The organism is Marinoscillum sp., assembly GCF_965229915.1.
Lineage (GTDB): Bacteria > Bacteroidota > Bacteroidia > Cytophagales > Cyclobacteriaceae > Marinoscillum.
The window spans coordinates 344575-402245 of the sequence record NZ_CBDDJZ010000002.1; the positions used below are offsets into that span (position 1 = coordinate 344575).

General features: G+C 43.0%; 49 protein-coding genes and 1 pseudogene (1 of these 50 running past the window's edge). 19 read left to right on the forward strand and 31 right to left on the reverse strand.

All coding sequences use genetic code 11. The features are described 5' to 3' along the window. Nucleotides 1-26: 26 nt before the first annotated feature. Nucleotides 27-980 carry an alpha/beta hydrolase fold domain-containing protein gene (locus ACO067_RS23595; RefSeq protein WP_421879283.1) on the forward strand — a complete coding sequence of 318 codons (954 nt, stop codon included), beginning with the start codon at nt 27-29 and terminating at the stop codon, nt 978-980. Nucleotides 981-989: 9 nt separating this feature from the next. Next, nucleotides 990-1769, forward strand: coding sequence for a tRNA pseudouridine synthase A (locus ACO067_RS23600; RefSeq protein ID WP_421879286.1), 780 nt, complete (start codon nt 990-992; stop codon nt 1767-1769). Between the two features lie 191 nt (nt 1770-1960). Here the strand turns inward: ACO067_RS23600 and ACO067_RS23605 are convergent, their stop codons facing one another. Beyond that, nucleotides 1961-4024: a M13 family metallopeptidase gene (locus tag ACO067_RS23605; RefSeq protein ID WP_421879289.1), complete on the reverse strand. Its 2064-nt coding sequence runs from the start codon at nt 4022-4024 to the stop codon at nt 1961-1963. A gap of 183 nt (nt 4025-4207) precedes the next feature. Between ACO067_RS23605 and floA the strand changes: the two genes are divergently transcribed. Continuing rightward, nucleotides 4208-5116 carry a flotillin-like protein FloA gene (gene floA, locus ACO067_RS23610; protein ID WP_421879294.1) on the forward strand — a complete coding sequence of 303 codons (909 nt, stop codon included), beginning with the start codon at nt 4208-4210 and terminating at the stop codon, nt 5114-5116. On the opposite strand, the gene ACO067_RS23615 is transcribed toward floA, so the two are convergent. Beyond that, a complete protein-coding gene (locus ACO067_RS23615; protein ID WP_421879297.1) occupies nt 5117-5908 on the reverse strand; it encodes a J domain-containing protein in 792 nt (263 codons plus the stop codon). It lies immediately after the preceding gene. Between the two features lie 99 nt (nt 5909-6007). Between ACO067_RS23615 and ACO067_RS23620 the strand changes: the two genes are divergently transcribed. The 7 genes and pseudogenes from ACO067_RS23620 to ACO067_RS23650 all read left to right on the forward strand — a co-directional run bounded on the left by ACO067_RS23620 (nt 6008) and on the right by ACO067_RS23650 (nt 14908). Further along, on the forward strand, nt 6008-7360 hold the full coding sequence (locus ACO067_RS23620) for a M24 family metallopeptidase (RefSeq protein ID WP_421879300.1): 1353 nt from the start codon (nt 6008-6010) through the stop codon (nt 7358-7360). A 15-nt stretch (nt 7361-7375) separates the two neighbouring features. After that, nucleotides 7376-8497: a helix-turn-helix domain-containing protein gene (locus ACO067_RS23625; protein ID WP_421879303.1), complete on the forward strand. Its 1122-nt coding sequence runs from the start codon at nt 7376-7378 to the stop codon at nt 8495-8497. Nucleotides 8498-8560: 63 nt separating this feature from the next. Next, nucleotides 8561-9256: a hypothetical protein gene (locus tag ACO067_RS23630; RefSeq protein ID WP_421879306.1), complete on the forward strand. Its 696-nt coding sequence runs from the start codon at nt 8561-8563 to the stop codon at nt 9254-9256. Nucleotides 9257-9300: 44 nt separating this feature from the next. Then, nucleotides 9301-10899 (forward strand): ABC-F family ATP-binding cassette domain-containing protein, encoded by a 1599-nt coding sequence (locus ACO067_RS23635; protein WP_421879308.1) that lies wholly within the window; start codon nt 9301-9303, stop codon nt 10897-10899. 181 nt (nt 10900-11080) lie between these two features. Beyond that, nucleotides 11081-13294, forward strand: a complete 2214-nt coding sequence (locus tag ACO067_RS23640; protein ID WP_421879311.1) for a ligand-binding sensor domain-containing protein — start codon at nt 11081-11083, stop codon at nt 13292-13294. A gap of 15 nt (nt 13295-13309) precedes the next feature. Beyond that, nucleotides 13310-13465, forward strand: a pseudogene (locus ACO067_RS23645) (triple tyrosine motif-containing protein); the annotation flags it as partial. Further along, on the forward strand, nt 13463-14908 hold the full coding sequence (locus tag ACO067_RS23650) for a methyl-accepting chemotaxis protein (RefSeq protein WP_421879955.1): 1446 nt from the start codon (nt 13463-13465) through the stop codon (nt 14906-14908). The pseudogene ACO067_RS23645 and the gene ACO067_RS23650, both read left to right, overlap by 3 nt. Before the next feature lie 92 nt (nt 14909-15000). On the opposite strand, the gene ACO067_RS23655 is transcribed toward ACO067_RS23650, so the two are convergent. From ACO067_RS23655 to ACO067_RS23690, 8 genes are all read right to left on the reverse strand, one after another. After that, on the reverse strand, nt 15001-15480 hold the full coding sequence (locus tag ACO067_RS23655) for a DUF4168 domain-containing protein (protein ID WP_421879315.1): 480 nt from the start codon (nt 15478-15480) through the stop codon (nt 15001-15003). Between the two features lie 155 nt (nt 15481-15635). After that, a complete protein-coding gene (locus ACO067_RS23660) occupies nt 15636-16256 on the reverse strand; it encodes a hypothetical protein (RefSeq protein WP_421879318.1) in 621 nt (206 codons plus the stop codon). Between the two features lie 32 nt (nt 16257-16288). Then, nucleotides 16289-18685, reverse strand: a complete 2397-nt coding sequence (locus ACO067_RS23665; RefSeq protein ID WP_421879321.1) for a hypothetical protein — start codon at nt 18683-18685, stop codon at nt 16289-16291. Then, on the reverse strand, nt 18672-19499 hold the full coding sequence (locus ACO067_RS23670) for a hypothetical protein (RefSeq protein ID WP_421879324.1): 828 nt from the start codon (nt 19497-19499) through the stop codon (nt 18672-18674). The genes ACO067_RS23665 and ACO067_RS23670 overlap by 14 nt, the downstream gene beginning before the upstream one ends. Beyond that, the gene (locus tag ACO067_RS23675; protein ID WP_421879327.1) at nt 19496-20071 is read right to left on the reverse strand and encodes a hypothetical protein; all 576 of its coding nucleotides are present in this window, start codon (nt 20069-20071) and stop codon (nt 19496-19498) included. The genes ACO067_RS23670 and ACO067_RS23675 overlap by 4 nt, the downstream gene beginning before the upstream one ends. Nucleotides 20072-20089: 18 nt before the next feature. After that, nucleotides 20090-20575, reverse strand: coding sequence for a nucleoid-structuring protein H-NS (locus ACO067_RS23680; protein ID WP_421879330.1), 486 nt, complete (start codon nt 20573-20575; stop codon nt 20090-20092). A gap of 164 nt (nt 20576-20739) precedes the next feature. Further along, complete coding sequence (locus ACO067_RS23685) at nt 20740-22404, reverse strand: sugar phosphorylase (RefSeq protein WP_421879333.1); 1665 nt, start codon at nt 22402-22404, stop codon at nt 20740-20742. A 3-nt stretch (nt 22405-22407) separates the two neighbouring features. Continuing rightward, the gene (locus tag ACO067_RS23690) at nt 22408-23976 is read right to left on the reverse strand and encodes a sodium:solute symporter (RefSeq protein ID WP_421879336.1); all 1569 of its coding nucleotides are present in this window, start codon (nt 23974-23976) and stop codon (nt 22408-22410) included. A gap of 197 nt (nt 23977-24173) precedes the next feature. Between ACO067_RS23690 and ACO067_RS23695 the strand changes: the two genes are divergently transcribed. Then, complete coding sequence (locus ACO067_RS23695) at nt 24174-24551, forward strand: hypothetical protein (protein WP_421879338.1); 378 nt, start codon at nt 24174-24176, stop codon at nt 24549-24551. 105 nt (nt 24552-24656) lie between these two features. On the opposite strand, the gene ACO067_RS23700 is transcribed toward ACO067_RS23695, so the two are convergent. The 5 genes from ACO067_RS23700 to ACO067_RS23720 form a co-directional block, all read right to left on the reverse strand. Beyond that, nucleotides 24657-25055 carry a hypothetical protein gene (locus ACO067_RS23700; protein ID WP_421879340.1) on the reverse strand — a complete coding sequence of 133 codons (399 nt, stop codon included), beginning with the start codon at nt 25053-25055 and terminating at the stop codon, nt 24657-24659. A 111-nt stretch (nt 25056-25166) separates the two neighbouring features. After that, the gene (locus ACO067_RS23705; protein ID WP_421879342.1) at nt 25167-25517 is read right to left on the reverse strand and encodes a hypothetical protein; all 351 of its coding nucleotides are present in this window, start codon (nt 25515-25517) and stop codon (nt 25167-25169) included. 108 nt (nt 25518-25625) lie between these two features. Next, entirely contained in the window at nt 25626-26276 is a 651-nt protein-coding gene (locus ACO067_RS23710) for a response regulator (protein ID WP_421879344.1), read from the reverse strand. Beyond that, the gene (locus tag ACO067_RS23715) at nt 26263-29631 is read right to left on the reverse strand and encodes a PAS domain-containing protein (protein WP_421879347.1); all 3369 of its coding nucleotides are present in this window, start codon (nt 29629-29631) and stop codon (nt 26263-26265) included. Before ACO067_RS23715 ends, ACO067_RS23710 begins: the two co-directional genes overlap by 14 nt. 59 nt (nt 29632-29690) lie before the next feature. Next, the gene (locus ACO067_RS23720) at nt 29691-30530 is read right to left on the reverse strand and encodes a S1 RNA-binding domain-containing protein (protein WP_421879350.1); all 840 of its coding nucleotides are present in this window, start codon (nt 30528-30530) and stop codon (nt 29691-29693) included. Nucleotides 30531-30607: 77 nt separating this feature from the next. On the opposite strand from ACO067_RS23720, the gene ACO067_RS23725 reads away from it, so the two are divergent. Next, complete coding sequence (locus ACO067_RS23725; protein ID WP_421879353.1) at nt 30608-31045, forward strand: peptidylprolyl isomerase; 438 nt, start codon at nt 30608-30610, stop codon at nt 31043-31045. A gap of 57 nt (nt 31046-31102) precedes the next feature. On the opposite strand, the gene ACO067_RS23730 is transcribed toward ACO067_RS23725, so the two are convergent. Continuing rightward, entirely contained in the window at nt 31103-32095 is a 993-nt protein-coding gene (locus ACO067_RS23730; RefSeq protein ID WP_421879356.1) for an alpha/beta hydrolase, read from the reverse strand. A 190-nt stretch (nt 32096-32285) separates the two neighbouring features. Between ACO067_RS23730 and typA the strand changes: the two genes are divergently transcribed. Continuing rightward, nucleotides 32286-34058 (forward strand): translational GTPase TypA, encoded by a 1773-nt coding sequence (gene typA, locus ACO067_RS23735; RefSeq protein WP_421879358.1) that lies wholly within the window; start codon nt 32286-32288, stop codon nt 34056-34058. Nucleotides 34059-34203: 145 nt separating this feature from the next. Further along, nucleotides 34204-35187, forward strand: coding sequence for a bestrophin family protein (locus tag ACO067_RS23740; RefSeq protein WP_421879361.1), 984 nt, complete (start codon nt 34204-34206; stop codon nt 35185-35187). 1 nt (nt 35188) lies between these two features. Here ACO067_RS23740 and ACO067_RS23745 read toward each other — a convergent pair whose 3' ends face one another. The 4 genes from ACO067_RS23745 to ACO067_RS23760 form a co-directional block, all read right to left on the reverse strand. Next, nucleotides 35189-35875, reverse strand: a complete 687-nt coding sequence (locus ACO067_RS23745) for a TlpA disulfide reductase family protein (RefSeq protein WP_421879365.1) — start codon at nt 35873-35875, stop codon at nt 35189-35191. 62 nt (nt 35876-35937) lie between these two features. After that, a complete protein-coding gene (locus tag ACO067_RS23750; protein WP_421879369.1) occupies nt 35938-36423 on the reverse strand; it encodes a hypothetical protein in 486 nt (161 codons plus the stop codon). Next, a complete protein-coding gene (locus tag ACO067_RS23755; protein WP_421879372.1) occupies nt 36423-36893 on the reverse strand; it encodes a DUF6495 family protein in 471 nt (156 codons plus the stop codon). Before ACO067_RS23755 ends, ACO067_RS23750 begins: the two co-directional genes overlap by 1 nt. Nucleotides 36894-36898: 5 nt before the next feature. After that, nucleotides 36899-37324: a VOC family protein gene (locus ACO067_RS23760; protein WP_421879374.1), complete on the reverse strand. Its 426-nt coding sequence runs from the start codon at nt 37322-37324 to the stop codon at nt 36899-36901. 133 nt (nt 37325-37457) lie between these two features. On the opposite strand from ACO067_RS23760, the gene ACO067_RS23765 reads away from it, so the two are divergent. Then, nucleotides 37458-38690 carry a tetratricopeptide repeat protein gene (locus ACO067_RS23765; protein WP_421879377.1) on the forward strand — a complete coding sequence of 411 codons (1233 nt, stop codon included), beginning with the start codon at nt 37458-37460 and terminating at the stop codon, nt 38688-38690. Between the two features lie 51 nt (nt 38691-38741). Here ACO067_RS23765 and ACO067_RS23770 read toward each other — a convergent pair whose 3' ends face one another. The 3 genes from ACO067_RS23770 to ACO067_RS23780 are packed head-to-tail and all read right to left on the reverse strand — an operon-like array spanning nt 38742 to nt 42923. After that, nucleotides 38742-40211: a TolC family protein gene (locus ACO067_RS23770; protein ID WP_421879381.1), complete on the reverse strand. Its 1470-nt coding sequence runs from the start codon at nt 40209-40211 to the stop codon at nt 38742-38744. After that, nucleotides 40204-41547, reverse strand: a complete 1344-nt coding sequence (locus ACO067_RS23775) for an ABC transporter permease (RefSeq protein WP_421879385.1) — start codon at nt 41545-41547, stop codon at nt 40204-40206. The genes ACO067_RS23770 and ACO067_RS23775 overlap by 8 nt, the downstream gene beginning before the upstream one ends. A gap of 17 nt (nt 41548-41564) precedes the next feature. Further along, nucleotides 41565-42923, reverse strand: a complete 1359-nt coding sequence (locus ACO067_RS23780) for an efflux RND transporter periplasmic adaptor subunit (protein WP_421879388.1) — start codon at nt 42921-42923, stop codon at nt 41565-41567. Nucleotides 42924-43300: 377 nt separating this feature from the next. Here ACO067_RS23780 and ACO067_RS23785 point away from each other — a divergent pair, with 377 nt between their 5' ends. Together ACO067_RS23785 and ACO067_RS23790 are read left to right on the forward strand one after the other, a co-directional pair. Continuing rightward, nucleotides 43301-44113, forward strand: a complete 813-nt coding sequence (locus ACO067_RS23785) for a hypothetical protein (protein ID WP_421879391.1) — start codon at nt 43301-43303, stop codon at nt 44111-44113. Between the two features lie 121 nt (nt 44114-44234). Beyond that, nucleotides 44235-47330 carry an ATP-binding cassette domain-containing protein gene (locus ACO067_RS23790; protein ID WP_421879394.1) on the forward strand — a complete coding sequence of 1032 codons (3096 nt, stop codon included), beginning with the start codon at nt 44235-44237 and terminating at the stop codon, nt 47328-47330. A 2-nt stretch (nt 47331-47332) separates the two neighbouring features. On the opposite strand, the gene ACO067_RS23795 is transcribed toward ACO067_RS23790, so the two are convergent. Both ACO067_RS23795 and ACO067_RS23800 read right to left on the reverse strand, forming a co-directional pair. Continuing rightward, entirely contained in the window at nt 47333-48619 is a 1287-nt protein-coding gene (locus ACO067_RS23795) for an alpha-amylase family glycosyl hydrolase (protein WP_421879397.1), read from the reverse strand. 82 nt (nt 48620-48701) lie between these two features. Continuing rightward, a complete protein-coding gene (locus ACO067_RS23800) occupies nt 48702-49295 on the reverse strand; it encodes a pseudouridine synthase (protein WP_421879400.1) in 594 nt (197 codons plus the stop codon). A gap of 19 nt (nt 49296-49314) precedes the next feature. Between ACO067_RS23800 and ACO067_RS23805 the strand changes: the two genes are divergently transcribed. Continuing rightward, nucleotides 49315-49983: a uracil-DNA glycosylase family protein gene (locus ACO067_RS23805; RefSeq protein ID WP_421879403.1), complete on the forward strand. Its 669-nt coding sequence runs from the start codon at nt 49315-49317 to the stop codon at nt 49981-49983. Here the strand turns inward: ACO067_RS23805 and ACO067_RS23810 are convergent. Further along, on the reverse strand, nt 49980-50711 hold the full coding sequence (locus ACO067_RS23810; RefSeq protein WP_421879406.1) for an MBL fold metallo-hydrolase: 732 nt from the start codon (nt 50709-50711) through the stop codon (nt 49980-49982). The two genes, ACO067_RS23805 and ACO067_RS23810, sit on opposite strands and share 4 nt — an antisense overlap. Then, on the reverse strand, nt 50712-51410 hold the full coding sequence (locus ACO067_RS23815; protein ID WP_421879408.1) for a TIGR04283 family arsenosugar biosynthesis glycosyltransferase: 699 nt from the start codon (nt 51408-51410) through the stop codon (nt 50712-50714). It lies immediately after the preceding gene. A gap of 77 nt (nt 51411-51487) precedes the next feature. On the opposite strand from ACO067_RS23815, the gene ACO067_RS23820 reads away from it, so the two are divergent. Further along, nucleotides 51488-52234, forward strand: coding sequence for a toxin-antitoxin system YwqK family antitoxin (locus ACO067_RS23820; RefSeq protein WP_421879411.1), 747 nt, complete (start codon nt 51488-51490; stop codon nt 52232-52234). Here ACO067_RS23820 and ACO067_RS23825 read toward each other — a convergent pair. From ACO067_RS23825 to ACO067_RS23840, 4 genes are all read right to left on the reverse strand, one after another. After that, nucleotides 52231-52623, reverse strand: coding sequence for a hypothetical protein (locus ACO067_RS23825; protein ID WP_421879415.1), 393 nt, complete (start codon nt 52621-52623; stop codon nt 52231-52233). The genes ACO067_RS23820 and ACO067_RS23825 overlap by 4 nt on opposite strands. 206 nt (nt 52624-52829) lie before the next feature. After that, nucleotides 52830-53999 carry a tetratricopeptide repeat protein gene (locus ACO067_RS23830; protein WP_421879418.1) on the reverse strand — a complete coding sequence of 390 codons (1170 nt, stop codon included), beginning with the start codon at nt 53997-53999 and terminating at the stop codon, nt 52830-52832. 38 nt (nt 54000-54037) lie between these two features. Then, a complete protein-coding gene (gyrA, locus tag ACO067_RS23835; RefSeq protein WP_421879421.1) occupies nt 54038-56593 on the reverse strand; it encodes a DNA gyrase subunit A in 2556 nt (851 codons plus the stop codon). A 69-nt stretch (nt 56594-56662) separates the two neighbouring features. After that, nucleotides 56663-57671: the 3' portion of a hypothetical protein gene (locus tag ACO067_RS23840; RefSeq protein ID WP_421879424.1), read on the reverse strand. 77 nt of this gene lie beyond the right edge of the window; the window shows 1009 of its 1086 coding nt (coding positions 78-1086); the start codon falls outside the window, past its right edge; it ends in the stop codon at nt 56663-56665.

Consider the following 57671-nt stretch of genomic DNA (forward strand, 5'->3'; position numbering starts at 1 on the left):
CTTAAATGTCGATCTCTAAAAAGCAAATGCTAACGTTCTTCATTGCCATCGGTATAGTCGGATTGATCCTCTTTGGTGCAGTCGCTTACTACTTCATCGGCAATCAAGCTCCCATCATTCAAGGAGAAGTAAAGCATCACATCACCTACAAGGAAGGTCACTTACTGGATGTTTACCTTCCCACCACCAAAACACAAAGTAAATCTCCGGTGATCATCTACTTTCACGGAGGTGCCTGGGTAGCAGGACGCAAAGAGGCACTTAACTTCAATCGATTCAATGGAGCCATCAACGAACTGAGATCATCGGGTTATACCATTATTAGCCCAGATTACACGCTAGCCAGGGATGGGCAATCTCCCTTTCCAGATTGCATCATAGATGCCTATGATGCCATACACTGGGTGGAAATGTACGCTGATGAATATCATCTGGACCTAAACAACGTAGGCGTCTTCGGCGAGTCTGCGGGAGCACATATTGCCATGATGACTGCTTTCACCCCTGCATCCACTTTCGATGCTCAAGCCAATGACATCAGGTTTAGATACTTAATAGACATCTATGGACCAGCTGATCTGGATATGCTGTATCATGGTCCCACTTTAGACACGCTTGGCAAATACCTCAAAAAACTCCCAGCTAGCTTACAGGAACATCTCGACCTGTCCCGCAGGCTTTTTGGATTTAATCCTATGGCGGATTCTGTCAAAGCCAATGAGTTCATGCGGCGATACTCACCCATTAATTATCTGAGCAAGACAGCACCTCCTACGCTGATGATCCATGGCAATTCAGATCGTGTAGTCCCATTAGAACAGAGTGAGCACCTCAAGAAAAAGCTCGACTCATTAAGCATACCCAATGAACTACATCTATTAGATGGAGTGGATCATGGGTTTATCAAAGCCAACGATCAACAGCGCAAGCAAGTACAACAGTGGATGGTTGATTTTGTGAAACTGCACTACTCAGAGTAGTATTGCAAGATGTCTAAGTGGACCATTCACTATCTCATTCGTATCCAATTTCTTGGATTTCGTTATTCAGGATGGCAAAAGCAACCTGGTGTAAAAACGCTACACGGCATGGTAGACAACACCATACGCTACGTCCTGGGCGATCAGGAATTCAAAACCCTCGGCTGTAGCCGTACTGACGCAAAAGTTTCTGCAGATGATTATGCGTTTGAGTTGTTCCTGACAGAGGACATCCAACCAGACCTTTTTTTCCAAGAATTCAATAAAAACTTGCCGCCAGACATCCGGGCTATGAAGATTACTCGAGTGGACTCATCGTTTAACATCATCCAGGATGCTAAAATCAAAGAGTATCATTACCACTTCACTTATGGCCATAAACCTCATCCCTTTGTGGCTGCAAACATGGCAGTGTTCTCAGAGGATCTTGATATCAGCAGCATGCAACGGGCAGCCTCACTTTTCAGAGGCACACACAACTTCCGAAGGTATGCCAACAAACCTTCATCAGATACACAGTTTGAACGTGAAATTCTCATTTCAGAAGTTTTGCTTACCGAAGATGAAAGTGATTTACTAGCCGGAATGCCACATGCAGTCTTTAAAGTAAGTGGCGCTGGATTTATGCGCTATCAGGTCCGTTTGATGGTTGGCACGTTGATCGCCGTAGGTCGCGGAGAATGGACACTTGAAAATGTTCAGGATTCATTGATACCCGATGTAGAAGAGTCATTGCCCTGGGTGGCTCCGGCTTCTGGTCTAAGGTTACATCAGATCAGTTTTGAATAGAAAAAAGAGGCTGTCTCAATAGTGATGCTCTTGTCATCCTGATCTGGTTCCGCATGGAATGTCAGGATCTAAACTGCATTGATATTCAGATACATAGATTCTGAAATAAACCTGTCTGCCGACAGGCAGGTTCAGAATGACACCAATTTCAGGCTTTGAGACAGCCTCTTTCTACTCTTAATGATTACTGATTACCAGATTTTCACTCGCTCGTCTTCCGGTCTCCAAAGCTCATCCCCTTCCTGGATATCAAACGCTTCATAGAATGTCTCCATGTTGGTCAATGGACCAATAGCTCGGAACATTCCCGGAGAATGTGGATCAGTTAACACCTGTGTCCTCAAGTACTCATCTTTATATTTTGTTCTCCAGATGGTGGCCCAGCTAATGAACAACCGCTGTTCGGGTGTGAACCCATCGATCAGACCTGGATTTCCATTTTCTTTCAAATGAATCTGTAATGCATCATAAGCAGCATTCAAACCGCCCAGGTCTCCAATGTTTTCACCTAGGGTTAGTTTACCTTGGACGTTAACACTATCCAGAGCTTCATAAGCATCAAACTGCGCTACCAATTTATCAGTGCGTGCATTGAATCGTTCCCGGTCACCTTCTGTCCACCAGTTGACCATGTTTCCTTGCCAATCAAATCGACTTCCCTGATCATCAAAACCATGAGAAATTTCATGACCGATCACTGCTCCCATACCCCCGTAGTTGACGGCTGCATCAGCTGTGTAGTTGTAAAACGGTGGCTGAAGAATAGCCGCTGGGAACACAATCTCGTTATTCAACGGATTGAAATACGCGTTTACTGTTTGAGGATTCATACCCCATCGCTGCTTGTCCACCGGTTCTCCCACTTCTTTGATATTTTCAGCAAACTGCCACCTCCAGGCATTTTCCATATTGGAAAGGAAGCTGTAAGACTCCCCACTGCTTTCCACGTTCAGTGAGGAATAGTCCCTCCACTTATCCGGATAGCCTATTTTCACTGTCAGGTTGTTTAGCTTTTTCAAAGCTTGCTGCTTGGATGAATCAGACATCCACGGCAAGTTTTTGATTCGCTGATCGAATGCCTTCATGAGATTTTCCACCATTTCTTCAGCGCTTGCCTTTGCTTCAGGTGGGAATGTTTCTGCCACATATACTTTTCCGATAGCCTCACCGATTACGCCATTAGTTGTGGATAGAACACGCTCTTCTCTAGGACGCATCTGATCAGTTCCCTGAATGACTTTACCATAGAAATCAAAGTTGGTTTGAACCATGTCATTGTTCAGGAAATTTGCCGCTTGATTGACCACATTCCACTTGAGATAAGCCTTGGTTTTCTCCAGGTCAGTATCAGCCAGCATGGCATTCACCTCATTGACAAACTTTGGTTGCGTCACAATCAAGGTATCCACTTTGCTCATGTCCACTCCTACTGTTTTCAGGTATCTCTCCCAGTTGATGTTTGGAGCCATTTCTTGTAATCCACCAACGGTCATTGGGTTGTAAAGTGCCGGGATGTTCCTTGCCTCGATCGGAGTAAGAGAAGCTAGTGCCAGTCGGTTTTCAATCTCCATCACATCCTGAGCCATTTGCTCATAGTCGCCATTTACCTTTGCTTTTTCAAGCATTTTGGCAATATGTGCTACATACTTCTCCCGAATCTCCTTGGACTTAGCATCCGTCTTCGTGTAATAATCTCGATTTGGAAGTCCCAGACCGCCAGCCCCTACATACAGCGCATTCACTTTGCTATCCATTAGATCAGCAAATGCATTGACCCCATAGTATGGACCGTATCCATTCACATGCATTTTAGCGATCAATGCTTCCAACTCATCTTGATTGGACACTCCGTTGATGTCATTCATCCACTTATCCAAAGCCACCACACCTACTTTTTCGGCAAGTGTAGAATCCATACCTACAGAGAAAAATTCAATAGCCTTGCGCTCATCACTCCCATCCTTGAATTCAGGGTTTTTGGCTGCTTGTTCCATGATATTCAGCATAATGCCGTCATTCTTCTCACGAAGCTCTGGAAAGCCTCCCCATCTACCTTCATCAGCGGGGATTTCTGTTTTGTCCAACCATCCACCGTTTGCGAATCGATAAAAATCTTCTTTGGGGCTTACTTCCTGATTCATCATGGTCATGTCTAATCCAGGAGGCATTTCTCTTGCAGACGTTTCTTCTTTTTCTGGCTGACAGGCCGAGAACAAAATAGCTGCGCTAAGTGTGGTTAATAAGGTCTTCTTCATGTTTATTTGAAATTTACGCAGCAAATATAGTTAAATGAACCCCAGACACTTAGCGACCTTGATGAGTGGTAAAATGATGTGATGAAACTCGATAAATCTCATCATAAATTATAAATCTCAATTAAACTAAAAAGTCAATAAACTAAAGGTACATTCGTAGGCACAACTCTTTAATCTATCTGAATGCCTACTTCACTCATCATCACTATTGGTGCTATTATCATCGGGTTTTGGCTTTTGCTTTACATTTTCCCCATTAGCCTATGGATCACTGCGATCTTTTCTGGAGTGCGGGTCAATCTGCTGGATCTGGTATTTATGAGGTTTAGAAAAGTACCTCCCGGGCTCATTGTGAAATCACTCATTCTAGCAACCAAAGCTGGCCTTCGGGATATTGATACTGCCAAATTGGAAACGCATTTCCTTGCTCATGGCAACTTGTTACGGGTCATTCAAGCTTTGATTGTTGCAGACAAGGCCAACCTAAACCTTAATTTCAAGCAGGCTACGGCCATTGATTTGGCCGGAAGAAATGTATTGGAAGCCGTGCAGGTGTCGGTAAACCCGTACATCATCAACGTCCCTTCGATCACTGCGGTATCACCAGACGGAATCCAACTAATCTGTGAGGCCCGAGTCACTGTAAGAACCAATATTGCTCAGCTGGTAGGTGGTGCAGGAGAAGAAACGATACAGGCCCGAGTAGCGCAAGGGATCATCTCCAGAATTGGTGCTGCTCCTACTTATCTGGAAATTCTGGAACGACCCGAGGAAATATCCAAAGTAGTCTTAGCCAATGGACTGGATGCAGGTACTGCCTTTGAAATCTTGTCTATAGATATAGCTGATATCAATATTGGTCAAAACATTGGAGCCAAACTGCAAATTGACCAAGCGCAGGCCGATCTGGACATTGCCAATGCTAAGGCAGAGGAAAGAAGAGCGATGGCCGTAGCCCTGGAGCAGGAAATGTCTGCCAAAGTCCAGGAAGCCAGATCGAGGGTCATCGAAGCAGAGGCTTTGATTCCAGCTGCAATGTCTGATGCCTATCGCAAAGGAAGGTTAATCAAAGGAATGAATCTGAAGAGTTAATCAACTAACAATCAAGAAAACCAACAAAAACCAAACTAGAAAAACAGGTAGTAAACCGACCGTGAGCATGAAATCACTGTACTTTTTCTGTTGGATTAAACCAGCTGAAAGCAGGATGACGAGGAAGGCAAAAAAGTTACCAAACTGATACAAAGTACCCTGAATGGTATATGCGGGATAACCTTCCATTCCAATCTTGGCTTTCTTATGAAATACCCCAGAGTAGTACATGTAAGCTGGACCTGAGGACTGTTCATAATCACGAAATAGCTGCGAGGTTGTCCATAGATTATCTCCTCGAAAACTTATCTTGGTATTGCCGCGGGTGTCAATTCTAATCGCATCAAACTCCACCACTCGCTTCTCTCCATTGATGAAATGATCCACAGTAAACACCAGCCCAATCACTAAAAACAGGTAAGCAAAATAGCGCTGGTATTTATAAAACATTGTTTTGAGGTGAAACTGATGCTGCCACCGCTCCTGCTCCTTTTGGCGCTTCCATTTGACATACTCTCTTCTACGCAGCTCTCGTTCATCTACCTGAGGTTCTGGCTTATAGATAAAGTCAATATCAGGTGTATGAGCCAAATTGATCTGCCAATCATATGAGCCCCTGGCAACAGGGTCACTTAAGACCTCATAAGCCTCAGTGATCTGAACAATTTTTTCTGCTGCCAAAGCCGATGGATTAACATCCGGATGATAAATCTTCACCAATCGCCGATAGCTTCGCTTGATTTCTGCATAGCCTGCAGACTGATCAACTTCCAGTATTTCGTAGTAATTCAAATCAGATTAGGTTTCAACCAAAGATAAAACCATCTGTAAAATTTAAACTCAATACTTGCTGTCTTCTTTCCTATCTTTAAAAGGAATAAAAACGAACCTATGAAATACCTGTTGGCTATTGGCACATTGCTCACCCTTCTGTCCGCTTCGGCACAGAATCCCTACATTCCAAAAACGTTAGATATGCGTGAGCGTGCTGAGGTGATCGATAGATGGTTGGAAGAGCGCGTGGAGACCGTGCTACCAGACTTGATGAGGCGAACAGGCATAGACATGTGGATCATTATAGCTCGCGAGTACAATGAAGATCCAGTGATCAAAACCATGCTCCCAGCCACCTGGCAAAGCGCCCGAAGAACAACTATTCTGGTAATATACGATCCGGGAAACAATCAACCTCTGGAAACAATGGCCATGGCACGCTATGGAGTAGGCAAAACCTTCAAAAAAGTCTGGGATAAAGAAACACAACCTGATCAATGGAAAGCACTGGCGGAATTGATCCAGCAAAAGAACCCGAAGAAAATTGGCATCAACAAATCCACCACCTTTGCTCTTGCAGATGGTATTTCGGCTACCCACTATGACATGCTGGTGAATGCCTTGCCTACATCCTTTCAAAAACGAGTAACCAGCGCTGAGAACCTGGCCATTGGCTGGCTGGAAACCCGGACTCCAAGCGAAATGATGGTGTATCAAAACATTGTCCGGATGGCCCACCAAATCATTGCTGAGGGCTTTTCAGAAAAAGTAATCCAACCCGGAATCACCACCACTGATGATGTAGTCTGGTGGTTTCGGGATCGCATCAGAGAGCTTGGGTTTACAGCATGGTTCCACCCCAGCGTGTCCATCCAACGCAAAGACCCCGAATCTTTTGAACATCTGAGAGCCTTCTCCGATCGACCGGAAGATCAGGTCATTATTCCTGGGGATTTACTCCATGTAGACTTTGGGATCACTTACTTACGACTAAATACCGACACACAACAACATGCCTATGTGCTTAAACCTGGCGAGAAAGAAGCCCCTTCTTATCTCAATGAAGCATTTGCTAAGGGTAATGAACTTCAGGACGTTTTTACCAATAACTTCCAAACTGGATTGTCTGGTAATGACATATTACTCAAGTCTCTGAAAGAAGCCAAAGCGCAGGGTCTAAAACCAACCATTTATACCCATCCGATAGGCTATCATGGACATGCCGCCGGACCAACCATCGGACTATGGGATCAGCAAGGTGGTGTACCAGGAGCTGGTGATTATCCGCTTTATCCCAATACGGCCTATTCCATCGAACTAAACAATGCAGTGTACATTGACGAATGGGACAAAGAGATACGGATCATGCTAGAGGAAGATGCGTTCTTTGATGGAGAATCGGTCAGCTACATTGATGGCCGACAAACGAAATTGATGCTGATTCCCAGGCCGCTTAACCCCAACGAATAATCAGCTAAGGGCACCTTGAAATCGATACTAGTAGTAGGAATAGCACAGGCCACATTTATGGCTGCATTACTTGTTGGTAAGAAAGGACGCTCAATAGCCGTCATCTTGCTCTTCTTTTGGCTACTAGTCATGGCGGCTATCCAATTCTACTACCTGTGTATCTTTTATTCGCTCATACCAATTCCAGAAACAGTGTTCGTGTACTGGTCCGTATTGCCATTGCTAGCATCCCCTTTGTACTTTCTTTATGTAAAATCCATAACTGGATATGGCATCAATTGGAAAAAAGCTGGCTTACACCTACTACCTGTTGGTGTTTTGATCGCTGCATTAGTGTGGTTAGAATTAGCCCAACATGAAATCCATTTAGAGAGTGGATTTGTGATGTCCCACACAGCACCATGGTTTGGCTATTATTATGGTTATCTCTATGCGATTGTACCTATAGTGTATATAACCTGGTCGCTGATATTAGTTCATCGATTCAAAAAACACCTCCTACATAACCAATCAACCATCTCTCCCTTTGAAATGAAGTGGTTGGAGATTTGGGTGGCTGCTGCGCTGGTTTCATTTCTTCTCTCCTTTCCTGCGGTTTATTTAGCAGCCCATTACCAACTCTTTGAGCTCAGTCTTTCCTATAAACTAGTTGGTCTGCTGAATACCATTTACATTTTTGCCCTCAGCTATTTCGGTTTCAGGAAAACTTCTTTGTTCACTGATTTGGCCATCAGAGACACGGAAACTACAAATACAAAAACCTATGAAAAGTCGGGACTCGCAACCTATGAAATGGCAAGAATCGCGAATAAAATGACTGATCATCTAAAGCAACAAAAGCCCTATCTAAATCCCCACTTGACGCTGAGAGACCTGTCCGAAGCATTAGATTTGAGCACCCATCATTTGTCCCAAATGCTCAACCAGCATCTCCATATTTCATTTTACAAGTTAATCAACCAACATAGAGTGAATGAAGCAAAGGAACGGATCAAATCTGGTAATTACGCACACCAAACACTACTGTCTATTGGGTTAGATGCTGGTTTTAATTCCAAGGCTACATTTAACAAAGCATTCAAAGAGATCACCGGTCACACGCCGGTAGCGTTTCAAAAGAAAAACGAACGCAAATAGGTACGAGCCGATCGGGAAAGTCGATTTAACAGATGCAAAGTTTCATTTTAGCTTAAAAAAAGCATGGAAACAATACATCAGTGGAACATCCTTATTCACATCACTCTAGGCACCATCGCACTGGGATTAGGTTTGTATATCCTTGTTCGAACCAAAGGTACTGGGCATCACAAACGTCTGGGAAAGCTCTTTTTGATACTTATGAGTGGAATCGTATTCACAGCCCTGATAGGATCAGTTCTCTTCAATTTTCGGCCTTTTCTGTTCATCTTGACCCTTACGGCTTTTTACACTTCTTACATGGGCATGCGAGTACTTCACCTACATGGAAAAAGGCCGCTTGCATGGGATGTAAGCATCATGGGCGTTACGCTTGCACTACTACTCATTTATCCATTTTTTGAGCCATACGAACAGGTTGATTCCAAAAATACTCCAGTATTGATAGCAACTGTTACCAACCTTGTATTGAATATTCTATTTGATTTGGGTAAGCTTGTTTATCCACTGCAATGGTTGAAACGCACAGTTATACAGGATCACATTGTGCGCATGATCTCTTCCTTCTCCGCTCTGCTATCGGCATTTTCAGCCAACGTGCTTCCTAAGTACTTGATGCCTTACAGTCAGCTCATCCCATCAGCTCTCTGTATTCTACTCATGATCTATTTCATTCAATCAAGGCAAAGGAAAAGTCGAAAATCTTTGATTTTCAGTCAGTTGAAAAAACTTTCGTTTTTCAGGAATAGTTTAGACTAATCATATAAATGACCTACTTTTGCACCTCGAAACTCAAATAGGTCATGATAGCTACTCAAAACATCTCTCTTCAGTTCGGAAAACGGGTTCTCTTTGATGAAGTAAACGTCAAATTTACTGGTGGAAACTGCTACGGCATCATTGGTGCCAATGGAGCCGGTAAATCCACTTTTCTGAAAATTTTATCTGGTGAAATCTCCCCTAACTCAGGGTCGGTTAACATTGAGCCAGGTAAGCGAATGGCAGTGCTCAAACAGAACCACTTCGAGTACGACAATGAAGTGGTGATGGATGCCGTGCTCATGGGCCATCAGGAACTCTGGAAAATCATGAAAGAGAAAGATGCCATCTATGCAAAACCGGACTTCTCTGAAGCAGATGGTGTAAAAGCCTCCGAGCTGGAAGCCAAGTTTGCCGAAATGGACGGCTGGAATGCTGAGTCAGACGCTGCAGCCCTGTTGAGTGGATTGGGTATCAAAGAAGCAGATCACTACAAAGTGATGAAAGACCTGACCAACCAGCAAAAAGTGAGAATTTTGCTGGCACAGGCGCTTTTCGGCAATCCTGATATCTTGATTCTCGATGAGCCTACCAACGACCTGGACCTGCAAACTATTGACTGGTTGGAGAACTACTTGTTGGATTTTAAAAATACGGTGATCGTTGTTTCTCACGATAGACACTTTTTAGATACAGTTTGTACACACATCGCTGATATCGACTTTGGGCAAATTAAGCTCTTTACTGGTAACTACTCCTTCTGGTATGAATCCAGTCAGCTAGCGCTATCACAAAGAAGCTCCGCGAATAAGAAGGCCGAAGAAAAGAAAAAAGAACTTCAGGAATTCATCCAGCGATTCAGTGCCAACGCTTCCAAATCCAAACAAGCCACTTCTAGAAGAAAGCTCCTGGACAAGATCAATGTGGAAGAAATTCAGCCTTCCAACCGAAAATATCCAGCGATCATCTTTACTCAAAACCGGGAAGCTGGTGATCAAATATTAGAGATCAAAGGACTGTCTAAGTCCATTGATGATCAGCCACTATTCCAGAATTTGGATCTCTTTGTGAACAAAGGAGATAAAATCGCTTTAGTAGGTGAAAACAGCTTGGCCATTTCTACTTTGATCAAAATTCTAGCTGGTGAAATGAAACCAGATGCTGGCACATTTAAGTATGGTCAGACGATCACCTCAGCCTATCTACCCAATGAAAATGCGGAGTACTTTGATACCGATGAGAACCTGATCGATTGGTTAAGAGAGTTCTCACCGGGAGAAAAAGATGAAGTATACATCCGAGGATTCCTGGGTAAGATGTTATTCTCTGGACAAGAGACACTCAAAAAGGCGAATGTTCTTTCTGGAGGTGAAAAGGTGCGATGCATGCTCAGTAGAATGATGCTTCAGGAAGCTAACTTCATGCTATTGGATGACCCAACCAACCACTTGGATCTGGAGTCCATACAAGCACTTAACAATGCGCTGAAAGACTACAAGGGTTCGTTGATATTCACATCTCATGACCACACCTTCACGCAAACCATTGCCAATAGAATAATTGAGATCACTCCAAACAAAATCACGGATAAGCTCGGAACTTATGACGAGTTTGTAGAAGCCAAAAAAGCCGTAAAAGCCTAGGAAAAACAGGTTTTGATAGACATTAGGAAGGGTTGATTCTTTGGGGAAAGTGTGCTCCATGTAAATTCAGATACTTGTTCGTACTGAAAAACAATCATTTGATCGATAAATTAAAGTCTAATTCCATAGCTTTTCTTTACTTAATGATATGATTGATTAACACCTCAAGCCCCATCAACCCATGACAACTGTACCCAAAACCTCGAGGATACTCCTCTTTGGAATCTGTAGTCTAATAGCTCAGGTTTCATCAGCACAAGATGTGAAGTTTGATCGTTTAGGAACAGCTGAAGGATTATCCCAGGCCAATGTGACCGCCATCACTCAAGACGATCTGGGATATGTTTGGCTTGGCTCTGAAGATGGCTTAAACCGGTTTAATGGCTATGAAATTGAGGTCTTTCTCAAGGATCCTGCAGATTCAACTACCCTACCCAATAACCGAGTTAGTGACCTGGCCAGTGGACAAAACGGGGATTTATGGATCGGTACAGATGCAGGACTGATTCAGTACGATTACACTACCAACACATTCGCCTTTGTCAATCAGCCAGATACCTCCGACACTAATGTCCGTGTACTTGAAGGAGGCGTAACTAACCTATATACTGATGCAAAAAAGAATATATGGGTAGCCACTTACGCTGGACTGTCAAAAATTGAAAATGGCACTGGGTTGGTCACTAACTACTTACCTGATTGGGAAAACCAAGACTCTGGGTTACCTCTTGGTGTGGTCTCCATGACCGAGGATAAAAGAGGTAACATCTGGCTGATAAACGCTAGTCAAATGGCGTACCTCAACCCTACTACTGGAGCAGTAGTGCCATTTCAAGGTTCTGATTTATTATTTCGAGACATCAAATCACTAGGTGAGCTCAGCAGTATCCTCATAGACAACCAAAACAGACTTTGGATAGGTGGAAGAAATGGAATAGTCATGTACAACCTATCCGGTAGTTCACATGAAAAATTTGTATTTGATCAGAATGACTCGCGCAGTTTACCCAACAACCTGATAGCCGACATTGACATGAATAGTCAAGGGCAGGTTTGGGTTGCCACAGATGATGGTATAGCCAAATATTTGGGTAATGGGCGCTTTGAAACTCATCAACATAACCCAAATGTGAAATCCAGTATAGGTAGTAGCATTTCATTGACCTTATACTTTGATGATCAGGACCGTCTCTGGTTTGGGAGTAGAAATGGAGGCGCCTCGTATCATGATCCTGGAAAGTTCAGTTTTGACAAATATGAAGCTCAGGGCAATAACTCCAATGGCCTCAATAGTAATCAGGTAACGGGTTTTGACGAAGATGCTGAAGGCAATATCTATGTAGCCACAGATGGCGGTGGGTTGAATTACATGGACATGGATACCAGAAACTTCACCCATTTCATGTACAACCCAAACAACCGAAATTCAATCGGTGGAAACAAAGTCCTTACCGTCAAAGTGGATCAAAATGAACAAGTATGGACTGGCATGTGGAATGGTGGAGCGAGCCGGTACAACCCCAAAACTGGACGCTTCAAGCGGTACCGACATTCGGATAGTGATCCTAACAGCCTGGGGGGAGACAACATCTTCACGGTATATGAAGACAGAAGTGGAAGAATCATTTTGGGAGTTTGGCAATATGGCCTCAGTATTTACCAGCCCGCTACTGACAACTTTAGAAATATAGTGAACGACCCCAACAAGGAAATGTCTATCCCAGTAGGAACGATCGGTCTTTTTGCTGAAGATAATCAGAATCAGATTTGGGTGGCTTCAGATCAGGCAGGAATCGCAGTATTAAACCAGAGTCTGGAAGTGACCAAAAAATATGTTTTTGGGGATGGCTCAGGTCTAAGCTCCAGCGGAATCACCGCCCTGTTCATTGATAGCCAGAATCGAGTATGGGTTGGAACCAATGGATTTGGTCTCAACCTATTTGACAGAGAGTCAGAGACATTCCGAAATTTCACTACTCAGGATGGTCTGGTAAATAATTCGGTTTTAAATATAATCGAAGATAATGCTGGATACTTCTGGATTACAACCAATAGAGGCATGTCCCGATTTGATTTTGAAAAAGGGAGTTTCACCAATTTTTATAGGGAAGACGGTTTGCAGGATAACCAGTTCATGCCCAGGAGTAGCCTAAAAACCTCAAAAGGAAACCTACTTTTTGGAGGAGTTAGTGGCTTCAATATGTTTGACCCACAAAGCATGAAAACCAACACCGTGCCACCAAAGGTATACATAACGGATATGTCACTTTTCAATCAACCGGTAGTACCAGGTCCAAATTCCCCACTTGCACAAAGTATCACATTTACTGATGAACTGGTGCTCAATTATGATCAGAACGTATTCACCTTTGAATACATCGGAATAAGCTATTGACATTCCTCCAAAAACACCTATCGTTACATGTTGGAAGGTCTTCATGACGACTGGATAGCTAAAGGAACCGAACGAAAGGTTTCTTTTATGAATCTGGAGCCAGGTGATTACGTACTCAAAATCAATGCCGCTAACAATGACGGTGTATGGAGCGAAGAACCTGTAGAGATGAAAATCATCATTACACCTCCCTTCTGGGTTACCTGGTGGTTTAGAAGTCTTGTAGCGATTCTGTTCGCTGGTCTCGCGTTTCGATTGTATAAAAACAGATCTGACAAAATCAAAGAAAACAAGCGCAAGCTGGAACATCAGGTACGGCTGGCTACTGACGAGGTAAAGACAAGGAACGCAGAACTTCAACTGCAGAGTGGTAAACTCAAAGAGGCCATTGAAGAAACTAATTTTATCGTACAAGAAGCTGCGGATTCTGGAAATTTCAATGCCCGAATCCAAGTAGAAAATAAAGAAGGCGAATGGCGTGAGTTGGGGATCTCGGTCAATCGACTGTTTGAATCTGTCCTGAAGCCATTTCAGGAAATCAATGAAATAGTCAACCGCCTTTCTGTGGGTGATCTCACACGCACGTTTTCTACCGAAGCTAAAGGCGATGTAGAGCAAATGGCTAATAATTTGAACAGAGCCATTGCCAGCTTATCTGCCCTACTCACCGAGGTTACTGACCAGGTCTTACTCATACGTTCAGCATCTGAAGAAATGCTGCATACGAGTGAGGAAATGAATGTCAGTACCAGCGAGATAGCTTCAGCCATATCAGAAATGAACAGAGGTGCGCAAGATCAGCTGGCTAAGGTAGATAATGCCTCCGCACTGATAGAAGCAGTCATGCAGTTTTCCTCCAAAATGAAAGAACAGGCAGAATCCATTCATGAAGCAGCAAAGTCTGGGGTCAATGAAAGTGAAGCTGGACAAAACGCCATTGGTCAATTGGACCTCTCGATGCAAGAGATCCTGAACTACTCCAATGAGACCACCCAGTCTATTGAAATGCTCACCAAAAGCTCCAAAGACATTTCTTCTGTACTCAATATCATTAAGGAGATAGCCGCCCAAACCAACCTGTTGGCTTTGAATGCAGCAATAGAAGCCGCACAGGCCGGTGAAGCTGGAAGGGGTTTTTCTGTGGTTGCTGAGGAGATACGCAAGCTAGCCGAAGATTCTAAAAAGTCGGTAGGTCGAATTGAAGAGCTAATTGGAAATGTACAGAAAGAAACCACCTCCACAGCCAATCTGGTGGTATCCATGGGTACACGGATCAAAGAAGGAGAAGAAGCAACCAAATCTTCGTTATCTGCATTTCAATCCATCTCTGGCAAGTATCATAAAACACTCAGCCAATCGGATGACATCCTGAAAGCTACTAATCAGCAAACCGCTGACATTGGCAATATTGTAGATCTGATGGCAAGCATAGTAGTGATTGCAGAAGAAACGGCTGCAGGTACTGAACAAGTAGCCAGTTCGTCAACTGAACTGGCCGCTGGTATGGAAAACTATATTCAGAAAAACAGGGAGGTCACAGAGATCACCAATCATCTTACTGAAAAAGTCAGTCAGTTTAAACTAAAAAAACAGGAAGCAAATAAGTACAATTAAAGCTATCCAATCATCCTGCAGTAAGACCAAAAAAGGCCACCGGAATCGATTGATTCCGGTGGCCTTTTAGATGTATATCGAGTTACTTCGGATTAGTTACCCTTCATCTCCGCAGCTAATAGTTCATCCACTTTGGAGCGAACTTCCTGATCCTGGTTGTACGCCATGGAGAACTGCTGGAAGGTTTGCAAAGACATGCCACTTTCACTGATCGTCTGCTGAATGTCTTGTCTCATTTCCTGCTGTACTTCCATCACCTGCTGACCCACCTGATTGAATGTGGCTATTTCATCTGCTCCATTTGCCACGTCCTTTAGAGTGCCTGACTGCTGAGCCTGAGCTAGTTGCTGAAATCGCTGAGCTTCCATCCCACCATCGGAAATTAGCTGCATCATGTCTTTCTGTGCAGACTGCTGTAGAGGAATGATTTCTATATTAATATCGACGAATTGATCATATTGCTTATCACTAAACTCCATATTTTGTGCGGTTTGCTGACCAAAAGAAGCATTACCGATAAGACAAAACGCTAAGAATAAAGTTGCTACAGAAGTAGTCTTCGAATAATTCATAATTACAGTTTTTCTATTCTAACAGGCAAACTCTTTGCCCTGTCGACCAGAACAGGTCAGTAGCCTTATTGTTTGAATTAATTTGGATTCATCCCAATTGGCCTGGGATGCAGCTTATAGCGCAAAAAAAAAGCCAGCTTAGAGCCGGCTTCCTATTATCTGCGTGTTCCTCCGCGTTTCATCTCGTCAATGGTGTTGACTGCCGTCTGGAGCTCCCGCTTGAGCTTCACTTGAACCTCCCGGCTTTTATCTCGGTGTTCATCATATTCTTTGCGCAACTGCTCCAGGTCTTTTTTGAAACGTGAAGTGAGTCCATTGCTACGGATATACATGAAATAGATCATCACTGTCAATACAGCCAGTAAAATGATAATCGCCCAAACCATCAGGTGATAGACGGTCTTGTCAAATGGAATTCCCAAAAACGCAATTTCTTCATTAGTAGCTTCACTGTATTCCAGCTCATTTTTCACAGAATTGAGATCACTCTTCAGCGAATCAATCATTGAATTCAAAGCGATGATCTCTCCCTTCAATTGGCTGATGGAACGATCTTTCGTCTTGAGCGAATCATCTATTTCACCCCAAAACTCGTTGAGTCTTACGATTGGTACTACCTTATACTGCTCGTAAGTTGAGTATTTTTCCATCATGAAATCAAACGATTCCTGAAGGTTAGCTGGTGGCTGTGGTTCTTCCTGCGCATTGACGACTAATGAACAAAGGATGGCAAAAGTTAAGGCAATGATTTTTGAACTTGTAGCTTCTCTTTTCATGCTTAAGTGACTGATAAAAAACTGGTTGTTGATTAATAATAGGTTACCTCACAATCAGGAAAATTGGACTTAAACTCATCCATGGTCCTGCTTCTAATCCGAGTATTGTAACACACCAGGGTGTTCAGCTTGCGAATATCGTAAAGCCTGTCCATTCGCCAAACTCTCGTATTACTAATATCGAGGTAATTTAAGCTATATAGTTCTTCTACACCCTTCATGTTCTTAATATTCGTCCCGGAGCAATTCAGATGGGTCAAGCTACGAATCTCCCTGAGGGGTTTGAGATCATCCACTGCCGTATTGCTTATATCCAGCTTTTTAAGGTAGTAATGACTTTCAATAGACTCCAAATCCATAAGTGGTCCGTTCTTGCACGTAATCTCCTCCAGATGCTCATGAGTAGCCAGATCCAGCAGACTCGTGATTCTTGTCTTGTCAAAAGAGACTCGTTTCAGATTGATAAACCGGTCCAGTGGACGCAGCGAAGCTATTGAGCTATTCTCCACTATCACTTCTTCCTGTTCAATGAGGCGATGTAAGTGATAAGAGTCTACACTCTCCAAATCAAAAACACCTTGCCATTCGGAGGGCAGCTGCCCCCACCATTCTTGTAGTTCAGAAGGCTGGTAGATGATGACTGTTTTCGGGCTGATCTGCAACAAATCCTTAATCGCAGGCTCAGCCACAGCTGTAGCTTCCACATCCAGCAACTCCAATTTGTTGAGCGACTCCAGGGCCTTAATATCCTTAATGATGCTTTCGGTGAGAATGAGAAATTTGAGGTTCTTATTGTTTTCCAAACCCCTGGCATTCTCAGTGGGAAGTTTTTCAGCCTTGAGAAACTCCAGACTCTCCATACCTTCCGTAAAGTCAAACGAAGTAATGAGGTTGCGACTAATATCCAGATACTTGAGTTTGGTAAAACGTACCAAGGGTGCTCCATCTGTTAAGCGTTTTCGGCTCAAGTCCAGTGTATCTTTATTGATGAGTTGGATAATGTCTTCCTTCCCCGGTCTTGAAGGTACGTATGGAGCAAAAGCGGCTTTCCAGTCGCCTGTAAGACCATTCCACCAATCCATAATCCTTTCAGAATTAGTGATCACTACTACCCCACGATTGGAAGACATAAAATCAGAAGCTGCACGCTCATTGATGCCAGTATAGTCTGCATATACTTTCTTGAGTTTCTTCAAACCTTGCAAAGGAAGAAGGCTATTCACTCGCGTTTGATTCAAATGGATTTCTTCAAGACTTTCTAATCCTCCTGCACCGCTTAGGTCCGCCAAATAAGTCTCGGATACATTGAGATATCGAAGCTTGCTCAAGGATTGTATTGGTTGTAACCGCGTGATTCCGGTACGAGACAGATCCAAACTCAATAGTCCTTTGTTATTGGCCAACTGGCTGGTATTGGAAAAAGCCGTATTGGATAGATCCACCTCTCTCAGAGAGCTGATCCCCTCCAAAGCATCAAATACAATCACATTGGTACCACTGAGATTCAATACTCCTAATTGGCGATCTGAAAGTGCTTCTATGGATGTAATGTTCGTCCTACTCAGATTCAATGATTTTAACTGATCAAAGTAGGCAATCACCGAGATGTCATTCACTGCGCTATTGGATGCGTCAAGCTCTGACAGTCTAGGTGAATACCTCAAAGGTTTTAGATCACTGACCTTTGTATTGGACAGGTTAAGGTATCTCAATCGATTGAGTGCTGAAAGAGGCCGAACAGACTGGATGAATTGATTATCAGAGAGATTTAAACTGTCAATATCCGCAATCTCAAGCAGTGCCTGATCACTGATGCTATCGAACGGAACATAACTTCTAAAAATCCTGGTCCATTCAAACGAGAGCGTTTCCCACCAGTTCCTGAGTTCCTTTTCACGGCTAATCTTGGTAGAATAAACACTCACGATCTTCAAGTCATTGCTTTCTGGATCGAGATTGACTTCCAGATATCTTTTACCTGAATTCTGATAAGGTTCACCTTCCAGAGTTGTTGCCTTGATGGAGCATTGAAACGAAACGAGGTAATATGGTTTGCCGTTATCGCGCTCATCTCTGGTCACTTCGATCTCCTCAAACTCAAACTGTATGTTTTTGAAGAAAAAATCGACATCTCTGAGATATGCTCTAATATCTTTATTGGTAATCGCATTTCGGTTGGGCAGTAGATCGTCTTCTATCTGCACTTGTCCATTCAAGAAAGCTTTGGTGAAACTCTCGGTAATGATCACCTCCTTGTCACGGGTAGACGTCCGGGTACCGCCCACCGTATTGAGCATGTATTTATAGAAATTCACCAGGCTCAGCACCTCATCTTCATACGGATCCTTGGCATCCGGTTCCTGTGCGAATGATATGGTGACAAAAAGTATAGAAAGGATAAAGGAGAACCAGTATTTAGTTCTTGTCATAGATGTAGTCTTTCATCATTTTTTTCTGATCGCCTTCAAGGCGAACCAAATTAGAAATTAACCAACCAGTGTTATATCCGGGACGATTAAAGTTTGACAGTTCAAAATACCACCCGTCAATGGAGAAAAAGTGGAATTTCACATTTTTTACAGTTTTGAACTTGAGGTTGCCACCTTTGAGTTCATAAAGAAACAGCGTCAGGTAATCCGGTTGATATGATCTCGGCGTGAATTGCTCGGGATACTTCTCATTCTGTAATGCTTTTCGCAAAGTCATGAAGGCCAGTTCGTGACTCATTGGGTGCATAAATCGCTTACTCTCTGAGGTGTCTTTTTTAAACTGTCTTTTGAAAGGATCGAAAGCCACATCATCAATCACCCACTCATAGCCTTGCCCCTGCTGCTGGAGCCTCATGTATAGCAGCGCAGACGTTTCTTTTCCCTTATAGGAGAAAACAGCAGCTACTTCGGCAAACATCTCTTGATCATGCAAGTCTAGAAACTCCGGGTTTTTTCGATCGGTCACTTCTTTCATGAAGTCCCTGGCCAACGACTCATTGACGTATCCGGATTCTCGATCAAACAAATTGGGTAAGTATTTGCGTCGCAAACCGTCATCTCGATATTTCTTATCGTCTGGATAATAGCGATCACCCTGTTCGTCTTCTTCTCCATTAAAACGACGAAAAAACTGATTGATCTGCTTGGTAGATGCATACAGTTTTTCTTCGGTGTCTTTCATATCATCGGTGAGGTCCTGCCCCACCGATAAATGAAAGGTTATCAACAAAAGAATTAAAGCCGTTAATCTCATGCAGAGGTTTCAGTTACCCGAACGTCGCCTAAAAGTACATCCCAAAACTCAATGGTTCTACCCGCAATCTGGGTTTCTTTTTTCTTGACGTAAATGGTAATGTCCTTTTTGGTGGTATCCTTATAACTCAGTCCATCTTCGGATGTACCCTCGAAACGTTGATAAATAGTAATTACTCCCACGTAAGTGCCATCTGGCTGTTTTTCCAGATCGCTGATGTAGTGGATATCGTACCACTTGATGGTTACCTTATCATAATTAAGAGCCATCAACCGCTCAAAGTATTCCCTTACTTTGTAATAGGTGATCTCCTCTCTACTGAGCGACGACACACCCATCTCACTATCAGGTGCAAATAACTCCTCTGCACGGTCCATCACACGCTGTGCTTCTGAAAACTGCGTCTTTTTATCACCGATAATGCTGATGTATTTACTGAGGTCTTTTACTTTTTCTAATGCCAAGGAGTCAATAGCCTGCTTCCTTCTTGGGTCTACATCATCCTGCGCGTGGGCAGACCCGAAGGCTACCAGCGCTATTGCGATTATGAATAAATATTTATTGATTTTCATTGTGTCAGTTTTTTGAGTTTACTTCTTCAGAACCAATTCTTTGATCTTACCATAGTCATCGAGGACCATCTCTTCCACTACAGCTTTGTTGTTTTTCGTGTCTTTGAGATACTCCAGATACTTTTTAATGGTAGTAGGCTCGTCGTAATCTGGGTTGCCACTACCTCTGTAAATCACAATCAATACTGGTGCATCTGGATTTGAAAACATCGTCAAAGCTTCACTAATACTGCCATTGGCAGCTGAAGTGGTAGAAGCCTGTGAAATAGCTGCAAAATAGTTCTCCAACTTCTCAGAAGTGGAAGGTTCCTTTACGGCTACTCTCTCTGGCTCATCTGTGGTCTCTTCTTCATCATCAAACTCGTCTTCCATCTGCTGACTCACTTCCTGTGGATCAGAAATGTCAGACATTTTTTTCTTGTTTTTACATGAAGAGAAACCTACGATCAAAGCGAGAAGTAGTACACCATTGATCGTGGAAAAATTGAGTGTATTTCGTTTCATTCTTTTCTGTTTTTTGTCACGCTAATAAACGTGAAAATTAAGTTTTTGATATAGTCATTCTCTGGATGTGCAAATAGCAAGCCAAACTCTAATTCAACAAAAATTATTGACCCTACAAATATGTGCAAAGTCAAAATGAGAATTGGTGATTCATAATGAGAATCCTAACCCAGGATCCATGCAAATTCAAAAGCTCCGAGGTGTTCTCCCAAAGCGTGCTCACTAATTAAGTCGTATTTTCCTGCAAAAGGATGCGCAACCTGATGTTGCGTGAAGTTGAAGAGACAGGTGATCGATTTCTCCGCGTTCTGATGTTCTCGGACAAGACAGAACATCGAACTTCCCAGGTCCACTACCTCAAAATCACCGAAAGGATCAAAAGCAGGTTGCTGTGACCGAATAGCAATCATGTTTTTTAGTTGATTGAGAATGAAATGACGATCTGAAGATGAATCATTAAGCTCGACTTCCAATTGATTCAAATCGAGTTTTTCTCTGTTAATTGTTCTAAATCGCCCGGTCTCCTTTACTCCTTCTGTATAGTTTTCAGAACCAACCAAAGAATGAAAGTAAAACGCTGGAAGCCCCGGCATACTAAGCATGAGTGCCTGGCTTAAAAGGAAGCGCTTCATGGCCAAATCAGGATTGCCATCAGATCCTTTGAGTAGGCTTCTGTAATTACAGTTGAGTTCGTAAGGAGACTCGCTCCCATCAGAGTTAGCTTTATACGAGATAAACCCTTCATTAGCTTCGACTGAGTCTGTCAGCACAGAGATTTCTTCAGCGGATAGAATTCCCTGCACAGGTCGCAACCCAACGCCATCATGACTGGCCGTGAAGTTGAAGAAACACACTTCTTTGGATGGTAATTCCAGAGAATTCACCCATTGGCTGAACTTGGAGCTAGATTGGCTGAGCAAGCTAAAAGCCAACAATGGCGGTAGAGTAAAATTGTACACCATTTTGGCTTCATTGTGACCATTGCCAAAATAAGTGATATTCTCACTATGCGGTACGTTGGTCTCAGAGATCAATACCACTCCTTTTTGAACCTCCTCCAGGACCAGACGCATGGATTGAATCAACCAGTGTACCTCTGGTAAATGAATACAAGTGGTACCTGACTCTTTCCACATGAAGCCAATAGCATCCAGGCGAATCAGGTGGGCACCTTGACTCAAATAAAACAGTAACACATCCAATACTTGTAAAAAGAGCGCCGGTGTTTCATAGTTGAGGTCTACCTGATCCTTGCTGAAGGTGGACCAAAGGAAATGTGAAGTACCATCCAGGCCTCTATATTCATGAAATACTGGACTAGTTCTGGGTCTGGTGACTTGACTGAAGTCATCCTCAGGATTCACTTCTTTGAAAAACCCCTGATATTTGGGATCGTGATTTAAATATCCACCAAGCCACTGAGATTCCTGTGATATATGGTTGATGACCCCATCAAACATTAGCTGATACTCTCTGGCTAACTCTTGTACATCACTCCATGTGCCAAGGTCAGGATTGACCTGGTAGTAATCGATTACTGAGAACCCGTCATCTGAGCTGTATGGATAAAACGGAAGAATGTGAATTTTGCTGATGCTGTCAGAAAGCCATCGATCAGTAAAACGTTTCAATGTATTTAGTTTGGTTTGCCCTGGTATATGCACCTGATCCCCATAGCAAATCATCAACACATCGCTATGATCCAAAGTGATATCTACCAAAGGAACAATAGGTTGGTATTTGGCTATGAGCTGATCTATGCTGGATAGTATGGAATCCACTTCACCCTCTCCATAGACTTTTGTCAGCAGTTCTCTAAGGTTCGCCATGTGCTAGAGCAGATTAGGTATGGCCATTGAGATGGCAATGATTACTACGAAAAATCCAATTAAAATGAATGTATCTTTTGTCCACAGCTGAGCAACTTCCATTTCAATGTGCTGAACACTCTCCTTACCCTTAGGAACGATCATGCTCATGATATATGCCACGACGAGAGTCACAACTGCACCAGTCGCATTCCACCAAAACCAAAACAATCCATCACCTACTCCAAGCCACAAATAAACGTTACAAAGTACTCCGCTCAATAAGCCAATGTTCATTCCACGTGCATGTACTCTCTTGATTTTCACAGCAATAAGGAAGGTGGCGAGTATTGGCCCAAAAAAGACCGAACCCACCTTATTGATCGCCTCGATGACAGTCTCTGCGATATCTCCAGCAAAGAATGCCAATGCTATGCAGACCACACCCCAAAAAAGAGCTGTGAGCCGTGAATATTTTACATACTCCTGATGAGATACATTCCTTCCATGTGTCAAAAAGTCTTCTGTAGTCACTGCACTGAGAGAATTAACCGCAGAACTCAGCGAAGACATGGCTGCTGACAAGATGGCCACAATGAGAATGCCGATTATTCCATGTGGTAAATAGTCTCTGATGAAAATAGGGATCATCAGGTCTGGCTTCTCAATTGGGATCTTCGCTGCAAATTCAGGGGTATTCATAACCATCGTTCCCAAAACCAACCCCATGATGCAGTAACTCAACGTCACAGGAAAACGGAGGATTCCATTGAACAGAATGGTTTTTTTAACCGTCTGCAAACTATTGGCAGAAAGTAGCCGCTGTACCTGGCTCTGATCAGTACCGTAGTAAGAAGCGTATAGGAAAAAACCACCTATGATCATCGGCCAAAAGCCAAATCCATCGCTATTACCAATGCCAAGAGAACTGAAATCGACAGCCTGTAACCGATCACGATCCAGTAGGGCGGTGAAAGTCTCCCAGCCTCCCAGATAGGCCAGTCCATACCCGAAGCAAATAAGAATACCTACAAATAGAATAATCATCTGGATCATGTCGCCGTACACTACGGCTTTCATGCCTCCCTGATAGGAATAAACTACCGTAATCACGCCAATAAGCACCACTGTCTGCCAAAAGGGAATGTCCATCACACTGGTAAGTATGAGTGCCACCGCATAAATCATCACACTCGTAGCAAATGCCCGACTAATTTGGAACACCAGACTTAACAACAACCTGGTAGAACGATTGAAACGCTTTTCTAGAAACTCATAAATACTGACCACACCTGATTTGTACAAGGTGGGAATCAGGTAACTACCTAAAAAAATCATGGCAATTGGCACAGCAAATTCGTAGCTCAACCACTTCATCCCTCCACCTTCCCGCATTCCGACAAATGCTGGAGCTGATATAAAACTAATGGCTGACAGTTGAGTGGCCATTACCGACAGACTAAGGGGAAACCAACCAAAAGAACGGCCACCTAAGAAATAGTCTTTTTTGTTTTGCTGATTCTTAAAAAGATACCCTAATCCGAGGAAGGCGACAGAGTAAATAATGATAATAGCGTAATCCAGTAAGTTCATTTTTGGGAATTGGGTGATTTCCTAAGATACTACAAATCCTAAAAATTGATGACTTTAAACCGGTTTTCGGAAACAAAAAGGTGCTCAGTATCGAACAAATGCCACTTTTTTTTGTTTTATTTGTATAACTTCCTGAATCAATGTGGTTTAGGATACTAATCTTCTACTAATTCCATAAATACAAATCAAAACTATCTATGCTTCAACAGACAAGAAGTAAAATATCTTATGACGAGGTGTTGGCAAATGTGATTGATAAGGTTAAAAAACAAGGATATGACAATATCAGAGCAGATCTGAGCGACTATGAAGCCCCTCACCAATTAATTGGTAAGACAAACAATGTAAACTTCACACCTGACGTTACAGCAACTAAAAACGAAGGCAAAGCCTACTTTGAGATTTCCACAAAAATGGACGACCCGAACGATCTGGTTAATAAATGGAAACTTCTTGAGACGCTAGCCAACATGAAAAACGGTACGTTTCAGATATATGTTCCTCATGGTCACATGAAGTTTACACAAGAACTCATCAAAGATCATAACATCCATGCAGAGCTGCTCAAAATCTAATTACAGCTACGTCATTAAAAAGTAAAAGTCGGCCCTAAAGCCGACTTTTTTTATACGTTCATGCTGATTAAAATGAACGGAGGATTCAATATTTTATTTGGTCTTTTAGAGAAAAAACGAAAAACTTAACAACTGTAACTTCCCGAATAATTCGTTGACCAGATCAAAAGCATTTCGCTCGTTTTTCCTGATAAATTCTTCCTTACTCTCTGCTAAGGTCAACACCTCACAACCTTTGAAACTATCACTACTTGTAATCTGGTCTTTAATGGATGCTGCACCAGGAAAATTGGAATCGATTATAAATACCTTCGTATATCCACTTAGCATCTTACCTGCATATAGTCCATTACAGTTGATGTAGTCAAAGGTGCGATCGTCATCTTTCAGCCAGATCAATTCATTATTGAGTTCTGATCTCTTCAAAGCGTTCAGAACCCATTTCACATCTTCGGTATTTTTAGAAACGAGGACAATCTCGTAATTTTTGAAATGCTTGTTCATGGCCCTTTGTTGTTGGTTTTAAAGTCGATTACAACACAAAGGTAGAATGATGGGTAGCCCTATGTAAGAGGGGATCGCCTAGCATCGAAAATTACGTGTATCCCTTAGAGATTACTTATGACCTGCTGATCGCAATTGAGATTCGAAAGACTCCACCTCCTCGGTAACAGAAGCCAGACTAAAAAGAGTGCAGTGCATCAGTACATCCCGATCGTTGAGAAATCGGGTAATCAGAGATACACCTTCCAAATCATAATCAAGGATGATAGCCACTGTGTGGTTGGGTTCTTTAGAGAAGGCAAGTGGGTTATCGAAAAAACGTTCTACCTGCCTCAAATTGCGGAGCCAGTGGACACTCCTGCTTACTTCTCTACGCCTAATTACATGTAGCAATTTACGAGTCCGCAGATCATTGTTAGAAATGAAAATAATCGTAGAGTCTAAAAGTGGACTAATAGACATTAGCAAGTGGTAATTGGTTGATGATAGGTTCTTACTAAGTTAACACAATATTAAGAAAAGCTGAGCTCACTGAAGTGGAACCCTTAATTTCTAATAGGATAAGCCAACTCAAACAATACCTCTCTCAATGGCGTATATGGCCAATCCGGCCACCGTCTTACATCCCGTTTTTTCTAGTATGTTCCGCTTATGTGCCTCCACGGTTCGTACACTTATGAATAGCTTCTCAGCAATTTCCTGATTGGTGAGTTCATCCATTACCAGTTTCACCACTTCTTTTTCCCTTCTTGACAATGGGATCTCAACTGTGAGTCGTTGTTTGGGTTTGCGTCCTGTGAGCTGCCCCATGATAATCTCATAGACTTCCTTACTGTAATAGGTCTCGCCATTTTTAATAGCCTTTATGGCCTCCATGATTTCTTCCTTGGGGCTGTTCTTCAAGACATAACCATTCGCTCCCAGTGAGATCATTTTCTTCACCTGTGACACCTCGTTGATCATAGAAATCACCAGCACGTCTTGCTCTACTCCTCTTGATTGTAGTTCTGTCAAGAATTCTACTCCGTTCATTTCCGGCATGGCTATATCCGTAATTACCAGATCAAACTCCTTTTGCTCCAGCAGCTCCAAAGCTTCTTTACCATTGTTTGCTTCAGCGAGTATCTCTATTTCCTCAGTTTTACTGAAATAGAGCGACATGGCATCCCGAATCATGGGATGATCATCTACCAATAGAATGGTGATTTTATTCTCCTTCATATGTGTCTGGTTCAAGTTCTACTAAGATGCTAGTGCCTTCACCAGGCACACTATCGATTTCCACATGTGCATTGATTACGGACGCTCTATTTTTAATACTGGACAAGCCAAACCCTGCTGCATCATTATCTCTCGCATCAAACCCTGACCCGTCATCTTCTATCATCAGCGACAAGCGGTTCTCACTTTCCATTAACTGCACCAACACATGCTTGGCACCGGAGTGCTTATAAATGTTGGCAGTAGCTTCCTGAAAGATACGATAAAGATTCAATTCAATGTCCTGATGATAGCGTCTGGATTTGATGTTGTCATGAAATTCAGCCGTTAATCCAGAGCTATTGTTGAGCTGTTCTACCTCGTCATTGAGTGTAGCTGACAACCCACTGTTGCGCAGAGCCCTTGGAATGAGGCTATGTGACATATTTCGAATTTCGGAAATAGCCTCATTTAGTTTTTGAATGCTGTTGGTAAGTATCCGGTGGTTCTCCGTAGAGGTATCTTCAAGAGATTGCAGGTACATATTTACCGTAGCGATCTTTTGCTGAATACCATCATGCAGCTCATGTGCTATCCGAAAACGCTCCTTATCTTCAGCTTTTAAGGTGGCACTCATCAGCTCTTCATTGAGCTTGGATTTCAAAACCTGTTCTTGCAGTTTGTTGCGCTCGGTCAAATCACGGGCAACATTGGCAAAGCAAATAAACCCTTCCTGATCATCGTAGATAGGAAATATCTGATGATCCATGGGAATAGCTTCACCTGTTTTCCAATGCAATACATCAAATTCAGCTTCCCAGATTTTACCCTGGAGGGCATACTTCTTCATTCCATTCTGAACGATCTTATAGGTAACAGGATCGAGTATTTCTTCAATGTGCACATGATCATAATCTTCAAAGCCAAGACGCTCAACACCAAACCGATTGATGTAGATGAACTTGTATTCTTCATCCATGAATGAGATAAAATCAGAACTATTCTCAATGGAAGAAATAAGAATTTTTTGCTGACGCTCTGCCTCTCTCCTGCGCGTGATGTCTCTACTGACACCTGACAGCCCCACGATCTCACCATCATGATCATAAATCGGCTCGGTGGTCGCCTGAATCCACCGAATGGCTCCCTCCCTATCCATGAACTGATGCTCTTTATTGATGGCGTGCAAGCCTTCCTCCAAAACTCTCAGTTCATCATCTGCTACTTGTCGTGCGTTGAACTCATTGATCTCAGCTTCACTTTTGCCGACCATGTCTCTCCAGGAGTTAAACCCATTGAGGTCCGCGAGTGACTGGCTGGCAATCACGTATTTCTGATCCAGATCCTTGATGAAGATGTGGTCGTAAGCAGTATCCATTAAGCTTATCATGTACTGATTCACTTTGACTAACTCCGTTACATCTTCGCTGATGATGGAAATCCCGGTAACTACGCCATCAATGATAATCGGATTGAAAGAAGTGACGTAGGTACCAATACTTCCTTCAAAATTATAGGTATCCTGGACAGAATATTTTTCTCCTTCCAGTGCACGCAGGTACCGTTGTTGCCATTTTCCACGCTCTGGATCTGGAAAGAACTCCAGCAACGACATCCCGATTCGGATGGGTTGATCAGAGTAGTTCTTCATGAATTCTTCCAGAGAGGAATTCTTAGCTCGTAGACAGAGGTCAATATCCAAGGAATAAATCATGGCATCAGTATTCTCCACTAAGGCTAATAAATTGGCCTGATTCTGCTGAATTAAGTTCTGCATGACCCGACGTTTTCGGATCATCCGGCGTAGTGAAAAGATCCACCCAAGCAGGATGACCAGCAACACCCCAGACACCAGTGCAATTTGATAAGCCAACTTACGATCAATTGTCTCAATCATATTGGAGCCGTACCATCTTTTGATCAGGGTCTGCTTTTCAACTTCCGCTACGCTGTTAATGGCCTTTTGAAAGATGGCCGTCATCATAGGGTTGGGAGATGAAACATGTAATTCGGTAGCGAAATCTGTCAATGACGCAATAAACAGATCAGAATAGCCCTGCGATTGAATGTGGTAATTGAGTGTGGAAATACTACCAAGGTAGCCATCCAACTCTCCAGCTAACACCCGGTCCAGACCATTTGCACTGGATGGTAGCGGCACCAACAGAAGATTGGGATATCTCTTAGCTATCTCCTCGTAGTGTGGGTTATACTCTACCACTCCTACCTCTATTGTCCCTAAACTCTTAATTTCACTGAAAAATGGACTTCCCCGGCGCATCGCCAGTCCGTATGGAATGGTCAGAAAAGGATCCGTGTAGTAATAATCAGGCTTCTTTCTTTCAAAATCAGGGTAAATAAAAATGGAGTTGGGCTGACTGGCATACTCATTAATCACTGTACTGTCTCCAGTCCCAATTATTTCGAAGGTCAATTCCAGGTTGCTATTGATTAACTCGAGGTAGTCGGCCACAAAACCCTCCATACGTCCATTGCTCACAGACACAATCGGCATCCAGTGCTCTATGGTTATTAGGTTGATTGAAGAAAAACGAGAAATAAAACGCGATTCGGCATCATTCAAAATGGGTTTGTAAACCTGATCGATGCGTAACCAATTATTGATCAATTCACTTTTCCTGGCAGGAGATATTGCCTCGATACCTTTGTTAAGGATGCTCACAACAGGATCATCCGTTTTCTTAATTGAATACACCAGATCAAAACCCTTACCGGCAGGTAGATAAATCAGCTTGATGCCAGGAAAGGAGTTTTTCCAGAGGTAATAATTCATGTCTAGCGCAGATATGAAGTATTCCACTTCTCCAGATAGAGTCGCCTCAATTAGTTCTGTTCTGGACGGGTACACCTTTTTTTCAATTTGGGGGATCCCGTCCAGGTAGTTATTGAGGAATTGATCTGAAGCTTGCACTCCCACTCTCTTACCAAAGAGCTCTGAGGTATCATTGACAGGCTGATGATCTACCGTGGAATAAAAGGCGATTTGAAATCGATTATACGGAATCGTGAAATCGAAGTGTTGTGCTCGCTGGGGCTCAGGTGAAGAATACACCAAACCGTCAATCTGACCAGTTTTGGCTTGATCAACTATGTCGCTCCACACACCGGACTCCAGGCGAAATTCTATCCCAGTGACTTTGGTCAGTTCATCAAGATAATCTCTTTCAAAACCGCTAACCTGACCCTCTGACCCTTCAATAATCATTGGCTCCCAGGAAGAGTCACCACCCAACACGATCACTGGTGAAGTAGCTACATACGCGCTTTCCTCTGGAGTAAGTACCACGGATTGAGCCCACAAACTACTTCCAAATAGCAGGATGAGCATTGAAGCTGTGAAGCGAGTGAGTATCACCTGGTCAAATTAACCTATTCTAGCCAGTCTTGAAAGGCTAAAAAGACCAGTTGGTCGAATTAAATCAACTCAATGGAGTCTTTATGAAGGGTAATTTTCCGTTGCTTGTAAAGAGACCCGATTGACTTTTTGAAGTTTTTCTTGCTCATCCCCAGGAGCTTACTTATCTCATCAGGATCACTTTTATCATGCAGCGGTAGTTTTCCTCCTTCCTTTTTGAGACGATCAAGAATTTTTTGTGCGTTAGGCTCAATACGCTCCACACCGATAGGCTCTAAGCTCAAATCGATTTTCTTATCCGCACGAACTTCCTTCACATAAGCGGTCGTGTGGTCTCCCGGAGTTATTTGTTTAAAAACCTGATTCTTATAAATCAAACCCCGATACTTGTTGTTGATGATGGAAACATAGCCAATCTCAGTCTCCGGACCGATCAGCACCCGCACTTCTTGTCCGGGCTCCAGATCAATCTCATCAAACTCGATCAGCTTATTGATATGTGCTGAGGCCACCAATCGATCTGTCAGGTCATCCAGGTACATATAAACCAAATAACCCTGTCCCTTCTCCATCCGCTGGATCTGCTCTTTGAATGGCACTAACAGGTCTTTTTCAAGCCCCCAATCCAGAAATGCTCCAAATGAGGTGGTATCCTTTACCTCCAGGTAAGCTATTTCTCCCATTTGAATCTTTGGGGTGAGTGTGGTGGCAATCAACCGGTCTTCAGAGTCAGTGTAGATGAATACATCAATGTAATGTCCCACCTCCAAACCTTCAGGAATGTACTTGTTAGGGAGCAAAATCTCTTCTACTGCATCGCCTACATAATATCCCTGTTCTGTCACTTTGAGGACTTCCAGCTTGTTTACTTTCCCGATTTCTATGATTGGAATGGCCATAATACTGTAATTCTATGGCAAAGGTATCGCTTTTGTCAGCGCTAGATTAAATTTGCGCCATCAATAAATCAACACAAATGAAAAAAGCAGAAATACACACCAAGAAAGGTGTCATGAAAATTGAGTTTTATGAAAAGGATGCACCAAACACGGTAGCTAATTTCGTTGACCTGGCTGAGCATGGATTTTATGATGGTTTGACCTTCCATCGGGTGATTCCTGACTTTGTGATCCAGGGTGGATGTCCTAACGGAACTGGCGCTGGTGGTCCTGGCTATACCATCGACTGTGAACTGGATGGTGACAATCAATACCATGACAGAGGAGTGTTATCAATGGCTCACGCAGGCAGAAATACAGGTGGTTCACAATTTTTCATCTGTCATAGCCGCACCAATACAGCGCACCTTGATAGAAATCATACTTGCTTTGGTAAAGTAGTAGATGGCCTGGAAGTGATCGATGCGATCAAACAGGGAGATGTAATGGAAAAAGTGGTCATTACTGAAGCCTAACTAGCTATCCTGATTGATGAGAAATAAAGACTTTCATCAATCAGGATATCACCAAGGTCAACGACTAATCATGCGTTGAATGAAAGCAAAAGTGGAATCATATACTTCCTCCACACTTTGACTTTTGATAGGGTTTGCTATCACGTGCGCTTCGGCATTCGGAAATGCAACTACTTGTTTTTCATCCTCAGGGGTGCTGGAATGGCTATCAAACCGTAGCATCGCGTCAGTGGAAACCGTAGGATCTCGTTCTTGCCCGTTTTTGTAATAGTACCCCAGGAAGTAAGGTTGTGAAACACGCTCAAACACTTCCTCAGTCATGGTTTGATCCAATAGGGACTGCAAAGCGATCAGGCCTTCAGTACGGTAAGTGGTAGTCCAGTACTTCAACCCATCGCCCTCTCCTGCTCCAGACGGATTCCAATAATCGCCTACCACAGATTTTAAGATTTGCTTACCCCAGGGACCAGTAATCAGCTTCGATGTGGGATCAGCCAATGAGATGTTGGGTGAATACATCACTAGCATATCCATGACTTCTTTGTTAGCTCCTGCCAGGTAAATGGAAAGAGTAGCTCCGGTACTGCAAGACATCACTATCACATCCTCTCCTAATAACTGACCGATGGCTATTGCTTCTTTTGCCGCGTCAATTAGTTCATTAGGGGTCAGGTCGATAAAAGACTCTCGGTCGTCCAGTCCATGACCAGGCAACAAAGGCATGTACAGGTTATATCCCAGCTCCTCAGCCAATTGAAAATGCACTGGATTGGACTCCATTGGGCTTGCCGAAAAACCATGTAAGTAGACAATGCTATAACGGGTCTTGTGTATACTATCATTGGCCCAAACGATTCTGGATTCATTACCTGATTTGAAATGGGGTAAATGGACTTCTTTGGATTTCACCCAGCGATCCAGACTATCAAGGGAAAGGGTGATCGGCTGAATTTCTGGACCGACTATTGGGTCAAAATGCGCTTTGGGACCAATGAAATACCCAACAACCAAAATCAGAAAGATGACAAGAATAACTTTTAATGCTTTCACAGAATTAATGTTTGTCTAAAGGTATTCTTTATGCGCATAATAATTCCAAACTCGTGCTATTTCCATCGCTACAAACCAACCCTTGAATGCAATATCAAAGACAAGAGTTTACATTTCACATAAACTTTTCATAGTTATAGAGCTATTCACCTAATAACCAGCTATTTTTGCGGCTTCATTTATTAGGACTATGACCGAAATTAGAAATATCGCCATTATCGCTCACGTAGATCATGGCAAAACAACGTTGGTGGACAAGATGATCCACTTCTCCAAACTGTTCAGAGAAAATCAGGAATTCAACGACCTGATCCTGGACAACAATGATTTGGAGCGAGAGAGAGGGATCACCATTCTTTCCAAAAACGTTTCTGTGAACTACAAAGGCGTGAAAATCAACATCATCGACACCCCAGGTCACTCCGATTTTGGTGGTGAAGTGGAGCGTGTTCTGAAGATGGCTGATGGTGTATTGCTACTCGTTGATGCCTTTGAAGGACCTATGCCACAAACACGTTTTGTGATGAGTAAGGCACTGGCTCTTGGACTGAACCCAATTGTGGTAGTGAATAAAGTGGATAAGGAAAACTGCCAGCCAGATGTAGTCATGGAGCAGGTATTTGACCTGATGTTTTCACTGGATGCAACTGAGGAACAACTGGACTTTACCACTGTGTACGGATCTAGCAAGAACGGCTGGATGAGTGACGACTGGAAAAAGCAGACCGAAGATATCTCTCACCTGATGGATGTAATCCTGGAAAAAGTTCCAGCTCCTAAAGTCGTGGAAGGTGTTCCTGCATTACAGATCACTTCACTCGATTTCTCCAATTTCGTAGGGCGTATTGCTATCGGAAAAGTAGTACAGGGGACGCTAAAAGAAGGCGCTCAGCTTGGACTGGCCAAGAAAGATGGTGCTTTGAAGAAAGTACGCATCAAAGAACTTCATGTATTTGAAGGATTGGGTAAGAAACAAGTGAAGGAAGTACCATGTGGCGACATCTGTGCGATCACAGGTATCGAGGATTTTGACATTGGAGATACAGTAACGGATTTTGAAAACCCACACATTCTGCCTCGTATAGCGATCGATGAGCCTACGATGAGCATGTTGTTTGCAATCAACGACTCACCATTCTTCGGCAAAGAAGGAAAATTTGTAACCTCCAGACAGATCAGAGACAGACTCTACAAAGAAGTAGAGCGTAACCTGGCACTTCGAATCCAGCCTACCGACTCAGAAGATAAGTTTTTGGTGTTCGGACGTGGTATTCTCCACTTGTCAGTGTTGATCGAAACGATGCGTCGTGAAGGGTATGAACTACAGGTTGGGCAGCCACAGGTGCTAATCAAAGAAATAGACGGCAAACAGCATGAGCCTATCGAGCACATGGTAGTGGACGTCCCAGAGGAATACTCAGGTAAAGTAATCGAGCTGGCTACTCAACGTAAAGGTGACCTCACCGTGATGGAGCCAAAAGGATCTATCCAGCACCTGGAGTTTGATATTCCGGCAAGAGGATTGATCGGGCTGAGAAATAGAATGCTGACTGCCACAGCAGGTGAAGCGGTGATGACCCACCGGTTCAAGTCTTATGAGCCAATGAAAGGAGAAATCCCAACAAGAAACAATGGTTCGATGATCGCTATGGAAGCAGGAGCAAGTACCGCTTACTCCATGGATAAGCTACAGGACAGAGGCGTTTTCTTCATCGATCCGGGAGATGATTTGTATATCGGACAAGTGATTGGTGAGCACACCAGAGGAAATGACCTGGCCGTGAACGTGGTGAAAGGAAAGAAACTGACCAACATGCGTGCGTCTGGTTCGGATGACAACTCCAAAGTAGCACCAAAGCGCCAGTTCTCGCTCGAAGATGCATTGGAGTATATCCAGAAGGATGAATACGTGGAGGTAACTCCTACTTCGCTGAGAATGCGAAAGATCCAGTTCAAACCTTGATCTAAATAAGGTATTGCATTGAAAAGCCGCCAAGACGCTTCGGTCTCGGTGGCTTTTTTGTTCTATTAATAATTCAATTGCCTCAATAGGTCGGTAATACAAGGAATGAACTAAATTAGTTAGCTCACTCACCAAACGATCTACCATGTACACCAGACGCAACTACGGTTTTTGGATGACCTTCAACTGGTCCAAGCGACCATTTATCTTTGGCCTTGTCTACAGCACTGCCGTTTTTGCGCTCTCGCATTACCTGAGCAACCAAATCCACCTGCCTTGGAGTGCTGTGACTGTGATTGGTATCGCTGTAGCGTTCTACCTGGGCTTTAAAAACAATTCTGCCTATGACCGCACCTGGGAAGCTCGCAAGATCTATGGGGCAATTGTCAACAGCAGTCGGTCCTTTGCTGCTGCTGTGGTATCGTTTATCAAAGGAAAGGAAGACCATGAGGTGAAGAAGGAATTGATCCATCGACACATTGCCTGGATGACAGCCCTCAGGCATCAACTCCGACTGAGCAAACCATGGGAACACACCGATGAAAGGCTCCGTCATTACGTACCGACCATTTGTGAGAGCTATAACAACAAGTTGGATGCGGAACTATCCAGTTACATCTCTCCTACCGAAATAGCAGCTTTGGAAGGCAAAACCAACAAAGCAACACAGCTTCTAAAGACCCAATCCGCTCGACTGCAAGAACTTCACGATCAGGGGTATTTTGAACACTTTCGGCACATGCAGTTCTTTGACCTGGTCAAGGACTTTTATGACAATCAGGGAAAAGCCGAACGCATCAAGAACTTTCCCTTTCCCAGGCAATATGCTTCCACAGCCCTTTGGATCACTTATGTGTTTGCTGCTTTGGTGCCTTTTGGTATTGTGGATGTATTCATGAATGCAGCGGAGTGGGTCTATTGGGTAAGTCCTATTTTCTCCGCATTGATCATCTGGGTGTTTTTCCTGATGGAAAAGATTGGCGACTACTCAGAAAACCCGTTTGAAGGCACTTACAATGATGTGCCCATCACTCAGATTTCGAGGGGAATAGAGATCGACATCCGCGAAATGATCGGTGATGACAACATCCCCGGACCTATCAAAGAGGAAAATGGATTTTTGATGTGATTCAGTCCGCCAAAAGGTCATCGATTATTGGACTTAATTCATCATAGATGGCCGTCTTGGCTCGCTCATCTACATACCCCCCTTCACCACCAAACACTAAACTTCCTGATTGATCAAAAACCAAATTAGTAGGATATCCTCCAGTGGGCATAAATGGCTTAGCTAATTCATTTGCACCAGGAATAATTAGGAAGTCCATCTCACGTTTTTGAAGGAAATTTTCAATATCCCCACGACCACTCGCAGCGAAACTCAAAAAAACAACATCTTTGTCCTTGTATGCTTCAACAAGTCGATTTAATGCGGGCATCTCCGCTACACAGGGCTTACAGCCAATGTACCAAAAGTTCATGACCACTATTTTACCTTTCAGATCATCTGATGTGATTTTTTCTTGATTCATCAATTGTCCAGCAAAGTACGGCATTTGACAACCTATTAGCATATCAAAAAAACGCCAGCGTTTTCTCTGGAGGGAATCGCGTACCTGTTCATCTTCCGTTGCTCTAAGTTGTTTCCAGTTGGGGTCGGCTATTTTCTCTCTGAACTCCTCAAAACATATCTGTTGAGCGGTAGATGTAAATGCAATAAATACTATGGCAGCAATCAATAAGGCAAGGCGCATTTGAATGTCTTTTATTAATGCCTCTAATATATAACACTCAACTGATATGAAGAAGTGCTTCAAATAACTAATCTGACTCAATCCACCATCTCATCAAAGAGGGAAATGGATTTTTGATGTGATCGTTAGAAATAGTTGATGATAAACAAGACAAATCCTATCAGAAAAAAAGTAAAAGTAACCGGACTGGCGTGCTTTCGTGGTTTATTCCAATATAGAAACCCGAATAAAGTGGAGCACAATAAAAGTGGTATGGTAATGGAAAAATATGAATAAATCCCAATAGCAGGAATGACAGATTCGCTTGACTGAGGATCTTTCAGATACTTGAGCTCCTGAAGCAGCAGACTCTCCCCAATTATTACCGAATCACCAACTGTTACTATTAGATCATCCTTGCTGTACACAGGGAATGCATCATAGTCTTTGGTGAGAATTCGGTAATGTGTTTCCACATTTCTTCCTCTATTGTTTCGCTCAATACCTGCGCTACCTCCTCTAACAACTGTTGTAATTTCTTTGGCGGGTAGCAAATAATCCAACAGAACCATTGATACGGTAACAGCTCCAAGCAATGTAATGAAGCGAAAGATTTTATTGGTCTGTTCCATTATTCCACCAACGCTAAACTAATCGCCTTAAAACTCTGACCATCAGACATTTGGCAGCCACTCTGAATCATCTTGAAGAGTTCTTCTTCTCTTACCGAGGTATAAGCCTTTTCGGTGGTATACACTTTGATGCCTTCTTTGGATACTGGCCTGGAGAAGAAGGCCTCATCTGTAAAGTCTATTTCGGGATTATCAGTAGTCATGCCTACCAACACCATTTTCTGCTCCAGACATTGGAAAGCCCTCACGTCCGATTTGGAGCGGATTTCCAAAAACTTCACCTTTCTTAAGACACCCTCCAAAATCACATCACTAAACAATGTGATGATATCCTCAGCCTTCTCCTTTTCTGCTTCCTTAATGCGTACCCAATCCTCAGCAGTGATCCCATTGACGATCAGGTAGTCGATGAACTCCTTTTCGAGTTCTTTTAGTTCTGAGGATGTCAGCTCTCGGTATTTGGCTTGCACGGCCATTATTTCGCGAAGATCTGTGACATATCACCAAATGCTTTGAACTCCAGTGCATTGCCCGAAGGGTCCTTGAAAAACATGGTAGCCTGCTCTCCCACTTCTCCTTTAAACCGAATGTACGGCTCGATGATGAACTTTACTCCTTTCGCTTTCAGATCATCCGCCAGGTCCTCCCAGGCTTGCATTTCCAACACCACTCCAAAATGTGGTACAGGCACATCGTGTCCATCCACAGGATTGTGATGGAGAGTTGGTTGCTCCTCTTTAGGCTTCAGATGAATCACAAATTGGTGCCCAAAGAGATTGAAATCCACCCAATGATCGGAACTTCGCCCTTCTTCACAACCGAGCACATCACGGTAAAAAGCACGTGTTTCCACTAAATCATATACAGGTACGGCCAGATGAAACGGAGTAGGCTTTGACATGTCTTGTATTTTTTTGGCGAATTTAGCGATTTCAACCTTTCTTCCTTCTCAGATCATAAAAGAAACATCCCTAAAAAGTAGGGTCTTGTGGTTACTGGTTGTTATTCTCCCAAAAAAAGGACAACTATCTATCATGACTAAGCAGTTACTCACTACAGTCACACTTATTGCAGCTCTACAGCTATCCGCTCAAGACAGTTTACGGACTTATTACGCCTGGAGCCTGGATGCTTACAAGCAAAAGGATTTTCCGAAGTTTTTACAATATGCCAAGCGAGCCAATGAACTAAGACCAAACCATCCGATCCTTGCATACAACATAGCCGCTGCCTATGCTGTGAATAATCATCCTGACAAAAGCATCAGTGCCTTAAAAAGCTATCTATCCATGAATGCCACAATGGATTACATGCAAGACATGGATTTCATTTCAATCAAAGACAACCCTCAATTCAAGGCTCTGAAAAACTACGTAAGTGATCTGAACAAATCGATTGAAACGACTGATTCCGCCTTCTCCTTAAGTCAGGAAACGGATCATTTTGAGTCAATTGGCTACAATTCGAAATCCAAAAACTTTCTATTCGGAAGCGTTACCTCCAGATCGCTTTACTCTTATGATGATGGCAAATTGGAAACAGTGGTTTCTTATGAGCAAAACCCTACGGTCTACGGAGTAATGGGGATCGATTATGGCCTGGATCTTATCTGGATATGCACGGCAGCACTCCCTGAAATCAATGACTATACCGATAATCTAAAAAACAAATCGTCAGTGCTCGCCATCCATCCATCAAGTGGCAAAGTAAAGGTTCAGTACGAAGTACCCGATGCTATACTGGGGGATCTGATCACCACAGAAAATGGCCTGGTCTTAGCTTCTGATGGTTTGGGAAATAAAATCTATTCACTTACCAAAAATGGCGCTCAGGTTTATGCTGATTTGTCAGACCAACTCATCAACCTACAGGGTATGGCTGAAGTGGATGGAAAACTAGTCATCTCTGATTACATACTCGGTTTGCACCTATATGATCCCAAATCTCAACAACTAACCAAACTGGACAACAAAGGACTTTACTCTGATAAAGGGACGGATGGACTTCTCTATGCTAATGAAGCACTGTATTGCTTTCAAAACGGCACCACTCCAAAACGTACTTTCAAAATAACTCTCAGCGACTGGGAAGTATCTGCTGTACAGGTAATTGATCAAAACCTGTCCGACAAAGGAGAACCTACCCAGGGAGTTTTGGTGGATAGCATCATGTACTATATCAGCAATAGTGGATGGGATGCGTACAACGAGGGGGTCTATGAAGGCGCTCCAGACCTGGTGGTTCGCAGCCTTCCTGTTAAAGACTGAAGCCCAACCAAATGGTCGGGCTTCCTTGTTACTAACACTAAATAATTCGATTTAGTCTTCTAGCTGATATAATAGTTCCTTATTGGCAAAGTCATACAAAGTCAGTCTTCTTAGATCAAAATAGGCCGTCCAAAATGACCTAAGCGCACCGATGTAGCTTCTTCTGGCATTGTCTTTTTCTGTCAAGGCAATATTGAGGTTCGTGATATCGATTTTACCAATCAAATAACGACTCTGAGCTACCTCATATCGCTCCTGAGCCACTTCATCAGACTTCTTAGTGATCTCCACCTGGGACCTCAATACTTCAAAGCGGCTCACAAGTGTGATTATTTCCTGCTCAAAGTTTTGAATTTCCTGAGTCAAAGTGTACTGGGTAAGTTCCTGGTTAGCAAGTGCTGTCTGCACCCGCGACTTGGTTCGCCCCCAATCAAGTATTGGAACTGACAATGTCAGGTTTACCCGCTGCTGGTTGTTAGGGTCTACATAGGTATCAGGAATGGATGCCGCCGCGTTATTCAAACCAAAAGAAGCGACCAGGTTGGTTTGGGTTCGCTGTGCTCTTGCCTGAGCCACATCCCTGTTGGCCTCTACCCTTCTTCGCTCAAACTCTATGTAGTCAGCTCTGTTCTGCTTGGCATAAGACAGGGCATTGTCCAATGGAATGTCAAACTTTGGCAATACATCAGGTAATCCCAGCTCCAGCACATTGGAGCTTGAATCCTGCAAACCAATAAACCTTCTCAGAGCCAACCGTGAGGTCTGTAGATCCAGTTTTGCTTGTGCTACATCCTGCTGGGATCTAAGCAACTGCAGCTCCACCTGAAGCAATTTATCCTTAGAGGTAGTTCCAATATTGTACCGGCCTTGCTCAATATTGAAGATGGTATCATTGTTGGCCAGGTTAAACTCGGCAATTTGCAAGTTGATCTGTGCATCCAGGTAGTCAAAGTATCTCCTCGTAGCTTCAGAAGAAATAGCTTCCATTTCCTCCACATAAGACCGCTTGGACTCCTCATAACGAAGAGGCTCTGTCCGTTTATCCCATTTCAAATCATTGAATCCAAAGACGGGTTGTACCAGCCTGATATTAAACAAGGTAGTATTGTATATAGGATTGATTTCCGTGTCTGCGGCATTCAAGTCATTGAATTGATTCAGTGTACTGTTCACACTGATTTCCCCGCCAGTGAAACTAATCGGTTGGATCAACCCCAGATTCAAACTAGATGAGAGCTGCTCTCTACTTCGGTAGGCAAACGTACCATCATCCTGCGATACCTGGAAGAAATCCCGGTTGTAGCCCGGCAGGTTACCCGACAAGTTCAGTGATGGATTATAGTTTGACCTGAAGCTACGGTACTGCCAGTAGAAGTTCTTCTTTCTGGTCTCGGCGGCTTTGGCCGAGGGTGATTGTTCTTTAGCTTGCTCTATCACATCCATTAGCGATAGCTTCACCTGTGCTTTTGCAGCTGGCAAAGCCAAAATGAACGCCAGAGTAATTATAATGAGCCTATTCATATCTTAATGATTGTATTGGATCTTGAGAAGCAGCTTTTCGCGCAGGTGCAATGCCAAAAATTAGGCCCACACCAGCAGCCACTCCAAATGAAAGAATGATTGAAGTAAACGTGATGACTGTTGGTATTTCTGCCAATGCCGAAACGAGCATAGCGATAGTCACACCGAGGATCACTCCTATTAAACCTCCTGTGACGCTGATCATCATAGCTTCAAATAGGAACTGATTGACAATGTCAAACTTCTTGGCACCTAGTGATAGCCGCAGCCCGATTTCTTTGATTCGCTCCAGTACGGACGCCAGCATGATGTTCATGATACCAATACCACCGACCAGCAATGAAATACCTGCAATTGCTCCAAGTACATAATTAAAAATATCATTGGTTCTTTGCTGTTGCTTCAGCAGCAATTCCGGAATCTCTATTTCGAAATCAACAACATCCTGATGCTTTCTAGTGAGCATTCGGCTAATCACATCGGCGGTTGGTGTCATAAGACTTGACTCTTCTACCTGCACCACGAGCCTGTCTAGCTGGTGATAGTTCGTAGATCCTTTATTTTCGTTGGCATTTGATTCACCACCGATGATGACTATTCTTCCAGAGCTACCACGATTGGCTGTTCGAAGCATTTCTTCTGTCACCAATGCCCGGTTCTTGTAGCGAACAAGCATGGTTTGAATGGGCACGTACACATCCATGTTGTAATCCCGAATCCCGAGGTTGGAGATGCTACTACTGGAAATCAACCGTTCTTCCAACATTCCGATAACTTTCAGCCAGTTGTTCCCGCATTTAATGTACTTTCCTATGGGATCTTCAGTAGGAAAAAACTTGGCTTTGATACTCTTACCAATGATACAGACAGGTTCTCCATGCTCCAGGTGATATTCATTGAACATTTTACCTTTGTTCAACTTGAAGTTGAAAATGTCGAAATAGCTGGGTTCTACACCCACTAGTTTAGCCGTTCGTCGAATTCCATTGTTGATCAAATAGGTGTCCAGAATGATTTCAGGACTTATTTTAGAGATCCCTGGTATGGTTTCCTTAATGGATGTTATGTCTTGATTGTTCAGTCCTGGAGACCACTTTTCCTTTTCCTTCTGACTTTCTTCATCCGCCAGATTTTCTTCCATCTGAGGCACTATCGGCCGGATAACGATGTTATTGACACCTACTAGCTTGATCTGTTCTAAAATCTCTTGCTGAGCCCCATTACCGATCGCCAACATGGCAATTACGGCTGCTACTCCGAAAATAATCCCCAGAGCAGTCAGTACTGACCGCATTCTATTAGCCAATACCGCCTCAATGGCGATATATAAGTTCATTAAAATCTTCTGAGGAATCATGAGTTGGGGTTGTTTCTGCGACCTTTTCTTCCTGTTGGAGGTGTTGGTGTATCCTGTTTAGGTTCTTCTTTTTTCAGATTGCGCTTCCCGTTCAGTTCTGCCAGCAGTTTGATATCATCAGCTGATTCGATATCTCCATTCGGAGCTGACAGATACACCTCGTCGCTTGTAGACAGTCCTAGCAAGATTTCCGCTCTATCTGCATTAGTGGCCCCAATCTGTACCTCTTGTCGCTGATAGTTCATTCCCGTTTGCTTATAGACATAGGTAATACTATCCTGAAAACTATGGAGGGCTTCCAGTGGAATAGAAACGGCTTGTTCTATGACCTGGGTAAAAATCTTGTTGCTAGTGGTCATCCCTGGCCGTAAATCACCATCTACTTTGTCTAATTCGATCGTTACCTGAAACACTTTAGCATCCGAATTTGGTCGCTGCTCACCCACGTTGGCCACTCTGGTCACCACCCCGGATAGTTTCTTATCAGGAAAGGCATCCAGACCGATATCCACTTTCTGACCAACACTTACTTTCCGGATATCAACTTCGTTTACATAAGTGATGGAATTCATCGATGACAAATCAGGCAATGTGGCTACCACCGGGTCCCAGGCACTAATCTGACTTCCTTCCTTGATGGGCCGCCCATCATACCCCTTTCTATAAATAAGCATTCCAGACTCTGGAGCGGTAATCGTAAACTGACTGAGCAGCTCTTTCATTCCGTCATATTCTAGCTGATCCTGTCTCAAGTCTATAGAAACCTCCTTCATGCGTGCACCAAGCTGTCTTTGCTTGATCAGATAAGCTTCCTTAGCTTGTTTCAATGCTCTTTTTGCCTTCTCGAATTCGATTTCAGCTTGCTTGATGGTAGCCGGCGGCTCATACTGTGACTGTTCGAAAACTAGTTTCTTCTCTTCAACAGCATACGCCAGGTTGGTGAGGTTATCGCGTGCTTCCCTTAGCTGGAGTGTAGTGTCCAATTCTACTTGTGTGTATTCAGACTGCTGTTCTTCGATCTGGAGTTCCGAATCCTTCATTCGGTTGTTTAGTTCAGAAGGGTCCAATCGGGCGATGTACTGTCCCTTCTCCACGTAAGTACCTTCGTCGATTATATCCTGAATATTGACCTGATAGATTCGATAGTTTCGAAGGCGATTTGGGCCGGTGATTTCGGTTGAATTCTTTGCCTCAAGTTCCCCGGTAGTGTTAATGTCTACCACGAATTGTCCCTCTTCTACTGGCACAATGATGTCGGTGGCTTCTGAGCCCCCAGAGTTGCCAAATACAAAAAAGGAAATGAGCAGTACAAGTACAACTCCCCCAATAGCGATGTTTCTTTTGTTTTTTAACATTAGTTAGGTTTTATTCTCTTGCAAAACTATACTGTGAAGTTCAACTTTAGTTACCATCCAAAGCCGTTAAAAACCACTCAGTAAAAATCTTTGACTAATTATTTAGTTATTAACGCCTAAGTAAGTCAGATGTTATTCCAAAAGGAAATCTTCCCTCATAAAAAATGTGAACAGACTCACTATCATACAACCTAAAGTGGCCCAATTCCGTGTGTTAAAAACAACCTTGGGTCTAATTTGGGCATCCTTGTACTGGTTAACGCTGGTTAAAGTAAAAACCCGATGTGCATAAAATATCTTGGTAAAATTCTAAATATCGACAGCCAAGGTGTTATTTTTGAAACACTTTATAGAATTCCAAAAACCGAAACATTACTATGAACAAAAAAGTCAATATTGCTTTGCTTGTTGCTTTAAGTGTGGTTCTGACATATTGCAGCAATAGTAAAAAAGACGCTGAGAAAGCTGCCGAGAAAAAACAAGAATTAGAAGAATTTGTAGAAGAGCAATTCGAATATCCAATCCCTACCTCATTTGAAGTGACCAAGATGTTGCAGGACGCAAATGCATCATACGATGAGGCAATCACCAATAATGCAGATAATGTAGATAAGTATGAAACTGAGTGGAAAAAAGCGCTGAACCTTGGGGTTTATGGTGCTGACTTGAGCTACTCCAGTACTTTTGATAAAAAAGAAGAGTCTGTTGCGTTTTTGGAAGCATCAAGAAAGTTGATTGATGAACTAAACATCACCACCGCTTTCAACAAGTCGTTGGCTACCAGAATTGAGAATAATCTTGAGAACAAAGATTCTCTCATTTTGATCATTACGGAATCATTCTACCAGACCTACAACTACCTGAACCAATCTGGTGATGAAAAGACTTCTCTTTTGGTAGTTTCTGGAAGTGTGATCGAAGGCTTATACATCACTTCGGAGCTTATCAAAGCAAGCGACTACAACGCAGACTTGATGCAAGTGCTAGCAGCTCAGAAAGATCAGGTGCAAAAACTAACTGCGCTGATGGAAAAACACGCTCAAGACACCAATGTGAAAAAGGTACTTCCTACGCTTAGATATGTAGGGTTATTCTACGATCAATTGGGAGAGTCTGGAGAAATCAGCCAGGGACAGTTTGAAGATGTAGCTAACAGCATCGCTGAAATGCGAAACGAGATCGTTGGTTGATAATTAAAGACCTATTGATTCAAAACCGTCTTGGTTTTTCATGTCGTTCTGGTTTAATTTCCTCGTGAAACACACTTGTTGACCTCCGACTGATAATCAAGACGGTTTTTTTATTCCGCTTATGACTGAATCTATAATTAACGCGCTTGTCCATCTTTTCGCTATTATCGAAAGCGTAAAGGAAGATCATGACGTGGTAGATTCAGGCGAATTAGTGGTCAAGCCCTACCTCTCCAGACTATTTAATAATGAGGTAACCACCGAATACCTCAAACTCTACTACGACTACTTATCCTTCTACCAGGAAAGCAATGCTCCCACCCAAGACGATGAAGAAGAACAGCTGGGCATTGACTCTACTAGCATACTGCAGGTAGCCAAGATTTGTAACCAATTGAACAAGGAGTTGTTAGCTAGAGAACGCATCATTGTTTTCCTGCAGCTTTTAGAACTGATTAACACGGACGAAAAGGTCATTGATCGGGAAGCAGAGTTCATCTCACTAGTGGCTATGAACTTCAACATTGATCAAAAAGAGATCAATAACCTGAAGTACTTCATCCTGGAGCCGGAGTGCAAAAGCGTAGACCCACATAAAGCCATGATCATCGACAATAAGATGACTGAATGGCCTGAAGAAGTGGCTTGGATGATGCGCAAAAAGCGTAAAAAAGTCGATGGATCTACCGAATGTCACCACATGTACGTGGAGAATTTGTTTGGTAAGATCATCGTGATGTACATCGAGTCTGTGGACACCTACGTGTTCAAGTATATTGGTCCCCTGAACTTGTTTTTGGAAGGAAATAAGATCATTCCAAAGCGTTTCTACATTTTGCATCCTGGCACGATCATTAAAGGACCAAACATCCGTTCGATTTATGAATCGGAGATCATCCGACAATTCGTTCAGGAGAAAAATAAGGTAAAAATAGTCATGGTCGGTGACGAGTTGGAATATCATTTCAAAGGCACCGACAAGGGAATTCAGAAGTTCTCCTTCTATGAGGAATCTGGCAATCTCATTGGTATTATGGGTGGAAGTGGTGTGGGTAAGTCTACGCTGGTCAACCTACTCAATGGCAAAATCGAGCCTACTAGTGGACGAATCCATATCAACGGCCACACCATACACAAGGCGAGTCATGAAGGTGTTATTGGTTTTGTACCTCAGGATGATATGCTTTTTGAAGAGCTTACCGTCTATCAAAACTTGTATTACAATGCCAGAATCTGTTTCAGTGACTTCTCCAATACATTGTTGGATAAGACGGTTAACAAGGTGCTGGAAGATTTGGACCTGCTGGAGATAAAGGATCTGAAAGTTGGTGATCCGCTAAACAAGACCATCAGTGGTGGCCAGCGAAAGCGCCTCAACATTGCCCTGGAACTGATGCGTGAACCATCCGTGCTATTTGTGGATGAGCCTACCAGTGGCCTTTCTTCTATGGATTCGGAGAAGGTGATGTGGCTTCTGAAAGATTTGGCCAGAAAAGGAAAGCTAGTCATTTCGATCATCCACCAACCCTCTTCAGATATATTCAAGCTGTTCGATAAACTGTGGATTCTAGATAAAGGTGGTTTCCCAATCTACAACGGCAACCCGATTGACGCAGTAGTCTACTTCAAAACCATGAGCACTCAGGTCAACGCAGCAGAGAGTGAGTGCACCAAGTGTGGCAATGTTATACCTGAGCAGATCCTCCAGATTATTGAAGCCAATGAGATCGATGATGCCGGGAACACGACGCACATTCGAAGAGTACCACCACGAGCATGGTATCAGAAATACAAGACCTACCTGGAGAGTAAGCTGCAAAAAATCAGGTATGAAGAACGACTACCTCCTACTAACTTCCATATTCCCGATCAGTTAAAGCAGTTCAGGATTTTCTCGGAAAGAAACCTTCTGGCCAAACTGACTAATACGCAGTACATTCTGATCAACTTACTGGAAGCGCCGGTTCTGGCATTTATTCTGGGGTATTTTTCGAAATACAATCCCGAAGGCGAATACATTTTTGCTGACAATAAGAACCTACCTGTTTACCTGTTTATGGCAGTGGTGGTCTCGCTATTCATGGGGATGTCCATCAGCGCAGAAGAGATATTTAAAGACCGGCGCATACTGGAAAGAGAATCGTTCCTGAACCTAAGCCGGATGTCTTATATCAACTCCAAGGTGTTTTTCTTGTTTGGTCTATCAGGCATCCAGACACTTTCTTTCGTCTTAGTAGGCAACTATGTCCTGGAAATTCAGGGAATGACACTTTACTACTGGATGATTTTGTTTACCACCTCTTGTTTTGCCAACATGGTAGGTCTCAATATCAGCTCAGCCTTAAACTCCATCATCACCATTTACATTCTTATACCGTTTATATTGGTTCCGCAGCTATTGCTGGGGGGTGCTATGATCAAGTTTGACGAGCTACACAAGGGTATTGCCAAGCAATCTTATGTACCATTGGTGGGTGATGTGATGGCTTCCAGATGGGCCTATGAAGCACTATCTGTGGCACAGTTTAAGTACAATGACTATGAGGAGCACTTTTTCCAGCATGAGAAAGAGATGAGTCAATATAGCTACAATCGCTCCTATTTGCTTCCAAGGTTGGAAGCCATGACGAAACAGATTGTACGAGACAGTAGCAACTATGTAGCTTATAACCAGGAGTTTACCATCATTAAGAATGAAAATGATTATTTGATAGAAAAGTACAACGTTCGTGCCTTTCCTCTTATTGGGTCGTTTGAGCCAGACTTGTTCAGCACGGCTGTGGGCCAGAGGTACCTAACTTACCTGGACAATCTCCAGGAATTCTTCCAGGAACGCTACGAACTGGCCGCACAAAAGAAAGACTCTGTATACACTGCCTTAAGCAAAGTATATGGGAAGGATGGTTTCTATGAAATCAAACAAGATCATTTCAGTGAGAGTGTGTCCGACCTGGTTGAGAACCGAAATGAATTCAACATGATCATTCAGACAGACGATCGATTGATTCAGAAGAAAGATCCCATCTACATGGACCCGTACAATAACTTTGGTCGTGCCCACTTCTACGCTCCCGTCAAAATCATTGCGGGCTATGCTATTGACACGGTGTTATTCAACGTGATGATGCTCTGGTTAATGATCACTGCACTTTACTTCCTCCTACTAGACGACACACTTCGCAAAATCCTTCACTTGTTCAGTGGAAGGAAAAAGTAATGTCAACGAGCCGTGTAGATTTCATAACCCCACGCCCCTAGCTGCATTTCTTCACTCTCGTCTAGTTCTACTGTGTTCCTACCTTTGAAACTCTTATAAGTGCCACCAAAGAGCTTATCTGAGATGGTGAAGGTCACAGGATCAGGAGAACAGTTAAATAGTGCCAACACTCTATTTCCCTCCTTTTCACGATAGATCACATTCACCTGACTTGGGTTAGATGTCTTTAAAGGAAGCATTCGTGCACCCCACTCACCATTCCATAAAGCAGGATTATCCTTCTTCAGCTTGTTCAATCTAGCGTACAGAGAATTAAAGGGATGATCTCCCCAGCTAATTTGGTCCTTCTCAAAAAAAGCCAATGGTTTTTTAAGACCTACTTCCTGACCTCCATAGATAAGTGGCATACCTTCCATGGCATAGGTTAGTACCGCAAAAGTCTCTGCTGCCATTCCAAATCGCTCGAACACAGTTCCTTCCCATGAATTCTTATCGTGATTGGTCGTATGGGTCATTTGTATCTCCGTAAGCCGGGTGCTATTGATCACCTTGGCGATATATGCATTGATAGCCGTAGCGTCTTTCTTGCCTTGAGCTACTTGCTGCATGGCTTCTTCCAATTCCCAGGCATAAGTCATATCAAACGCGTAGTGCATGGCACGGTCGTCCCATTCGGCAAGCAGGAACACGTCTTTGATATCTTCCAGGGCTCTCCTGACTTCCACCCAAAAATCAGTAGGAACATAGCCAGCCACATCACACCGGTAACCATCTATTTCGAATTCATCAATCCAATACTCCATAGTCTCCAGCATGTATTTTTGCAGACCCTGTTGTTCATAATCCAACACGATTACATCTGACCAGTCCCATCCAATAGGCGGAATGAAATCTCCCTTGTAGTCATGTTTATACCATTCCGGATGCTCTTTGGTAAGCACATTATCCCAGGAGGTGTGATTACCCACCCAGTCAATAATTACTTTCATTCCGGCTTCATGGATCGCATCAACCAGATGCCTGAAGTCATCTGCATCACCAAATTCAGGATTTATCGCTCGATAATCCTTCACAGCATAATAAGATCCTAAGGTTCCTTTTCGGTTTTGTTCTCCAATTGGATGAATAGGCATCAGCCAGAGAATATCCACTCCAAGCTCTTTCAATCTTGGTAAGTGAGCTTCAAATGCTCTGAAAGTTCCCTCTGGTGTGAATTGACGTACGTTTACCTCATAAATCACGGCATCTTTGACCCATGCGGGGTGTTGTACATTGGGTAGGTTTTTCATGTGGCTGGGATTTGATGAACATGCGAAAAGTAAGAATGCAATGGCTGCAATCAAGCATCTATTGAAAGTCATATGGGTGTATTTAAATGGGAAGGTGTAATTTTTTATAAAGTACTTTTTCGGATATCTGGGTAATCTCTCCTGACTGAAGTGGTGCCAAATGTAGGTCTTCGATTGCCACACGTATCAAGCGCAGTGTAGGATGCCCCACCTTGGCAGTCATTTTGCGCACTTGTCTGTTTTTTCCTTCAATGAGACGAATTTCCACCCAGCTTCTTACCGGATGCTTCTGATAGTTCACTGGTGGCTGTCGTTCGGCCACATCAGGTGCATTAATGATTTTGGCCTCACAGGGCAAAGTGTGATAGTTCCCCTTTACGTTGATTTCCACACCTGATCTCAGCTGATCCAGGGCCGAATCATCTGGAACACCCTCCACTTCTACCCAGTACGTTCTCCGATGTTCGTTTTCGGGATTGAGCAATGCGCCGTTTAATTGCTTGTCATTTGTGAGAATGAGTAAGCCCTCACTGTCCAGATCCAGCCTTCCAACCGGATAAACATCCTTGGGTAGTGAATAAATAGAGCCAAGCCCAGGATTTCCATCCTCACTGGTAAACTGGCTAAGCACCTTAAAGGGCTTATATATGATGAAATAGTTTTTGGTTCGCGCCATTGCTTATATCTTCACTTTCATGACTGTATGCGATAAAATTCTCACATTCTATCAAGGCCTTGAGCCTCCTGCAGGTTTGGACAATACTATCCAAATACTTAATCCTTATAATGACGAGGATGCCTGGAATCTTACCCGACAGTTCTACCATCAATATTACAACGATCACAACGAACGCACTATACTTTTTGGGATTAATCCGGGACGATTTGGTGGTGGATTGACTGGAGTGCCCTTTACAGATCCAGTACACATGGAGGTGGTTTGTGGCATTGCCAATAATCTGGACAAGAGAGCAGAACTATCCAGTTCGTTCATTTACGAAATGATCCAAGCCTGTGGTGGTCCAGAAACCTTTTATGCGCGGTATTACATTTCTTCGGTCTCTCCTCTGGGATTCGTGCAGGATGGCAAAAACCTGAACTACTATGATATCAAAGGCTACAAAGAGCTATTCTTCGATTATGCAAGGAAGCAGATAGAGAAACAAATGGACCTACCAATCAATAGAAAAGTGGCCTATAGCATTGGAAAGGGCACCAACATCAAGTTTCTGCACTTACTTAACAAAGAGTTTGGATTATTTGAAAAGATCTTGCCTGTACCTCATCCCAGGTGGGTTATGCAATACCGACTGAAGCGCAAACAGGAATTCATTGATGAATACAGAAAGGTATTGGGTTTCTAGAAATCTAGCACCATTCCATCCTGAAGACGCTCAATCCCCAGATCTGGTTCATTAATTACTTCTGAACCCATGTGAGTCAATAACAATCTGCCGGTAAGAAAATCATCACGTCTATCCATAATAGTTCTATAACTCAAGTGACCTGGTGAATCTTGCCAAAGATTATTGCACTCGACAATAAACAGATCAGTACCAGTGGCTAAATCAATCAAATGATCATCCCACTCTGTATCTCCTGAAAAACCAAACAGTTTATCATTCCACTTCACCTGAACACCATGGGGATTGGAAGGTGGAGAGTGAGTCACTGATAGTCCCCGCACCTCAATCGATTCAGCAATTTGTACAAAATCCTCACCGTACTCTTCAATAGTTATGGGCAGTTCGTCTAGCATAGTAGATGTTCCTGGGTACAGTGCTTCTTGTAGTTGATAAACCTTTTCCCGCACTCCTTTTGGCCCAACAATCTTCATAGGTCTTTTCCGATCATGTTGTACCTTATTGCTTATAATCAGAAAAGGTATCCCTCCATAATGATCACCATGAAAATGGGTAATCACTATTACATCAATAGCCTCCGGAGAGATGTTTAATTGCTTCAGGCGAATCAGAGTTGAAGCTCCACAGTCCACCAGGAGATTGGTTTGCTCATCACTTACCAGAAAACTCGTTGTGTATCTTCCTTCAGAGGCAAAAGCATCTCCACATCCAAGAACAGTGAGTTTCATTTAATAGTCTTTAAGTCCCAGAGCCAATTTATAATAACTTCGGATCTTTTGAGGATCTTCACCCCGATTAAACATTCTAAATGCATTTAGGTTGGCTAGCTGCACCTTGAAGTATCCATTACCGTGATATTTTCTAGCTGAAACAATGACGTCTTTCTGAATAATGTGATATTTAGCTATTTGAGCAGCTCTTCTGAGCAAATCAAAATCTTCCATAACACAATAGTACTCATCAAATCCACCTAGCTTATCAAACAAGGAACGTGTGATGTAAAGCGTCTGATCACCTCCACGGCACCACATCATTGGAAACCGTGTAAAAAAAGCATTGACTTTCAGTAGTGGTGTCCCCGAATCGAATTGGTAGCGGTAACCGCCATAGAAAGAGCTAGATAATGCCAATTGAATGTCCTCATAAAAGGAATCAGGCAAGACTACATCCGAATGAACAAAATACAACAAATCGGATTTGGCAGATTTTGCTCCTTTGTTCATTTGGTGTGCACGACTTGCCTTCTCCGTTCTGATGAGCGAAACTCCTGAATAAGATGTTACTAACTCCAGGGTACCGTCCTGGCTACCACCATCTACCACAATGATTTCAAATGACTTACGTTGACCATGAGTGGTAAGGAGGTCCAGCAACTGCCCGATGGTATCAGCTTCATTTAACGTAGGTATGATAATGCTTAGCTCCATGAAAGGTCTCAATCTAAACCAAAACCAACATACGAACTAAATTCTTTATTAGATTTGATCTAAAAGCTCCTTCCGTTATGATTAAGTATTACAATCTTCTTTGGTTATTCCTTGGTGGCATCCTGCTGACCATCATATTCGTACCTGATTACAAACTGTTAAAAGACCGGAACGGAGATGCCCAAATGATTAAGAGAGACATCAAAAATGGCTCCTACACCACTTACTATCCTAGTGGAGACGTAAAAACAGTAATCAACTACAACAATGGCATTAAGCATGGAGATGCTACTATGTATTACCCAAATGGTGAGATCCTGCTCAAAATGCACTTCATCAATGGCAAGAGAGAAGGAAAGTCAGAAAAGTATTATAAAAGTGGGGCATTGTACGCACTTACTCCTTATTCTGACAACAAGATCACCGGTGTTCGTACCACGTATTTCGAAAATGGCAGTGTCAAAGCCAAAATCCCTTATAAACGCAATATGAAAGGAATTGGCCTGGAGGAATATGCACTGTCTGGTGATCGCCTGGAAAAGAGTGTCATACACATTGAATCAGGTATCTATCGTGACGATGATATTCTGAAATTCAGCATCGATAACTGCACCAAAGAGCAGTTCTACATTGGCCAATTGGAGGATGGCACGTTCCTAAATACATCTTCTACCTACGTCACTCCGCTTCCATCAACTGACGGGTATCACTACGCAAAACTGGAAAACCTGAAAGCAGGAGATCAGGTCATCTGCTCAGCCAGAACCAATGCAGGAAATCCATATGTCGCGGTAAAGGCAATTCCAAAAAGCCTACTGAACTAAACGGTTGGAGACTCTGTGGTCAACTCAAGTTCATCGCAGAAATATTGAAAACAGGCGTTTCTCTTTACTTCTGACAAATCCGCCCAGACCGCTTTCAGTGGCCTCCAGGGCATAGCTACTTTGTCTGCAGCCATCATGGACACTAGCTTACTCTGACTAAACCCATCAAAAACCGACCCATCATCCATCAGGTCGTCGGTATCTATGACCTTATTGCAGATAGCTTTGAGCGATCCATCCAATTCAAACCGTTTTAAAAAGAGTTCATATTCAAGTGTCTCCTGGTTGAGCTTGATGGAGTCATTGGCCTGAAAGTCTTTCTTGATTTTCTTGTATATCAGATTGAGATCGTCAATACTTTTCGCTGCTATGCGGATGCTGGACATCATTTTAGGGCTGATTAAATATTTCACAAAGTTTACCATGCCCGAGAAACCAATCACTATTGACAGCAGCCAACAGGAATATTTCCAATCGAACAGGTGTTTATCGTGGTGGTTGATATTTAACTAGCTGACGAGAGGTGTGGTAAAAGTATAAAAAAAAGCCAATAGATCAAATCCATTGGCTTTTTCCAAATGCTAGAAGCTAACCATTAATTCAGCTTACTTGACATTTCCTTGTATTTTTCCTTCATTCCCAGCTGATTGTAGATGTAGGCTAGTGTTTCAATCGCCTGAACCTCATCCGGGTTGATCTCATATACTCTCTCCCACTGTGGAAGTGCCGCCTTTAGCTTGTCCTCGATTACTGGCTGCATCTCTCTCGCTTTCTTCTGATCCGCTTTTGACATACCCAGGTTATTTACCTCTTTGATTACATCATTAGCTGCATTGATCAGAATCACACCGTAGTTGAAGTTTGATTCGAAATGATCTGGCTTTACTTCAATCGCTTTTTTGTAAGCCTCTATTGCTCCATCAATATCTTCTGTCTCTTCTAATAAAACACCTAGAGTGAAGTACAAATCTGGATTTTCCGGTTCTGCTTTGATTGCATTTTTCAAGTCGGCTTTAGCGTCCTCTACTTTGTCCATGTTGATCAGCAGGTTGATTCTGTTTTTTGTCAAAACTGGATCATTAGGAAATTTTTCCAACCCTTCGTTTACTAAAGCCAATGCAGCGTCATTGTCTTTCTTAGCTGCAACAAGGATATTGAGCAGATTGTAGTACAAATCGATACTCTGAGCTCCTCTATCCATGGCTGCACGATAGTTTTTGATTGCAGCATCATACAGTTCTCCATTATGAGCTGCAAAAGCTGCATTCACAACAGCCCCGGTATCGTCCTTAATGATATATGCAGCATTTTCGAAGTTGCTCACTGCAGTCTCGTATTCATTGCTACTGAATGCTTCAACAGCCGTATTGTAGTAGTAAGAGTAGTAGCCGTTTACTTGCTGGTCCATCAACACAGGAATACCCATATCTCCAGTTACATAAAGGCCTTTCTCATCCGGATCCAATTCAGAAGCCTTATCGAATGCCTTAGTAGCTTCTTCAAGGGCATTGTCCGTCAATCCTGAAAATTGCTCGTTGGAAGTTGTATCCAATGTTGCGTAAATCAACCCTCTGTAATACCAGGTTTTAGCATCGTCTTTTGTCTTTTCATGCTCTATTGCAGCATCAATGATTGATTTTGCTTCTGCAAGTTCTCCACTCTCCCTGGCAGAGTTTGCCTTATTGATTTTCGGCTTTTTCTGTGCATAAGCCGATAGTGTTAGTACTGCGGCAAATACGAATAAAAATGTCTGTTTAAATTTCATGGTTACTCAGTTTCTATTGTCTACGATCTTATACTAGTTTATTCTTCGGTAGGAGTTTCGCCTGTTTCGTTGGTGTCTTCACCATCCAAAGGTTCTACCTCCTCTTCCTCAATATTAGAAATTTTTTCTACGGCTGAGATAGAATCATTGTCATTCAGTCTGATCAATTTCACTCCTTGTGTTGCTCTGCCCATTATGCGCAGACTGCTTACTTCCGTTCTGATAGCAATTCCAGACTTGTTGATAATCATCAAATGATCATCTTCTTCCACATCCTTTATGGCTACCAAAGCACCCGTTTTTTCTGTGATGTTCATGGTTTTCACCCCTTTTCCACCACGCTTGGTCATGCGATAATCGGAGAAGTCTGAGCGCTTTCCATACCCATTCTCAGAGACAACCAACAGGTTTGCGGGTTGTTTGTGATCTACACAGACCATGCCAACCACAAATTCGCCTTCTTTCATATTGATTCCACGCACACCGGCAGCCATTCTTCCCATTGGTCGTACATCAGACTCATGGAAGTTAATGGCTCTACCTCCATTAGATGCAATCACGATGTGATTGTCTCCATTCGTAAGGCGCACATTCAACAACTTATCACCTTCATTTATGGTAATAGCATTGATCCCATTCTGCCTAGGACGCGAATACGCCTCCAGTGATGTCTTCTTAATGGTACCGCGCTCAGTACACATGACCAGGAAGTTGTTATTGATGTAATCAGGATCATCCAGATTGATCACATTGATGACTGCCCGTACTTTGTCATCCGCCTCGATGTTGATCAGGTTTTGGATCGCTCTTCCTTTGGAGGTTTTACTACCCTCAGGAATAGCCCACACTTTGTGCCAGAACACCTTACCAAACTCCGTGAAGATCAGTAAGTAATTATGGTTAGAAGCGATAAACAGATGCTCGGTGAAGTCATCATTTTTGAATGTAGCCGCTTTTGAACCTACGCCACCTCTTCCTTGAGTTTTATACTCAATCAGTGGAGTACGCTTGATATATCCTTCGTGAGAAATGGTGATGACCATGTCATCATCCGGGATCATATCTTCAGCAGTAAACTCATCAGCTGCATGCTCGATGTACGTTCTACGTTCATCACCATAGCGATCTTTAAGCTCCAGCAGTTCTGATTTGATGATCTCCATTCGCTTGCCTTCATCAGCTAAAATGGCTTTCAACTCCTCTATGAGTTCTTTGATCTCTTCGTATTCCTTCTGGATTTTTTCGCGTTCCAGACCTGTAAGTCGCTGCAAACGCATATCCAGAATCGCACGTGCTTGAATTTCAGAAAGTGAGAACTTCTCCATCAAGCCCGTCTTAGCAATCTCTGGGTCTCTGGAGCTTCTAATCAATGCGATGACTTCATCCAAATGATCAAGAGCAATCAGATAACCTTCTAAAATGTGAGCACGTTTTTCGGCCTCCTCCAGCTCATATTGAGTCCTGCGGATGACCACTTCATGTCTGTGCTCTACATAATACTTAATGAGGTCTTTAAGGTTCAACGTCTTCGGTCTACCACCTACCAGAGCCACGTTATTGACACTAAAGGAGGATTGAAGCTGTGTCTGCTTGTAAAGGTTGTTGAGGACGATATTGGGAATGGTATCCTTTTTCAATTCGTAAACGATACGCATCCCAGATCTATCTGACTCATCTCGAATGTCAGATATACCTTCAATTTTCTTTTCATTGATCAACTGTGCAGTCTTCTCAATCATAGAAGCCTTGTTGACCAAATAAGGTATTTCAGTAACGATTATTTGTTCCCTGCCAGATTTGAGCGTTTCCACTTCTGCTTTCGAACGAATGACTACTCTGCCTCTGCCGGTTTCGAAAGCAGAACGCACTCCCTGGTATCCATAGATAATACCTCCAGTTGGGAAGTCTGGTGCTTTGATGAATTGGGTCAATTCATCAATAGAAATGTCATTGTTATCAATGTAGGCAGCGATACCATCAGCTACTTCAGTCAGGTTGTGTGGAGCCATATTGGTCGCCATACCTACGGCGATACCACTTGCTCCATTGAGCAACAGGTTAGGCAACTTACCAGGCAGTACGGACGGTTCTTTGAGGGAATCATCAAAGTTTGGAGAGAAATCAACGGTATTTTTGTTGATATCAGAGAGCATTTCCTCAGCAATACGCTTCAGCCTGGCCTCTGTATAACGCATGGCCGCAGGTGAATCACCGTCTACAGAACCAAAGTTTCCCTGACCATCTACCAGCTCATATCGGAGCGACCAGGGTTGAGCCATACGCACCATGGTGTCGTATACAGCACTATCACCGTGTGGGTGATACTTACCCAAAACTTCACCAACAATACGAGCAGATTTCTTATACGGCTTGTTATAGTTGACCCCAAGTTCCAGCATTCCATAGAGAATACGTCTATGCACAGGCTTAAGACCATCTCTGACATCTGGAAGGGCTCTGGAAATGATCACCGACATTGAATAATCAATGTAGGCTCCTCTCATTTCGTCTTCTATATTAATTGGGATAATGTTACTACCGGAACCGGTTGATCCTGATTCATCCTCAGGCAAATTTTCAATATCGTCTGACATGAAAAATCTTTAAAAGTTTACCTCAAAAACAAGTCGCAATTTAAGCATTTTTTTTATCTGAGCGATGCATTAATAGGGGTCTATTTTTCGTCTGTTTTTTAGCTTGTATCGCCACAAACGACGGTGATTCTCTCCCACTTTCGGATTCTGCTTTTTCCAGAACGGTTGACCCCTTACTTCCATCAGTCTTCCAGTCTTTCCATCTACGATAACATGCTTCAATTGTACGTGATCACTTTTCATCGGTGAGCGTGGTATCTCCGGGATATTGATGCTTACACCTACTTGCACCATAAATGCCGGATTGTAGTGTCGGATACTGCTCGCATCTGGCAAGTTGACCACATAGCTCTTTATGTCATAAGAAGGCCTTACCACCACTCTAAAGTACTCTGAGAGGTTCTTTTCGATGTTGATTCCTATGTTGGTGAAGAAGTTCTGACCTATCCCAATGGCATCTTGATTGATTTCCTTTCCAGCCTTGGCTCTGCCTAGCTGAAGCTCTGCCACGAAGGTATAATCCCACCATTCATAAAACTGATAACCAAGCATCCCGAAGTACTTGAAGTAATGCGTTTTCTCGAACTGTGGCTCATAGGGTCTGACAACCTGCTCCAACAGGGTCGGTTTGAGTGGCTTGATATAGTGGGTTTCATACTGTATACCCACTCCAAAACGGAATTTTTTGTAATCAAAGTCCACAACCAGGCTGATTGGTACTGTAGGTGAAAAGCTAGAAAAACCCAACCCCAGCGTATCGGTATCTACCAGAAGCCTTCTATTCTTCAACAAAGGATTGTTGACTGGATTGGCCAGATAATCATATGGCACATCAAAAGGATCGTCAATATTGACCTCTTCTGCCAGAAATGGTTCGCTCATCCAACCATCGTATCCGGTAAAGATGGTCGCTAATTCATTCTGATTAGAGAGAATCAACTGGGTGTTGTTGTCCTGGTAAAAGTAAAAACCTTCGAGGGTATGGTTATAATTGGTCAACCCGTAACCAGATGTAAGTGTAAAAGAAAACTTATTGAGAAAGACACGAGCAGGGTTTCTGTAGATATTATAGCGCGTA

Bases quoted from the DNA above. Each gene is read 5' to 3' on its own strand.
- ACO067_RS23595 (WP_421879283.1), top strand. From the start codon at position 27: ATGCTAACGTTCTTCATTGCCATCGGTATAGTCGGATTGATCCTCTTT.
- ACO067_RS23600 (WP_421879286.1), top strand. From the start codon at position 990: ATGTCTAAGTGGACCATTCACTATCTCATTCGTATCCAATTTCTTGGA.
- ACO067_RS23605 (WP_421879289.1), bottom strand. From the start codon at position 4,024: ATGAAGAAGACCTTATTAACCACACTTAGCGCAGCTATTTTGTTCTCG.
- floA (WP_421879294.1), top strand. From the start codon at position 4,208: ATGCCTACTTCACTCATCATCACTATTGGTGCTATTATCATCGGGTTT.
- ACO067_RS23620 (WP_421879300.1), top strand. From the start codon at position 6,008: ATGAAATACCTGTTGGCTATTGGCACATTGCTCACCCTTCTGTCCGCT.
- ACO067_RS23630 (WP_421879306.1), top strand. From the start codon at position 8,561: ATGGAAACAATACATCAGTGGAACATCCTTATTCACATCACTCTAGGC.
- ACO067_RS23635 (WP_421879308.1), top strand. From the start codon at position 9,301: ATGATAGCTACTCAAAACATCTCTCTTCAGTTCGGAAAACGGGTTCTC.
- ACO067_RS23640 (WP_421879311.1), top strand. From the start codon at position 11,081: ATGACAACTGTACCCAAAACCTCGAGGATACTCCTCTTTGGAATCTGT.
- ACO067_RS23650 (WP_421879955.1), top strand. From the start codon at position 13,463: ATGAAAATCATCATTACACCTCCCTTCTGGGTTACCTGGTGGTTTAGA.
- ACO067_RS23655 (WP_421879315.1), bottom strand. From the start codon at position 15,480: ATGAATTATTCGAAGACTACTTCTGTAGCAACTTTATTCTTAGCGTTT.
- ACO067_RS23660 (WP_421879318.1), bottom strand. From the start codon at position 16,256: ATGAAAAGAGAAGCTACAAGTTCAAAAATCATTGCCTTAACTTTTGCC.
- ACO067_RS23665 (WP_421879321.1), bottom strand. From the start codon at position 18,685: ATGACAAGAACTAAATACTGGTTCTCCTTTATCCTTTCTATACTTTTT.
- ACO067_RS23670 (WP_421879324.1), bottom strand. From the start codon at position 19,499: ATGAGATTAACGGCTTTAATTCTTTTGTTGATAACCTTTCATTTATCG.
- ACO067_RS23675 (WP_421879327.1), bottom strand. From the start codon at position 20,071: ATGAAAATCAATAAATATTTATTCATAATCGCAATAGCGCTGGTAGCC.
- ACO067_RS23680 (WP_421879330.1), bottom strand. From the start codon at position 20,575: ATGAAACGAAATACACTCAATTTTTCCACGATCAATGGTGTACTACTT.
- ACO067_RS23685 (WP_421879333.1), bottom strand. From the start codon at position 22,404: ATGGCGAACCTTAGAGAACTGCTGACAAAAGTCTATGGAGAGGGTGAA.
- ACO067_RS23690 (WP_421879336.1), bottom strand. From the start codon at position 23,976: ATGAACTTACTGGATTACGCTATTATCATTATTTACTCTGTCGCCTTC.
- ACO067_RS23695 (WP_421879338.1), top strand. From the start codon at position 24,174: ATGCTTCAACAGACAAGAAGTAAAATATCTTATGACGAGGTGTTGGCA.
- ACO067_RS23700 (WP_421879340.1), bottom strand. From the start codon at position 25,055: ATGAACAAGCATTTCAAAAATTACGAGATTGTCCTCGTTTCTAAAAAT.
- ACO067_RS23705 (WP_421879342.1), bottom strand. From the start codon at position 25,517: ATGTCTATTAGTCCACTTTTAGACTCTACGATTATTTTCATTTCTAAC.
- ACO067_RS23710 (WP_421879344.1), bottom strand. From the start codon at position 26,276: ATGAAGGAGAATAAAATCACCATTCTATTGGTAGATGATCATCCCATG.
- ACO067_RS23720 (WP_421879350.1), bottom strand. From the start codon at position 30,530: ATGGCCATTCCAATCATAGAAATCGGGAAAGTAAACAAGCTGGAAGTC.
- ACO067_RS23725 (WP_421879353.1), top strand. From the start codon at position 30,608: ATGAAAAAAGCAGAAATACACACCAAGAAAGGTGTCATGAAAATTGAG.
- typA (WP_421879358.1), top strand. From the start codon at position 32,286: ATGACCGAAATTAGAAATATCGCCATTATCGCTCACGTAGATCATGGC.
- ACO067_RS23740 (WP_421879361.1), top strand. From the start codon at position 34,204: ATGTACACCAGACGCAACTACGGTTTTTGGATGACCTTCAACTGGTCC.
- ACO067_RS23750 (WP_421879369.1), bottom strand. From the start codon at position 36,423: ATGGAACAGACCAATAAAATCTTTCGCTTCATTACATTGCTTGGAGCT.
- ACO067_RS23760 (WP_421879374.1), bottom strand. From the start codon at position 37,324: ATGTCAAAGCCTACTCCGTTTCATCTGGCCGTACCTGTATATGATTTA.
- ACO067_RS23765 (WP_421879377.1), top strand. From the start codon at position 37,458: ATGACTAAGCAGTTACTCACTACAGTCACACTTATTGCAGCTCTACAG.
- ACO067_RS23770 (WP_421879381.1), bottom strand. From the start codon at position 40,211: ATGAATAGGCTCATTATAATTACTCTGGCGTTCATTTTGGCTTTGCCA.
- ACO067_RS23775 (WP_421879385.1), bottom strand. From the start codon at position 41,547: ATGAACTTATATATCGCCATTGAGGCGGTATTGGCTAATAGAATGCGG.
- ACO067_RS23780 (WP_421879388.1), bottom strand. From the start codon at position 42,923: ATGTTAAAAAACAAAAGAAACATCGCTATTGGGGGAGTTGTACTTGTA.
- ACO067_RS23785 (WP_421879391.1), top strand. From the start codon at position 43,301: ATGAACAAAAAAGTCAATATTGCTTTGCTTGTTGCTTTAAGTGTGGTT.
- ACO067_RS23790 (WP_421879394.1), top strand. From the start codon at position 44,235: ATGACTGAATCTATAATTAACGCGCTTGTCCATCTTTTCGCTATTATC.
- ACO067_RS23795 (WP_421879397.1), bottom strand. From the start codon at position 48,619: ATGAAAAACCTACCCAATGTACAACACCCCGCATGGGTCAAAGATGCC.
- ACO067_RS23800 (WP_421879400.1), bottom strand. From the start codon at position 49,295: ATGGCGCGAACCAAAAACTATTTCATCATATATAAGCCCTTTAAGGTG.
- ACO067_RS23805 (WP_421879403.1), top strand. From the start codon at position 49,315: ATGACTGTATGCGATAAAATTCTCACATTCTATCAAGGCCTTGAGCCT.
- ACO067_RS23810 (WP_421879406.1), bottom strand. From the start codon at position 50,711: ATGAAACTCACTGTTCTTGGATGTGGAGATGCTTTTGCCTCTGAAGGA.
- ACO067_RS23815 (WP_421879408.1), bottom strand. From the start codon at position 51,410: ATGGAGCTAAGCATTATCATACCTACGTTAAATGAAGCTGATACCATC.
- ACO067_RS23820 (WP_421879411.1), top strand. From the start codon at position 51,488: ATGATTAAGTATTACAATCTTCTTTGGTTATTCCTTGGTGGCATCCTG.
- ACO067_RS23825 (WP_421879415.1), bottom strand. From the start codon at position 52,623: ATGATGTCCAGCATCCGCATAGCAGCGAAAAGTATTGACGATCTCAAT.
- ACO067_RS23830 (WP_421879418.1), bottom strand. From the start codon at position 53,999: ATGAAATTTAAACAGACATTTTTATTCGTATTTGCCGCAGTACTAACA.
- gyrA (WP_421879421.1), bottom strand. From the start codon at position 56,593: ATGTCAGACGATATTGAAAATTTGCCTGAGGATGAATCAGGATCAACC.